At 49.4% G+C, this 57,671-nt stretch carries 46 protein-coding genes, 1 pseudogene and 1 riboswitch (2 of these 48 cut by a window edge); of the genes and pseudogenes, 31 read left to right on the top strand and 16 right to left on the bottom strand.

The window, feature by feature from the left end; all coding sequences use genetic code 11:
- From M1D61_RS20810 to M1D61_RS20800, 3 genes are all read left to right on the top strand, one after another.
- Positions 1-39, top strand: the end of a protein-coding gene (locus M1D61_RS20810) for an esterase/lipase family protein (RefSeq protein ID WP_458120457.1). 570 nt of this gene lie to the left of the window's left edge; the window shows 39 of its 609 coding nt (coding positions 571-609); the start codon falls outside the window, past its left edge; the stop codon is at positions 37-39.
- A gap of 158 nt (positions 40-197) precedes the next feature.
- Positions 198-1,004 (top strand): AraC family transcriptional regulator, encoded by an 807-nt coding sequence (locus M1D61_RS20805; RefSeq protein ID WP_458120456.1) that lies wholly within the window; start codon positions 198-200, stop codon positions 1,002-1,004.
- 85 nt (positions 1,005-1,089) lie between these two features.
- Positions 1,090-2,094 (top strand): proline dehydrogenase family protein, encoded by a 1,005-nt coding sequence (locus M1D61_RS20800; protein WP_458120455.1) that lies wholly within the window; start codon positions 1,090-1,092, stop codon positions 2,092-2,094.
- 110 nt (positions 2,095-2,204) lie between these two features.
- Here the strand turns inward: M1D61_RS20800 and M1D61_RS20795 are convergent, their stop codons facing one another.
- The 3 genes from M1D61_RS20795 to M1D61_RS20785 all read right to left on the bottom strand — a co-directional run bounded on the left by M1D61_RS20795 (position 2,205) and on the right by M1D61_RS20785 (position 6,503).
- Entirely contained in the window at positions 2,205-3,458 is a 1,254-nt protein-coding gene (locus M1D61_RS20795; RefSeq protein WP_458122578.1) for an alkaline phosphatase, read from the bottom strand.
- A 259-nt stretch (positions 3,459-3,717) separates the two neighbouring features.
- A complete protein-coding gene (thiC, locus tag M1D61_RS20790; RefSeq protein WP_458120454.1) occupies positions 3,718-5,460 on the bottom strand; it encodes a phosphomethylpyrimidine synthase ThiC in 1,743 nt (580 codons plus the stop codon).
- A 340-nt stretch (positions 5,461-5,800) separates the two neighbouring features.
- Positions 5,801-5,905, bottom strand: a riboswitch (TPP riboswitch).
- A gap of 457 nt (positions 5,906-6,362) precedes the next feature.
- Entirely contained in the window at positions 6,363-6,503 is a 141-nt protein-coding gene (locus tag M1D61_RS20785; protein WP_458120453.1) for a hypothetical protein, read from the bottom strand.
- 337 nt (positions 6,504-6,840) lie between these two features.
- On the opposite strand from M1D61_RS20785, the gene M1D61_RS20780 reads away from it, so the two are divergent.
- A complete protein-coding gene (locus M1D61_RS20780; RefSeq protein WP_458120452.1) occupies positions 6,841-6,984 on the top strand; it encodes a hypothetical protein in 144 nt (47 codons plus the stop codon).
- 188 nt (positions 6,985-7,172) lie between these two features.
- Positions 7,173-10,619 (top strand): DEAD/DEAH box helicase, encoded by a 3,447-nt coding sequence (locus M1D61_RS20775; RefSeq protein WP_458120451.1) that lies wholly within the window; start codon positions 7,173-7,175, stop codon positions 10,617-10,619.
- Here M1D61_RS20775 and M1D61_RS20770 read toward each other — a convergent pair.
- A complete protein-coding gene (locus M1D61_RS20770) occupies positions 10,616-11,725 on the bottom strand; it encodes an HD-GYP domain-containing protein (protein ID WP_458120450.1) in 1,110 nt (369 codons plus the stop codon). The two genes, M1D61_RS20775 and M1D61_RS20770, sit on opposite strands and share 4 nt — an antisense overlap.
- Before the next feature lie 376 nt (positions 11,726-12,101).
- Between M1D61_RS20770 and M1D61_RS20765 the strand changes: the two genes are divergently transcribed.
- Together M1D61_RS20765 and M1D61_RS20760 are read left to right on the top strand one after the other, a co-directional pair.
- Positions 12,102-12,890, top strand: coding sequence for an SDR family oxidoreductase (locus M1D61_RS20765; protein WP_458120449.1), 789 nt, complete (start codon positions 12,102-12,104; stop codon positions 12,888-12,890).
- 364 nt (positions 12,891-13,254) lie between these two features.
- Positions 13,255-13,590: a cupin domain-containing protein gene (locus tag M1D61_RS20760; protein WP_458120448.1), complete on the top strand. Its 336-nt coding sequence runs from the start codon at positions 13,255-13,257 to the stop codon at positions 13,588-13,590.
- Positions 13,591-13,832: 242 nt separating this feature from the next.
- On the opposite strand, the gene M1D61_RS20755 is transcribed toward M1D61_RS20760, so the two are convergent.
- Together M1D61_RS20755 and pyk are read right to left on the bottom strand one after the other, a co-directional pair.
- Positions 13,833-14,177 carry an MGMT family protein gene (locus tag M1D61_RS20755; RefSeq protein WP_458120447.1) on the bottom strand — a complete coding sequence of 115 codons (345 nt, stop codon included), beginning with the start codon at positions 14,175-14,177 and terminating at the stop codon, positions 13,833-13,835.
- 654 nt (positions 14,178-14,831) lie between these two features.
- Entirely contained in the window at positions 14,832-16,247 is a 1,416-nt protein-coding gene (gene pyk, locus M1D61_RS20750; RefSeq protein ID WP_458120446.1) for a pyruvate kinase, read from the bottom strand.
- A gap of 299 nt (positions 16,248-16,546) precedes the next feature.
- On the opposite strand from pyk, the gene M1D61_RS20745 reads away from it, so the two are divergent.
- Positions 16,547-17,326, top strand: a complete 780-nt coding sequence (locus tag M1D61_RS20745; RefSeq protein WP_458120445.1) for an AraC family transcriptional regulator — start codon at positions 16,547-16,549, stop codon at positions 17,324-17,326.
- A gap of 76 nt (positions 17,327-17,402) precedes the next feature.
- Here the strand turns inward: M1D61_RS20745 and M1D61_RS20740 are convergent, their stop codons facing one another.
- Positions 17,403-18,248: an AraC family transcriptional regulator gene (locus M1D61_RS20740; RefSeq protein WP_458120444.1), complete on the bottom strand. Its 846-nt coding sequence runs from the start codon at positions 18,246-18,248 to the stop codon at positions 17,403-17,405.
- Positions 18,249-18,578: 330 nt separating this feature from the next.
- Here M1D61_RS20740 and M1D61_RS20735 point away from each other — a divergent pair, with 330 nt between their 5' ends.
- The 5 genes from M1D61_RS20735 (at position 18,579) to M1D61_RS20715 (ending at position 24,627) form a co-directional block, all read left to right on the top strand.
- On the top strand, positions 18,579-19,103 hold the full coding sequence (locus M1D61_RS20735) for a hypothetical protein (protein ID WP_458120443.1): 525 nt from the start codon (positions 18,579-18,581) through the stop codon (positions 19,101-19,103).
- Positions 19,104-19,232: 129 nt separating this feature from the next.
- Entirely contained in the window at positions 19,233-20,318 is a 1,086-nt protein-coding gene (locus M1D61_RS20730) for a C40 family peptidase (protein WP_458120442.1), read from the top strand.
- Positions 20,319-20,427: 109 nt separating this feature from the next.
- Positions 20,428-21,075 (top strand): HAD family hydrolase, encoded by a 648-nt coding sequence (locus tag M1D61_RS20725; RefSeq protein WP_458120441.1) that lies wholly within the window; start codon positions 20,428-20,430, stop codon positions 21,073-21,075.
- A 466-nt stretch (positions 21,076-21,541) separates the two neighbouring features.
- Positions 21,542-23,968 (top strand): LamG-like jellyroll fold domain-containing protein, encoded by a 2,427-nt coding sequence (locus tag M1D61_RS20720; protein ID WP_458122577.1) that lies wholly within the window; start codon positions 21,542-21,544, stop codon positions 23,966-23,968.
- Positions 23,969-24,291: 323 nt separating this feature from the next.
- Positions 24,292-24,627 carry a DUF4870 domain-containing protein gene (locus M1D61_RS20715; RefSeq protein WP_458120440.1) on the top strand — a complete coding sequence of 112 codons (336 nt, stop codon included), beginning with the start codon at positions 24,292-24,294 and terminating at the stop codon, positions 24,625-24,627.
- Between the two features lie 390 nt (positions 24,628-25,017).
- On the opposite strand, the gene M1D61_RS20710 is transcribed toward M1D61_RS20715, so the two are convergent.
- A complete protein-coding gene (locus tag M1D61_RS20710; protein WP_046213836.1) occupies positions 25,018-25,464 on the bottom strand; it encodes a DUF6376 family protein in 447 nt (148 codons plus the stop codon).
- A 176-nt stretch (positions 25,465-25,640) separates the two neighbouring features.
- On the opposite strand from M1D61_RS20710, the gene M1D61_RS20705 reads away from it, so the two are divergent.
- Positions 25,641-25,886: a DUF6953 family protein gene (locus M1D61_RS20705; RefSeq protein ID WP_458120439.1), complete on the top strand. Its 246-nt coding sequence runs from the start codon at positions 25,641-25,643 to the stop codon at positions 25,884-25,886.
- Between the two features lie 190 nt (positions 25,887-26,076).
- Here M1D61_RS20705 and M1D61_RS20700 read toward each other — a convergent pair whose 3' ends face one another.
- The gene (locus M1D61_RS20700; RefSeq protein ID WP_458120438.1) at positions 26,077-26,304 is read right to left on the bottom strand and encodes a hypothetical protein; all 228 of its coding nucleotides are present in this window, start codon (positions 26,302-26,304) and stop codon (positions 26,077-26,079) included.
- Between the two features lie 227 nt (positions 26,305-26,531).
- Here M1D61_RS20700 and M1D61_RS20695 point away from each other — a divergent pair, with 227 nt between their 5' ends.
- Genes M1D61_RS20695 through M1D61_RS20685 form a run of 3 tightly spaced genes read left to right on the top strand, consistent with a single transcriptional unit; the run spans position 26,532 to position 31,022 of the window.
- Positions 26,532-27,233 carry an FHA domain-containing protein gene (locus M1D61_RS20695; protein WP_458120437.1) on the top strand — a complete coding sequence of 234 codons (702 nt, stop codon included), beginning with the start codon at positions 26,532-26,534 and terminating at the stop codon, positions 27,231-27,233.
- Positions 27,234-27,268: 35 nt separating this feature from the next.
- Positions 27,269-29,185 carry an ABC transporter ATP-binding protein gene (locus M1D61_RS20690; RefSeq protein WP_458120436.1) on the top strand — a complete coding sequence of 639 codons (1,917 nt, stop codon included), beginning with the start codon at positions 27,269-27,271 and terminating at the stop codon, positions 29,183-29,185.
- 28 nt (positions 29,186-29,213) lie between these two features.
- On the top strand, positions 29,214-31,022 hold the full coding sequence (locus M1D61_RS20685; protein WP_458122576.1) for an ABC transporter ATP-binding protein: 1,809 nt from the start codon (positions 29,214-29,216) through the stop codon (positions 31,020-31,022).
- A 172-nt stretch (positions 31,023-31,194) separates the two neighbouring features.
- Here M1D61_RS20685 and M1D61_RS20680 read toward each other — a convergent pair whose 3' ends face one another.
- The 3 genes from M1D61_RS20680 to M1D61_RS20670 form a co-directional block, all read right to left on the bottom strand.
- Positions 31,195-31,659, bottom strand: coding sequence for a TM2 domain-containing protein (locus M1D61_RS20680; RefSeq protein ID WP_458120435.1), 465 nt, complete (start codon positions 31,657-31,659; stop codon positions 31,195-31,197).
- Positions 31,660-31,666: 7 nt separating this feature from the next.
- Entirely contained in the window at positions 31,667-32,014 is a 348-nt protein-coding gene (locus tag M1D61_RS20675) for a TM2 domain-containing protein (protein ID WP_458120434.1), read from the bottom strand.
- 257 nt (positions 32,015-32,271) lie between these two features.
- The gene (locus M1D61_RS20670; protein WP_052723674.1) at positions 32,272-32,781 is read right to left on the bottom strand and encodes an antibiotic biosynthesis monooxygenase family protein; all 510 of its coding nucleotides are present in this window, start codon (positions 32,779-32,781) and stop codon (positions 32,272-32,274) included.
- A gap of 171 nt (positions 32,782-32,952) precedes the next feature.
- Between M1D61_RS20670 and M1D61_RS20665 the strand changes: the two genes are divergently transcribed.
- From M1D61_RS20665 to M1D61_RS20655, 3 genes are read left to right on the top strand one after another with little or no spacing between them, the layout of a single operon-like run.
- Positions 32,953-36,063 carry a lantibiotic dehydratase gene (locus M1D61_RS20665; RefSeq protein WP_458120433.1) on the top strand — a complete coding sequence of 1,037 codons (3,111 nt, stop codon included), beginning with the start codon at positions 32,953-32,955 and terminating at the stop codon, positions 36,061-36,063.
- A complete protein-coding gene (locus M1D61_RS20660) occupies positions 36,054-37,892 on the top strand; it encodes an ABC transporter ATP-binding protein (protein WP_458120432.1) in 1,839 nt (612 codons plus the stop codon). The genes M1D61_RS20665 and M1D61_RS20660 overlap by 10 nt, the downstream gene beginning before the upstream one ends.
- Entirely contained in the window at positions 37,874-39,211 is a 1,338-nt protein-coding gene (locus tag M1D61_RS20655) for a lanthionine synthetase C family protein (RefSeq protein ID WP_458120431.1), read from the top strand. The genes M1D61_RS20660 and M1D61_RS20655 overlap by 19 nt, the downstream gene beginning before the upstream one ends.
- Positions 39,212-39,247: 36 nt before the next feature.
- Here the strand turns inward: M1D61_RS20655 and M1D61_RS20650 are convergent.
- Positions 39,248-40,189, bottom strand: a pseudogene (locus M1D61_RS20650) (IS30 family transposase).
- A gap of 211 nt (positions 40,190-40,400) precedes the next feature.
- Between M1D61_RS20650 and M1D61_RS20645 the strand changes: the two are divergent.
- From M1D61_RS20645 to M1D61_RS20610, 8 genes are all read left to right on the top strand, one after another.
- Positions 40,401-40,571, top strand: coding sequence for a gallidermin/nisin family lantibiotic (locus tag M1D61_RS20645; RefSeq protein WP_458120430.1), 171 nt, complete (start codon positions 40,401-40,403; stop codon positions 40,569-40,571).
- A 170-nt stretch (positions 40,572-40,741) separates the two neighbouring features.
- Positions 40,742-41,248 carry a NisI/SpaI family lantibiotic immunity lipoprotein gene (locus M1D61_RS20640; protein WP_458120429.1) on the top strand — a complete coding sequence of 169 codons (507 nt, stop codon included), beginning with the start codon at positions 40,742-40,744 and terminating at the stop codon, positions 41,246-41,248.
- Positions 41,249-41,251: 3 nt separating this feature from the next.
- A complete protein-coding gene (locus tag M1D61_RS20635; RefSeq protein WP_458122575.1) occupies positions 41,252-41,968 on the top strand; it encodes a lantibiotic protection ABC transporter ATP-binding protein in 717 nt (238 codons plus the stop codon).
- Positions 41,965-42,717 (top strand): lantibiotic immunity ABC transporter MutE/EpiE family permease subunit, encoded by a 753-nt coding sequence (locus M1D61_RS20630; RefSeq protein WP_458120428.1) that lies wholly within the window; start codon positions 41,965-41,967, stop codon positions 42,715-42,717. Before M1D61_RS20635 ends, M1D61_RS20630 begins: the two co-directional genes overlap by 4 nt.
- Position 42,718: 1 nt before the next feature.
- Positions 42,719-43,489 (top strand): lantibiotic immunity ABC transporter MutG family permease subunit, encoded by a 771-nt coding sequence (locus M1D61_RS20625; protein WP_458120427.1) that lies wholly within the window; start codon positions 42,719-42,721, stop codon positions 43,487-43,489.
- A 41-nt stretch (positions 43,490-43,530) separates the two neighbouring features.
- Positions 43,531-44,193 carry a response regulator transcription factor gene (locus M1D61_RS20620; RefSeq protein WP_458120426.1) on the top strand — a complete coding sequence of 221 codons (663 nt, stop codon included), beginning with the start codon at positions 43,531-43,533 and terminating at the stop codon, positions 44,191-44,193.
- A complete protein-coding gene (locus tag M1D61_RS20615) occupies positions 44,184-45,590 on the top strand; it encodes a sensor histidine kinase (protein ID WP_458120425.1) in 1,407 nt (468 codons plus the stop codon). The genes M1D61_RS20620 and M1D61_RS20615 overlap by 10 nt, the downstream gene beginning before the upstream one ends.
- Before the next feature lie 433 nt (positions 45,591-46,023).
- Positions 46,024-47,271, top strand: a complete 1,248-nt coding sequence (locus M1D61_RS20610) for a DUF445 domain-containing protein (protein WP_458120424.1) — start codon at positions 46,024-46,026, stop codon at positions 47,269-47,271.
- Between the two features lie 217 nt (positions 47,272-47,488).
- Here the strand turns inward: M1D61_RS20610 and M1D61_RS20605 are convergent, their stop codons facing one another.
- Positions 47,489-49,213 carry a glycoside hydrolase family 13 protein gene (locus M1D61_RS20605; protein WP_458120423.1) on the bottom strand — a complete coding sequence of 575 codons (1,725 nt, stop codon included), beginning with the start codon at positions 49,211-49,213 and terminating at the stop codon, positions 47,489-47,491.
- 289 nt (positions 49,214-49,502) lie between these two features.
- Positions 49,503-51,239, bottom strand: a complete 1,737-nt coding sequence (locus tag M1D61_RS20600) for a glycoside hydrolase family 13 protein (RefSeq protein WP_458120422.1) — start codon at positions 51,237-51,239, stop codon at positions 49,503-49,505.
- 232 nt (positions 51,240-51,471) lie between these two features.
- Here M1D61_RS20600 and M1D61_RS20595 point away from each other — a divergent pair, with 232 nt between their 5' ends.
- The 3 genes from M1D61_RS20595 (at position 51,472) to M1D61_RS20585 (ending at position 56,786) form a co-directional block, all read left to right on the top strand.
- Entirely contained in the window at positions 51,472-52,425 is a 954-nt protein-coding gene (locus tag M1D61_RS20595) for a CorA family divalent cation transporter (protein WP_458120421.1), read from the top strand.
- 429 nt (positions 52,426-52,854) lie between these two features.
- Positions 52,855-55,581 (top strand): copper amine oxidase N-terminal domain-containing protein, encoded by a 2,727-nt coding sequence (locus M1D61_RS20590; RefSeq protein ID WP_458120420.1) that lies wholly within the window; start codon positions 52,855-52,857, stop codon positions 55,579-55,581.
- A gap of 224 nt (positions 55,582-55,805) precedes the next feature.
- Positions 55,806-56,786, top strand: coding sequence for an aldo/keto reductase (locus M1D61_RS20585; RefSeq protein ID WP_458120419.1), 981 nt, complete (start codon positions 55,806-55,808; stop codon positions 56,784-56,786).
- A gap of 93 nt (positions 56,787-56,879) precedes the next feature.
- On the opposite strand, the gene M1D61_RS20580 is transcribed toward M1D61_RS20585, so the two are convergent.
- On the bottom strand, positions 56,880-57,671 hold the 3' portion of the coding sequence (locus M1D61_RS20580; RefSeq protein ID WP_458120418.1) for a GGDEF domain-containing protein. 324 nt of this gene lie beyond the right edge of the window; 792 of the gene's 1,116 nt are visible here — the last part of the coding sequence; its start codon lies beyond the right edge, outside the window; it ends in the stop codon at positions 56,880-56,882.

Genomic DNA, 57,671 nt, shown 5'->3' with positions numbered 1-57,671 from the left:
TATGTGAACAGTCTGGTACTGAATGCTCTGCAAGAGTAGGACAGCCGGACAGATAACAGGTAAATGATTGGTCAATTAAATAAAGAGCATTTCATATCGCAAAGTATGGTAATGTTCCAGCGCAGCCGCTGGTCAGGGAAACTCCTTGACTGGCGGCTTTTTGCTATCCATACTATTCGACAAAGGAGGTGCGTAACATGGCTGATATGATATTTTACCGTCACCCGGATCTGCCTTTTCTGGAAGCCAAGCAGTGCCTGGCCGATGATCTGGCATATCACCGACATTTTCATGAGGAATATTCGATCGGGTTGATCGAGCAGGGGCGGACGAATGCCTGGTGCGATGGGACATCGATGATGGTAGAACAAGGACGTGTGATCAGTTTTCCTCCGCAGATGCTCCATGCCTGTCATCCCGAAGAGGGAATGAATTGGCAGTACCGGATGCTGTTCATCCAGCCGGAATGGCTGCAGGGACTGGAGCGGCGGGAAAGGGAAGCTATCCATATTCCGTATCTGCTGTCTGCCGGCAAAAATGAAGCCTGCCGCTGGCAGATCCGACTGATCATGCAGCAGCTTCGGCAGCAGGAAAGTGCGCTGGCTGTAGAGAGCGCATTGATCGAAATGATGCAGACACTGGCAGGCCAGGAGTCCGGTGATGTGCGTCATGGACATTCATCTGATGGAGACCATAAATACATAGGGCGGATTCGTGACTATCTGCATACCCATTTCAATGAAAAAATCACACTGGCCCAGCTGGAGCAGGAGGTGGGAATCAGCAGGTTTCATCTGATTCGCCTGTTCAAGCAGTGGAATCATCTGCCGCCGCACCGGTATCAGAATGTACTGCGTGTTAACTATGCCAAAACCGAGCTGGCTCGCCAGCGACCAATCGCCGATATCGCGGTGGAGGCTGGGTTTTACGACCAGAGTCATCTGACACGTCTGTTCACCCGGATGGTCGGTGTGACGCCGGGCAAATACAGTCTGTCGGTGTAGCTGTATGTGGTAAATAGCAATTTTGTACAATCCCTAGGGGCACTGGTCCTGTATGCTGGCAACAGATCAGGAGAAGGGAAGGTACATGATGAATACAATGAATCCATTAGCACGCAATGAATCGATGGAAAAACAGCTGTCCGATGCACTGAAATCTGTTGCCCGCAGACAGGATATCAAGGAGTATATCGATCATGATCCGGTCATGAACCGGCTGCTGAGGAAAGCGGCGGATCGCTATGTGACCGGAGAAAACCGCTCGCAGGCGCTGCATACCGGAAGGCGGCTGGAAGCTGAAGGCTACGCCGTATCGCTCGAATATATTGGGGAAAATACGCAGTATGCGGAAGAGTGCGAGCAGGCAGTACAGGAACTGTCTGCGTTGATCCGTGAAGCAGGATCGGATAGCCATGGAAACCGGGTATCCTTTGACCTGTCGCATATCGGGCTGCTGCTGGATACGGAAATAACGCTGCAGCATCTATTGGAGCTGGCTGGACAGGCAGAATCGGTGGGAGTGGAGCTCTTCATCAGCATGGAGGAGTCTGCCAAAATAGACCGAATCCTGTCGGTGTATACCCGTGCAGTCCGGCAGTATCCGGGGAATATTGGCATTACGCTGCAGGCCCAGCTGCACCGGACACCGGAAGATGCTGTCACGAGTCTGCCTGCCGGTTCCCGCGTACGTATCGTCAAAGGTGCCTACCAAGAGCCGTCATCCATCTCCCTGCCGCGTTCGCAGCAGCTGGATACACGTTATATGGAACTGGTGGAATATGCGGTCAGGCAGGGCTGCCGGGTATCGGTGGCCACACATGATGAAGCGCTGATCGAGCAGATGCTGGAGATGGGACGCGAAACGGATAGCTATGTGGAATATGAGCTGCTGTATGGCATTCGCCCGGATCTCAGCCGTCGTCTGCTGGATGACGGTCATCCGGTACGCATTTACCTGACCTATGGTCATGAATGGTATCTGTATCTGTGTCACCGGATTGCGGAGTATCCGCCGAATCTGTTCCAGGCTGTTATCGATATGGTCAGCGAGGAACAGCCGGACTTTGTACAGCAGTATATGAAAAAAGCATGAGCGGTCCGAGTTTGGATCAGCAAAAAAAGCAGGCTGTTTCCCGATAAGGGACAGCCCGCTTTTTTATGCGGCAAGGGTGAATAACCGATGCCTGTTGCTGAAAATCGAGATTACTTGAGCTTCAGCAATTTGACCAGTTTGTCGTGAATTGCTGTGTTCTGGTAGTTGCCGGTGAACTCTTCGGAACCCGGGCCCATCGCTGTCAGTGCTACGTCTACTGCACTGTGGCCGCCTGTTGTCCAGTCCACATAGAATTGCTCTTTGGAACCGGCGATAGTGAACGGGCCGTCTTCCTTGGATTCGCCGTCACCGGACTCATCATCAGCGTCGACTTCTTCAATCACCATACCGCCTGTCTCATGGTCAGCGGTAACGAGTACGAGCGTGTCAGGATGCTTTTTGGCATAGTCTTTGGCGACTTTGACGGCTTTGTCCAGCTGCTGGCCGGCTTTGATCGTCAATGCAGCATCATTGTCATGGGCCATCTCGTCGGTGCCTTCTTCCTCGACCATCAGGAAGAACCCTTTATCGTTTTTGGACAGTACGTCCAGCGCTTTGGTAGTCATATCCGGGAGGGATACGGTTGGATTGTATTTGTTGCCCAGTTCATTATGCGCCTGGAACATCTCTTCGTTGGCGAACAGACCGAGCAGTTTGCTGCCTTTGGAAGCTTTCATCTCGGCGGTATCGGTGACATAGTCATAGCCCAGTTTCTTGGCACGGTCGACGAGATTACCCTGGGTACCTTTGCTGCCTTCCGATGGGTCTTCAGCCGGAGCGTCCGGATGAGCACCTGCTGTTCCTTTTGGATACCAGAAATCTTCGCCTCCGCCGAGCAGAACGTCGATTTTGCTGTTCTCAATGTACTGCTTGGCGATCTCGCTCTGTGCGGAACGGTTCTCTACATGAGCGCCAAAGGCCGCGCCTGTCGCATCCGTTACCTGGCTGGTCGTTACGACGCCGGTGGACATGCCTGCTTTTTTGGCCAGTTCCATAATGGTAGTGACCGGCTTTTTCTTGGCATCCATGCCGATCGCACCATTGTATGTTTTGACACCGGTCGCAATCGCCGTTGCAGCCGCGGCAGAGTCTGTTACCAGGCTATCGCTGGAACTGGTGCGTACGAGTCCGGACACCGGCATTCTGTCCATTTCCAGGGTACCGTTTTTGCCGACAGTGGCATAGCGGATAGCGTTGCGGCTTGCTTCGCCCATACCGTCTCCGATAAACAGAATAATATTTTTGGGAGCCGTCACTTTTTTGGCCGCGGCGGTAGCTGCTGCATCAGCAGTCGTGAAGCCGCTGGTGAAGAGGGGCACACTTAATACAGCGGCAGCGCTCAGAGCCAGGGTTGCTTTTTTCATGGAAGAGGTATTCAAGATTGTCACACTCCTAATATGTATTCATATGATACATTGATCATATATCTCATTTGTCATATAAAAAACCTTATTTTGTAAATGTGATATAAAATTGCATATTTACCCTTGCTTAATAATAGGCTGCCAGCATGCAAAGTTCCCGGAACGGACACTATGTACAGTGACTGTTCCGGAAATTTGCTGTTATATGTCTTAGAGGAGAGGTCGAATGATGGATATTACACTGACTGTCACTGCGGAATCAACTATAAATACGGCTGCCGCCAGCCTTGAATTCCTGTGACTTCTCCTGCATGGCCTGTTCCACTTCGGCAGAGCCATATTGGTCACGGATATCGTGGGTAATCTTCATGCTGCAGAATTTGGGTCCGCACATGGAGCAAAAATGAGCACTTTTGGCGCCTTCGGCTGGAAGGGTCTCATCATGGTAGCTCATCGCCCGCTCCGGATCGAGTGAGAGGTGGAACTGATCGCGCCAGCGGAATTCGAACCTCGCTCGCGACAGTGCATCATCCCGCTTGCGTGCCTGTGGATGACCTTTGGCGAGGTCGGCAGCATGGGCGGCGATTTTGTAGGCGATGACGCCTTCCTTGACGTCTTCCCGATTGGGCAGGCCGAGATGCTCCTTGGGTGTGACATAGCAGAGCATGGCAGTTCCGTACCAGCCAATCATCGCCGCTCCGATCGCTGAAGTAATATGGTCATAGCCAGGGGCAATATCTGTCGTTAACGGACCCAGTGTATAAAATGGCGCTTCGTCGCACACTTCCAGCTGACGGTCCATATTTTCCTTGATCAGATGAATCGGCACATGACCCGGTCCCTCGATCATTACCTGCACATCATGTTTCCAGGCGATATGAGTCAGCTCTCCAAGTGTACCCAGCTCGGCAAACTGGGCTTCATCATTGGCATCGGCAATCGAACCCGGACGCAGCCCGTCACCAAGGGAAAAGGTAATGTCATACCTCTTCATAATCTCGCAGATCTCTTTAAAATGGGTATATAGAAAATTCTCCTGATGATGCGCAAGACACCATGCCGCCATAATCGAGCCGCCGCGGCTGACGATGCCTGTCACCCGATTGGCCGTCAGCGGGATATAACGCAGCAGTACACCGGCATGAATCGTAAAGTAATCGACCCCCTGCTCGGCCTGCTCTATCAGCGTATCGCGGAAGACTTCCCAGCTCAGATCCTCAGCACGGCCGTTGACCTTTTCCAGTGCCTGATAAATGGGAACCGTACCGACGGGCACGGGAGAATTGCGGATAATCCACTCCCTTGTGGTATGAATATTTTTGCCGGTGGACAGGTCCATGATCGTATCGGCACCCCAGCGGATCGCCCAGGTCATCTTTTCCACTTCTTCCTCGATGGAGGAGGCGACAGCCGAGTTGCCGATATTGGCATTAATTTTCACATGAAAATGGCGGCCGATAATCATCGGCTCACTCTCCGGATGGTTGATGTTGGCCGGGATTACCGCTCGTCCGGCAGCGACTTCGGCACGGACGAACTCCGGCTCCATGCCTTCACGCAGGGCGATAAATTCCATCTCCGGCGTAATGATTCCCTGGCGGGCATAATGCAGCTGGGTGACATTGCCGCCGGGGATAGCCGCCGCAGGCTGGCGGTGAGCCTGAGGGAATATTTCGGCGCCCTGTCGAACTGCCCGTTCACTGTCCAGAAATCCGTTATCCTGGGGCAGTACCTGTCTGCCTTCATACCGCAGCGTATCGCAGCGTTCCTCGATCCAGCCCTGGCGCAGCGGCACCAGTCCCTGACGAATATCAACGGGCTGCCCGGTATCCGTATAGGGTCCGCTGGAATCATAGACATGAAGCGGAGGATTGGGTACGGCCTCTCCGCGTATCTCACTATCGGATAAAGCAATCTCGCGTACCGGTACCTGAATGTCTGCCCGTGATCCCTGAATATATACTTTGCGGCTGCCGGGTAATGGTGTCTGATAAATAGCCATAATGCAAAAAACCTCCTCGCGAATGTGGATATCCGCCAGGAGACACACTAATACAGGGAGGAAGCAGCAGGAGTATACAGGATGGGCTTCAGTGCTGACAATCTGCGGTACAGCGAGGAATCAGAGAACGGCAGTCTTTGAGGTTCACGATCTTTGTTCCAGCAGGAATCTTATTGGGGCCTCAGCAGCCATAAGTTCGTCAAACCGGCAATCGTCTATTCCCATCGGCCTGCTGCCTATGTATCTGTGCAGACTGACAATCGATCCTCTCCACTTCCTCCCGCAGACAGCACAAAGCCGCCTCCGGGCAGGAAGCGGCAGAAACCGTATCGTCGTATCAACGAAGTCTCAACCACTTTCCTACGCTGGCATAACCCAGATCAGGTTCAAAGGGACCAAAGCAGATGCTTTATCTCAGCCCGTACAGGCGCCCCTAGTGGATACAGTAAGACTATATGCCGGATCACTTGTATTTGTCAAATTTAATCCTTTTCAGGGAACAAATGTATAACGAAATGGAAGTAAGAAGCAGGAGCTATTTATTCAGTCTTTCAACGCAGAACATCTGCGTTGAAAGACTGATGTTTATACGTAATTTTAAATATATAATTTGGTATATATAGCTGGCGCAAGCAGCGAAGGTTCATAATTTCATTCCGGGAGATGATTGTATGCCTACATGGCCCAGCTGCATATGAGCAGCCTGGCGATTCTGCTGACAATCGTGTGCCGCCGATCGGTTGTACGACTCCGGCAGATGAAGCACAGCGTATCCTAATAGACGATAACGATTTTGAAAGAGCCTCGGAAATGAATAAAAAAGACTCAGCACTGGCGTGATGCCGGTGCTGAGTCTTTTTCTTTTGCAGATGGCTGATTGTTATCTGCCGGTCTGTACTTGATCAGCTACCAAACATACAGGCAAATATACAAACAGCAAAACGGTAAACCATTCCTGGAAATTGGATGACCAGATCAACACCAGCTTCAGCCCAGTTGGCACGTGACCATGCGTTATTGGATTGCTTTACCTGGGTATCCATTATAAATTACCTCCTTTCACTAAAAGTAAAAGCCTCTTCATACCGATTACAAAGTGCATATGATTCGTACTTAAGCCATTGCTGTAGGGAAATCCTGATTGCAACCTCAATTTACATACGTGGAAAATAATGGTTCGTTGCTGGAAATTGAAATTCAGGCATACATCGGTAACGCGATGTACCTGTTCAAACCTGTTCATCCCCAGGTCTTTTTACTGCGCGGATATCTATTTCGGGCTGTACAGGCTGCTGCGTCTGGTGAATGCGCTGCCGGATATGGCATAATCGAGTAAGCGATAAGCTGTGCTTTTACTGTCAGGACCAAAGGAGAAATTACATGAGTGAACCGGAACAACCGATTCAACCGATTACGGTCGAAAGTGTATTGATTGTCGATACCAAGGGCAGCTTTCTCACCCGGCAAGTACCGGAGATTCAATTAGAGCTGGCAGGCATACCCGGCGACCGGACGGATCTGTGAAGGGGAAAATGTACCCTGCCGCCAAAAAGCGCCGCGGCATCGTCTGTTCGGTAGAACGGGAAGGCCTGATCCGCCAGGGAGATATGATAAAGATCGTGAAGGCGCATCTGTGATCTATGCAGATGCCAATCCTAAGATAGCTGCAAGGCAAAAAAGGCTGAAAGATACAGCCGGACAGGAGCATACTTATGAGCACTGAATTCAATCTGCCATCCATTCAGCTGTGGTGCGGCAAAACTTCCTACAGTAAAGGAATGGCTTATTACCGTGCAGGCAAGGTCGCTTTTACCCGTTATGATGACCACCGGAGGCAGTATGAAGCGAGCGTACAGATCCGGGCGAATCAGCAGGAGCAGGTGCGTCTGCATTTTGATGAAGCCGGTAAGGCACATGCACACTGTACCTGTCCATCGCTGGCTTCGTATACCGCTTATTGCCAGCATGTAGCCGCCGTGATGATCCATGTCTACGAGTCGGGCGAGCTGGGTCTGCCGCCGGTACTGGCCGCAGGTACAGACAGCAGCATACCGGCTGCCGGTCATGATCTGCCCGAATTGCCGGTTCATCCAGCTGCCGCAGACCGGGAGCAGCTGCTGGCCGCCGAACTGCTGAGCCTGTTTACGAGCCCGCCGAGGCGACCCGGCGGAAGAAGGAATTATTTTGAGACCCGCACAGCGTTGACCATTGAATGGATCTGCAGACCGGTGGCCTATGGCAATGGACAATACCGGCTTGGTCTGGAAATGAAAGCAGGATTGAAAAGGCCGTATGTGGTGCAGCATATTCAGGAATTGCTGGAATGTGTACGCAGCCGTACGAGCTATGTACTCTCGGGTCGATTCACCTATGATCCGGAGCTGCACAGCTTCAGCCGGGAAGATGATGAAGTCATCCGGCAGCTGCTGCTGATTCAGCGGGATGAGCAGCCCGAGCTGCCGCCAGACCGTTTGACCGGCAAACGTACGGGCAGCAAAAATGCTATGCCGGCCGCAGCGGTGCAGCATAACCAGCGTATACTGATGATCCCGGTCTCCCACTGGCCGCATCTGCTGCAGGCACTGATCCGCACACCGGCGGCACGGCTGGAGTATCAGGGACAGACCTTTGCCGGTATCACCCACCATATGGGACCGCTGCCGCTCTATTTTGAACTGGATCTGCTGGAAAAGGACGATGGAGATGAAGATGCATATCCGCAGCAATCTTCCTCCACCAGCCGCAGAAAACGAAAGCAGAATCCGCGGATGTATCAGCTGCGTATGGAAGGCGTTCAGCAGATGATTGTGCTCGAATCCTACGGGATGGTGATTCATAACGGTGAATTGATCTCGCTAAAAGAAGAAGATTGCCACCGGCTGAGCGGACTGCAGCAGCTGCTGGCTGCCTCGGATCATCAGCAGCACCGGCTGATTATTCCGCAGGAGCAGCTGGAGCCGCTCGTACAGCAGGTTATCCCTGGATTGACACGGCTTGGCAATGTACAGATGACCCGGCGGGTATCCGAAGTGGTCGTACAGACACCGCTGCAGGCCAGACTTTACCTGGATCGTGTTCGTGACCGGCTGCTGGCAGGTCTGGAATTCCAGTATGGGGATGTCATTATTAATCCGCTCAGTCCTACGCCCGCACAGGAAGACGAACGGATTCTGCTGCGTGACGGTGAACGGGAAGAGCAGATCCTCCAGCTGATGGATGAAGGTTCTTTTACCGCCACCGAGGGTGGATATTTTCTGACCGATGAGGAAGCGGAGTATGAGTTCTTGTATCATATCGTTCCGCGGCTGGAAAAGCTCGTTCAGATCTATGCCACTTCTGTCGTGAAATCGCGGATTCAGGATCCATTGGCGCCGCCGCGTATGACGGTACATACGGATTCGAGGCATGACTGGCTGGAGTTCAGGTTTGAGCTGGATGGCATTCCGGAGTCGGCGATTGTGCAGGTGCTCAAATCGCTGCAGGAACAGCGCCGATATCACCGTCTGCCAACTGGGGCATTTCTGCCGCTTGAAGACGAGCAGTTCCGCCAGGTGGCTGATTTTATCCGCAAAACAGGAATGGCACTGCCTGTCGATGAACAAGTGCTTGAAGATGGTGTATTGTTCCGTATACCGCTCATTCACGGGCTGGAGGCGCTGGATGCCCAGGATCAGAACGAAGTGGTCCGGTTTGACCGTTCGGTAAGAAAGCTGCTGGAAAATATCCGCAATCCCGATCTCTATGATGTTCCGGTGCCGCCGCTGCTGGCACCAATTCTGCGGGACTACCAGCAGTACGGTTATCAGTGGCTGCGTACGCTGGCCCACTATGGATTCGGTGGGATTCTGGCAGATGATATGGGGCTGGGCAAGACGCTGCAGAGTATTACCTTTATTGCTTCCGTATTATCGGATATTCGCAGCAGCGGCCAGCCGGCGATCGTCGTGTCCCCCGCTTCGCTAACATATAACTGGCAGTATGAATTTCGCCGGTTTACACCCGATATCCGCACTGCCATTATCGATGGCAGCCGGGCTCAACGCGAGCGGCAGTGGCAGGAGATACAGCGCCCAGGCAGTGAGGGATTGTCGGTGGATGTGATTATTACTTCCTATCCGCTGCTGCGCCGGGACATAGAATACGCCGGGAAAGGGTCCTATCATACGATGATTCTGGATGAAGCCCAATCTTTCAAAAACGCGCTCACCCAGACCGCCAGAGCCGTCAAGCAGATTAACGCACGTCACCGATTTGCCCTGACCGGCACACCGATCGAAAATTCGGTCTATGAGCTGTGGTCAATCATGCATGTGATTATGCCGGGCCTGCTTGGGACGCGCAAGGAATTTGCCGATCTGGAGGCACGTACGATTGCCAAGCGGATTCGTCCGTTTGTGCTGCGGCGCATGAAGTCGGATGTGCTGAAGGAACTGCCGGACAAGCTGGAGACGACCCATGTGTCCGAACTGCTGCCGGAGCAGAAAAAAATATATGCCGCCTATCTTGCCCAGCTGCAGCAGGATACGCTGGAGCATCTGTATGAGAAGAATTTTGCCGAATATCAGATCCGTATTCTGGCCGGACTGACCCGTCTGCGCCAGATCTGTTGTCATCCCGGCTTGTTTGTGGAAGATTACCAGGGAGGCTCCGCCAAGTTGGAGCAGCTGCTGGAGATTATTAACGACTCCAGAGATGCCGGCAAGCGAATGCTTGTGTTTTCCCAGTTCACCGGGATGCTGTCCCGGATTCGTGAGGAACTGCGGCAGTATAATGTGCCGTATTTCTATTTGGATGGTTCGACGTCTTCGGCGGAGCGGGTAGAGCTGTGCCGAAGATTCAATGAAGGGGAACAGGATGTATTTCTGATTTCGCTCAAAGCGGGAGGAACAGGGTTGAATCTGACAGGTGCGGATACGGTCATATTGTATGATTTGTGGTGGAATCCGGCTGTAGAGGAACAAGCTGCCGACCGGGCGCACCGGATGGGTCAGCAGAACCGGGTACAGGTCATCCGTATGGTAGCCAGGGGAACAGTAGAGGAGAAGATGCTGGAATTGCAGCAGACCAAAAAAGATCTGATCGACGAAATTATCCAACCCGGTCAGGAAGCCAAACCGATGCTGACCGAGCAAGATATCCGGGAGCTGCTGATGATTTAGGTGGTAGGTGCAGGCATATGGGCATTCATGCCTTCTACCGCTTTAATCATAACGGTATGGTGAGCCAGCAGATCCATATCAAATGGTGCCATAATTCGCTCACCGACTTCGTTGTACAGAATGCGTACGATAGGGCGCTGCGGAATGGCGGAGTGAATATGAACGACTACCCCTTTGAAGCCGTTACTCAGGGTAACGGTCAGACCAATCGGATAAATGGCGATCCGGCTTTTGAATACGGACAGCATATCCTTGTCGTACAGACTGCCGGAGCCGGAATATAGTATTTCCAGTGCTTCGTGAGGCAGCATGGCTGCCCGATAGACCCGGCTGGTTGTCAGCGCATCATAGGAATCGGCAATACCGATCCATTTGGCATATTCATGGATCTCGTGTTCACGCAGGCCGCGCGGATAGCCGCTGCCGTTCAATCGTTCATGATGCTGATATGCGCAGTGAGCCGCCAGCAGGGGGATACCTGGCTCGTCTTTTAGCATTTTGTATCCGTACTCGGTGTGAAGTTTGATGATATTGTATTCCGCATCTGTCAGTCTGCCCGGCTTGAACAGTACTTCATTCGGAATATAGGATTTGCCTACATCATGCAGCAGAGAGCCAATGCCCAGCACCTTCATTTCCTCATGGGAATAACCGTGCACTTTGCCCAGCAGAAGCGTGTAGATGCATACATTGAGCGAGTGATAATACAAATAGTTATCCTTGGTATGCATACTCATCAGCATAACCATAACTTCCGGGTCTGCACTGAGCTCACTGATGATCGTATCAATAATACCGGAAAACGACTTGCCGATGATTGGGTAGGTCGACTTCTGTACACCGGGATCGGCGAGGCTGCGGAAATGGGTACGGATCTCGCGCAGGGCTTGACGCTTTGTATCCTGAGAGACAATATCGCGGACAATCACATCATCTGTATCTTTATCCTGGATATAGATATAGTCCAGTCCATGTTTATATAACTTGCGAATAATACCGGAGGTCAGTTCTACGCCTTCGGACAGCAGAACAACGCCATCCTCGTTATATATTTTCTTTGCGAGTCGCATCCCGGGCTGGAGCGAGGTGATTGGTAATAGCCTCAATATTTGTCACTTCCATCTGTTCTGGAGTTAGCCACTCATAAGATCGGCACTGGCCACATGATTCATTTCTGTATAAACTGCCGTAGAATGACTATGTATGTGGATGAGTGCAAAAGTAGGGGCATGTATGCGGACAGTATATAAAGTATATCGTCATTTCTTCACAAATTTATAATAATTATAGGCCGGATTTGTAAAATACGACAGAGCTAGTATTGGAAGTGCAGATGGGCGAATGGAAATCTGGTCGATTAAACGCTCGTACGTTCCCATTTTCATAAAAATAATAGGAAACAGTTGATTTTCGAATTAGGGTCAGTCCAATTTCGTTTGTTAAAGAGCATTATTATACACTGCAAGAACAGGAGGAAGAACGATGGAACTCGGATTACATGGGAAATCGGTATTTATAGCAGCAGGCAGCAAGGGATTGGGACGGGCAAGTGCGCTGGAGTTTGCCAGGGAGGGTGCAAGGGTGACGATTGCGAGCCGCAGTCTGGAGCATCTGATCGAGGCGGCAAAAGAGATTGAGTCAGTCACCGGCCGGCAGGTGAATACGGTTCGCATGGATGTCGGCGACCCCGAACAGATTACGCTGGGAATCCAAAGTGCACTGGATGTGTACGGGCGGCTCGATGTGCTGGTGACCAATGCGGGCGGACCGCCAGCCGGTAACTTTGAAGATATGGATGATCACAGCTGGCAGAGTGCCTTTGAACTGAATCTGCTCAGCACGATCCGGCTGATCCGGGCAGCTGTGCCGTCACTTCAGGCCGCAGGCGGCGGGCGTATCGTGAATATTGCTTCCTCCTCGGTCAAGCAGCCGATTGACGGACTTATTCTCTCCAATGTATTCCGCGCCGGTATCCAGGCACTGACCAAAAGTCTGGCCTCGGAGTATGCCTCATCCGGTATTCTGATCAATACGGTGGCTCCTGGCCGGATTGCAACCGACCGGATTATGGAACTGGATCAAAAGCGTGCCCAGAGCGAGCAGCGTCCGGTCGAAGACATCCAGGTCGAATCGCTGCAGCAGATTCCGCTGGGCCGACTGGGAACACCGGAGGAGTTTGGTCGGATGGTCGCTTTTTACGGTTCCTTTGCCAATACGTATGTGACCGGACAGTCGCTATTGGTGGATGGTGGAACAATCCGTGCTTACTAGCATCGGACGACAGTGTCAATTGCAGCAGGAATGAGAAGCTATAGCCGATATAAAAAATATTCAGCTAGTTCTTTTGAATGAATGTGACAATGTTGTGTCACCTCTGTGAGATAATGTGGCATAAAAAAGACCGAAAAATTCGATTTTCGGTCTTTTTGGCCTTTTATACGATAAAAATCGACTTTTTCCAATAATAATGGTAAAAAGTAACTACTTATTTATTTTATTATTTGTGAAAGTATGCACTGTTTCTTTGTTTCAAAAAAGTGATACAATATGTATCACATGAATCGGAGCTTATTAATATAACACTTGCTGTTGAGTAGATGAACAAATCATTAACAAAGAGGAGGAGATGTAAGAAATGATAAACACGAGCTTGAGCAATATTGGGATTTGGGAACTGGTGGAGCCGGGGGTACGACGGAAAGTATTTGAACCGGGTACTTCCCTGATGATGATGGAAGTTCACTTTGAGGCTGGCGCGCAGAGCGCTGAGCATTCCCATCCGCATGAGCAGATGACCTACTGCATGAAAGGCTTGTTCCGCTTTGTGATCGACGGTAAGGCGTATGAACTGAGTGCGGGTAAAGCGCTGAATATCCCGGCGGGCGCTGTGCATTCTGCACGGGCACTGGCACCGGGCATTCTGCTGGATACGTTTACACCTGTACGTGAGGATATCGTTAGAAACGTGTAATTTCATTTCGGACATAAAGTACGGTGGTATAGTTGTAAAACCCACATTGATGTTGGGTTAGCGGTGGGCTTTGGCAATATTTTGCTGCAGTGCAGACAGGATATCGTCAAAGCTAACCGCTTTTTTTGCGTGGACAGTCATACGGGCACAGAATTCTTTTATTATCTGTTAGGAAACTGTAATCATCTAGAACCTTTGTTCTGCTATCTATTTGGTATGTAACTTGAGGTCATACGGAATAGTTACTCATCTTCCATAACGCGATCAATAGTTACCTGTTCCACCGGTATATAGCCGTATTTTGACAGATCAATCCGCTGCTGCAGGCCGAATGTCACGCCTTCCTCTTCCAGAAGGGTACGCTGGAGAAAGCTTGCTTCTTCCTTCAGAATAGCGATCTCCCCATGCTTGTTAACGACACGATGCCAAGGCAGATGATGCTTGTGGCTCATGGAATGCAGTATCCGGACGATCTGTCTGGCGGCGCGCGGACTACCTGCAGCAGCGGCTACCTGTCCATACGTCATCACCTTGCCTTCGGGAATGGCTAGAATCACTTCGATCGCTTGTCGGGTAAATGGCTGCATTCTGCACCTCCTTTCTCAAAATGGACGAAACGGGCTATTCTTTTTATAGCATGCAGCAATCCATACAGAAGAAGTCTGTTTGATTGTATCATTTCTGGCAATGAGCAGAGTATCTATCCAATACAATAGCGACCCTAAAATGGTGATAAGGAATATAAATACATCCTATTTACTATTGATTCAATTATATTTTCATAAATTATTCGAAAAATGTTGTATGAAGTCGAATGATGGGCATAAAGACTTATGATATCTTGCTGAATAATTACGAGAATAGAATTAAAGCAACTCTAAAAGAATATTTAGAGAATTATTTAACAACGAATGTGAATCAGTTTTTTGAAAAAGGCAAGCCACTGGCTGTACAGCCGCATTACAGAACGAGCAGGCTAATGACCTGTACAAAGGAAAGAATGAATATCTATTTTTGCTGTCAAACGTAATCATGTGTTTGTTAACGAACTGTTGGAGATTGTGGGATAGGCAGGTGGAAGCCGGAGATCCTTTGCCCATAAAATCTAGTATGCCCAGCTGTGTAATAAAATATTTGCAAAATAGAAAAAGCCTCCGGATAGATTATTGTAAATGATCTATCCGGAGGCTTATTTTTGTTTTGGTACATGTGTAGAAACAATAAAGAACAGACGAAGCTGATTATACCTGCTGGATTTTGAGAAGGTTGGTATTACCGGATTGACCGATCGGTACACCGGCAGACAGTACGACGATATCGCCTGCACAGATATGACCTGTCGTTACAGCATTGCGGATCGCGGATTCGAACATCTCATCCGTGCTGGATACCGCTTCGCCTTTGACCGGAATGACGCCGGACAGCAGGCACATTTTATTCAGTACCGCATCATTATGCGTCACGGCAATGATCGGAGCGCTTGGGCGGTATTTGGAGATCATGCGCGCGGTAAAGCCGCTTTCTGTGGAAATAATAATTGCTTTGGCGTTCAGTTCCAGGGATGCACTTACCGCGCCCTGGCTGATTACTTCGGTAATATTGGTCGATTGCAGGGCTCTTTTGCGGGAGAACTGCTCCTGGTAATCCAGCATGCTCTCAGCACGTTTGGCTACAGCAGCCATCGTCTGTACGGACTGTACCGGATATTTACCGGCAGCGGATTCTCCGGACAGCATGATAACGTCTGCGCCCTGCAGCACCGCATTGGCCACGTCACTTACTTCGGAACGGGTCGGACGCGGATTCACCTGCATGGATTCCAGCATATGGGTAGCGACGATAACCGGTTTGCCGGCTACGTTACATTTATCGATCATTTCTTTTTGCAGAGCAGGTACGTCCTGGATTGGCACTTCTACGCCCAGATCACCACGGGCAACCATGATACCGTCGGAAGCTTCGATAATATCATCGAGATTCTCCATACCTTCGGCGTTCTCGATTTTGGAGTAGATCTGTACGTCTTCGGCATTGTTTTTCGCCAGAATATCACGAATCTCGCGAATATCATCCCCTTTGCGGACGAAGGAAGCGGCGATCATCTCGATGTTCTGCTCCAGTCCAAAGTGGATATGCATCACGTCACGCTCGGTAACGCCCGGCAGGGAAGTATGAATACCAGGCAGATTGACACCTTTGCGAGGCTTGATTGTGCCGCCGCTGACGATATCACAGACAATCTCGCTGTCACGTACTTCACGCACGGTCAGATCGATCAGACCATCATCCAGCAGAATGCGATCACCTGCATGAACGTCCTGGTTCAGCTGCGGATAGTTAACGCCGATCCGCTCTGCATCACCGAGAATTTCTTCGGTCGTGAGGATCAGCTGGTTGCCTGTACGCAGCTCAAATGAAGCTTCTTTTAATTTGCCGATACGTACTTCCGGTCCCTTGATATCCATCATGATCGGTACGAAGGTATTCAGTTCGGCTGCTGCCTGGCGTACGTTGCGAATACGCATCACATGGTCTTCCAGCTCACCATGAGCCATATTCAGGCGCGCTACGGTCATGCCGGCCTTGATCATTTCCTTTAGCATCTCAATTGAGTCACAAGCGGGTCCCATTGTACAGATAATCTTGGTTCTTAACATTCGATAATCCTCCTTAAGTATGCAGGCTGGTATATTCTTCAGCCCTGTTGAAATAGCGGCTGTCGGAATCTATTACCCTCTCCTGCCAAGCATGAAGGATCTTTATCCGGCAACCTGTAGTATATAATTCATTGTAGCTGTAATATACACAGGTCGCTATGAACTATTGTACAATGAGTGAAATATAGTATGATTTTAGCATAACAATAAAATGCATTTTATGGACAACATAGAGAAAACATCTGTCCATTCTCCACATACAAGAAGAAATCAGGTCAAAAGCAAGGGAGGTGCCCCGTATGCTGAAAGTGCTGGATGTGCAGGAGCAGCATCAGATGGACTGGTATGAAGAGCAGTATCTGGATCAAAACGAATACTGTCTTAGTCTAATTACATACGGCAATTGTGTGTACTGGGTCAGCGGACAGAAGATTATTTTGGAAAAAGGAGATCTGCTGCTCATCCCGCCTGAATCCGCCTATTATGGCAAAAGCGTCCCAACCCGTGTGCACACCAAGCAGGTGGTACGCTTCAGCGTGCAGCAGGATGAAGCGCTGCCGCTGCTGCGGAGCAGCGATACGGTACAGATGAAGCCGGGCGGCTACGATCTGTACCATGACCGTCTTCAGCATATTGCAGCCCAGTGGCGGGACAAGCCTCCGTATTACCGGCTGCTGGCGGATTCTCTAATGGTTCAGCTGCTGGTGGAGCTGAACCGGGAATACGACCGGGGAGCCATCCGGGAGGACAAGCATCGGCTGGTAGATACGATGAAGCGACATATCCAGCAAAATTACAGCCGCCGGATTACCAAAGAGCAGCTGGGCGAGCTGATTCAGCGGACGCCCAATTACGCAGCAACCCTGTTCAAAAATGTAACCGGCCAGACGATCAGCGAATACGTGCACGATCAGCGGATGAAACGGGCAGTGTACATGCTGACTGAATCCCAGCTGACGATTGCAGAGATCGCCGAATTTCTCGGTTATCAGGAAGTGTCCTACTTTTACCGGATTTTCAAGCGCAAAATGGGCGTGCCGCCTGCGGAGATGATGAATGATCGTCCTTCTGCGCTGTAAGTGGGAAGACGGCAGAATGTCGGAGCATATACGGTGTAATGACATATGCTCTACCTGTTTCGGCAGCGGAATGCTATCAAAGACCGGTCTGAAGCAGTTCCTCGCGCAGTCTGCGCGGTGAGGCGCCTTTGATTTTTTTGAACATTTTGGAGAACAGGAACGGGTCTTCGTATCCGATCGAACGGGATATCTCGCTGACTGACAGATCGGTATGATGAAGCAGCTCCACGGCGCGGTTCATCCGGTATTCCAGCAGGAAGGCCTGCAGGGACATGCCGAACCGGGCTTTGAACAGGCTGGATAGATAGGTGCGGTCGAGGCCTGCCGCCTGCGAAATATCCTGTACGCTGATCTTCTGGCTGTAGCTGTTATCGATATACTCGATCGCCTGACGAATATGCATTTCCTTGGGGCGGGAATGATTGGATGCAGCAGGCTGGACCGGCAGGCGGGCGATCAGCGTGTACATGAGCTGGTATAGAATACCCTGTGCCCGGATATCTCCGGCAGACTGGTTGGCTGTCTCCAGCAGCAGCTCGTAGAAGCGGCTGAATATAGGTACGTCATGCATGGCATAGACCGGACTGGACGTCGCGAGCTGCGCCCGTTCCATCAGCGACAGTGCCTGCAGGCCGCGAAAGCCGATCCATGAGTACACCCAGGGATCATCACGATCCGCCTCATACTGCACCACCGTCTCCGGCAGAATCAGAAATCCCTGACCTTCGCCCAGCCGATATTCGGCATCGCCCATTCGCAAAATGCCTGTTCCTCCATGGATATAATGCAGGATATAAGCGTCTCGTATGCCAGGGCCCCAGACATGGCCGGGAATACACTCTTCCTTGCCGAAAAAAAGCAGATTCAGATCAAGCGGCTGATGAGCATCGGAATGCGTATAGATGGTATGATTAAGCGGCATAGCTTTAGATTCCTTTCCTCGTGTATAGTGCGCATATACTTATATTATGACAGGTTATTAACTGATTTAGAAGCGTGTATAGGATAAATATGATTGCATTATGACATGCAGGTATGATAAAGGAAAATTGCTGCGACAGCATATAGAGCGGCCTGCAGATTCAGCTGCAGATGATTTGCCGGTATAGAGGAAAGAAGAAGGGGATTATGATAGTATGAAGTACATATTATTCCGTGATCCGATCAGCATTGGACTATTATCAGAAGGGAGCGGAAGCATATCGAGAAGAACCTGCTAATCACCTGCGTAATTGTATTCATGCTGATCTGTATGTTTTCTTATTTCAAATTCGTCCGCTCTCCGCGGCAGAACGCTGAAGCCAGTCAGCCTGTCGATCCGCTGGAAAAGATGTTCCGTCCTTCCAGTCTGTTCGATCGTCTGTCGATGGCGGTAATGATCTCGCTCGGATTGGTCGTTGTGGTAGCCGGGGCATCCTTTGCCGCGTATGCTTATTTTTATCTTGGTTCGCTGGTGAATCTGATCCGGTTTGACGGACGGGACAGTGCGCTGATCTATTCGGTCTGGACGGTGGCGGGTTTATTTTTACTGGCCATTTATGTGCAGCCGGCCACGGTAGAGTATGTCTATCCACTGCTGCGGCGCAGTCTGACGTTCTGGCAGACCCAGGTGATTGCAATTGTACGCAATACCATTCTGCTGTACACGTTGTCCGAGATTCAGCCGGGTGTTGATACGTCGGGGATATGGGGAGCTCTTGGTCTGGCAGCGGTGTTTCAGCTGATCCAGTGCATCCGTTTTGATGAGGATCTGGAAGAAGAGCTGCGACGCAAATAAGAGAATTTTATTGGAAACAGCGTCTGTTGCGAGCTGGAATGTGCTAAAATAGTACAAAAAATGGAATCTGGATTATACAGGCGCTTACTGCCTGTATGATCTACCTTTATGATCCAAAGGAGATACTGGATGAATACAAAACAAGACAAGATGATCAGACGTTCGGGCGGATGGGCCGGTAGGGTGCTGCTGCTTACTGCCTGTCTGCTCATGCTGACATCATGGACAGCAGGACAGATTGCGGCTGCGGCCTCCGGACCGAACTCCGCAGCTGGAGAGGATTGCACAGTGAATCAGAATGCACGCAAACATTATGTAAATGTGGCGGTAGCTACCCTATGGACAGAGCCCGGACTGGCGCGCAAGCTGGATGCACCTTCGCTGACCAATCCGGTGAACATGGAGAAATGGACAGCAGCCATGTCGACCGCTGACCAGCGCCGCTGGCTGACCGGCAAGCTGGAGACACAGGCACTGTACGGACAGGAAGTGCGTCTGCTCAAAGTCAAGGGTGACTGGGCGTATGTAGCTGTTATCGGACAATCTACACCGCGCAGCAAGTACGGCTATCCGGGCTGGCTGCCTCGCCAGCAGATTCTGACAACGACGACCGGCGCTGCCTACAGCAAGTGCCCGACAGCCATAGTCAGTGCCAAAACAGCCAAGTTGTATGATACAGACCGCAAGAAAAGCTTGTTGACGCTGAGCTTCAATACCCGTCTGCCGGTGGTAGCCACCGAAGGCAGCTGGCTGCAGGTGCATACGCCGGATAATGGCACCGCCTGGCTGCGCAAGCAGGATGCCGATGTGTATGATCAATTATCCGATATTCCAACACCAACGGGAGCGGAGCTTGTGGAGACCGGTCGACAGTTCCTCGGACTGCCTTATCTGTGGGCGGGCGTATCAGCTTATGGATTCGACTGTTCCGGGTTTACTTCCACCATATATGGATTCCATGGCATTGCTCTGCCGCGGGATGCGTCGGCCCAGATCAAGGATGGCACCAAAGTCGGCTGGAGCGAGATGCAGCCGGGTGATCTGATGTTTTTTGCCCATATTAACGGCAAGGGCAGTGTGCACCATGTGTCCATGTATATCGGCAATGGCCAAATGATGCATTCTCCAAAAGCAGGCAAGACGGTGGAGATCATCCCGATCGATACACCTGCCTACAAAAAGGAATTTGCCGGTGCCCGCCGCTATCTGAAATAATCATTATTGATTGGAAATACAGGAAATATATATAATTGTATACATCATTACTGTCATAACAGGCATGTAATCAGGGTAATGTACTTCTACAGTCTAAGGAGGTCAATACATGATTACATGCCTTATTTTTGATCTGGATGGAACGATTGGCAATACCGAGCCGCTCTGTGTGGAAGCATTCCATCAGGCGGTTGAACCATGGGCCGGCAGGAAGATCAGCGATCAGGAGATTATGGATGCATTTGGCCCGTCGGAAGAAGGGATTGTGCGCGCACTGCTGCAGGATCACCGCGAAGAGGCGCTGCATGACTATATCCAGTGTTACAAGGAAATGCATGATGCGATCTGCCCGGCCCCGTTTGAAGGTATCCGTGAGCTGCTGTCCTGGGCGAGGGAACAGGGAATTCATATTGCCATGGTAACGGGAAAAAGCCAGCCGACGAGCGATTATACGCTGCATCAATTTGGTATTGCGTCCTATTTTGAATGGATAGAAAATGGCATTGCCGAGAAAGAGATCAAGCCTGAGGGTATCCGGAATGTACTGAAGCAGCTTAATATTCCAGCAGAGCAAGGATTGTACATTGGAGACAAGCCCGGCGATATACAGGCTGCACGTGAAGTGGGCATTCCCATTGCTTCCGCATGCTGGGCCGGGGCGGCAGACGAGCAGGCGCTAAGGGAGGCGCAGCCGGATTATCTGTTTACGACAGTCCTGCAGTTAACGGCCTATCTCCAGCAGGAAGTGCAGAATTAGAAGTCCCACAGGCTGCAGACGGGCAGACAAAGGCATAAATAAGCATGAAGAAAGATTACGCTAAATACACTGCTGAGCAGCATGGATATACTGGATACAGCACCTACAAAGCCCGCCATCAAGGAATATGGCCGGGCTTTTTTGACGAAAAAAAGGAAGGGTGTATAGATAATCGGCAGCCATCCGGCAGCATTAGAGCATGTATGCATATAACTTTATGGAACTCTAATAGAGATGTTTGTTTAACAAAAACATTTATTATACATAGATATGTGAATATATTTCTTGCTTAATGCCATGGTTGTGAATTATGATGTTTGTAAGCGCTATCTCTGGCTATTGCAAGCATTTATGCAAGCGCTTTATATTGTAAAAATAAACATATTCATTAATGATGTAGTGGATGCTGGTTACCCAACCATCGATCCCTGTATCACTTTATTCATATACAGAGAGGAAGAAAATGATGAAATCAAAAAAACTGTTATGGCAAAAAACCAGCCTGCTCGCATTGGGAACAGCGTTATTATTACCGGGGAGCGTCTCCGCAGCCGGATCGGATCAGCCCAAGGCGCCGGTGCAGGTAATGTCCACCGATTACATCCAGCAGCAGATGAACTCGCTCCAGGCCAGCCGTACAGCAGTGCCAACGTACAAGGAAGCTTCCGTACATGATCCATCCGTGATCAAAGTCGGCGATACCTTCTACATATTCGGATCTCATCTGGCTTCTGCCAAATCCAAAGATCTGATGAACTGGGACATGATCTCTTCCGGAGTAGCCGACGGCAATCCGCTGATCCCAAACGTAACGACCGAACTGCGCGAGGCGCTGGACTGGGCCCAATCGGATACACTCTGGGCGGCAGACGTGATCCAGCTGGCTGACGGCAAATTCTATATGTACTACAACGCCTGCAAAGGGGACTCCCCGCGCTCTGCCATGGGTATTGCAGTAGCGGACAGCATCGAAGGTCCCTACAAGGACAAAGGCATTTTCCTGAAATCCGGCATGTGGGATCAGAAGAGCGAGGATGGCACCATCTATAATGCACAGATTCATCCGAATGCGGTAGATCCCGATGTGTTCCTGGATAAAAACGGCAAGCTGTGGATGGTATACGGATCATACTCGGGCGGCATCTTCGTCATGCAGATGGACCCGGCTACCGGCAAACCGCTGCCTGGACAGGGCTATGGCAAAAAGCTGATCGGCGGCAATCACAGCCGAATTGAAGGCGCGTACATGATGTACAGCCCGGATACGGATTATTACTACATGTACCTGTCCTTTGGCGGTCTGGACGCGACTGGCGGTTATAATCTGCGCGTCGTTCGCTCCAAGACGCCGGATGGACCTTTCTACGATGCCGCAGGCAACAATATGACCAACGTCAAGGCAGATCCGACCAAGCCGCTGTTCGATGACGATTCCATCGAGCCTTATGGTGTCAAAATTATCGGCAACTACCAGTTCAACCGCGAGATCGGCGATCCTGGCGAAGGCACCGGAGCGGGCGCCGTATCACCGGGCCATAACTCGGCATATTACGATGAAGAGACCGGACGTTATTTCCTCATCTTCCATTCCCGCTTCCCGGGACGCGGTGAAACGCATGAAGTGCGTACCCATGAGATGTTCATGAACAAAGACGGTTGGCCGGTCGTCGCTCCATATCGCTATGCCGGTGAACAACAGCCGCTCGCTGCGGTCAGCAAAAGCGAGATTGCCGGCAGCTACCAGTGGATCACACAGGATAAAAATATCAGCGCAGACATTCACCATTCCGTCTCCGCCCAGCTGAATGCAGACGGCACCATTACCGGCGATATCAGCGGAACCTGGGAGCTGCAGGACAAGAATACCGGCATTTTCACGGTTAATGGTGTGAAGTATACCGGCGTATTCCTGCATGAGACCAATGCGGATACCGGCAAAACGGTGCTGACACTGACTGCTCTCTCTTCCTCGGGTGTAGGGGTATGGGGCAGCCAGCGTGAAGTGCTCAAAGACAAGCAGATCGTCTCCGGGGTGGATGAAGATCTGAGCCTGGGCGATACGAGTGCCGTCTTTTATAATCTGGATCTGCCGCTGCAAGGAACGCGCGGTTCACAGATCAGCTGGCGTTCGACCAAGCCGGATATTATATCCAATACCGGACAGGTCACCCGCCCGGCAGCCGGAGAAGGCAATGCCAAGGTAACCCTGATCGCGACGATCACCAAAGGCGGCTCTAAAAAGAACAAAAATTTCAAAGTGACGGTGCTGGAGCAGGGACGCGGTCCGCTGCTGAGCCACTACAAGTTCGATGAGAATTCCGGTACGACCGTGATCGACAGCACCTACAATCACTATGACGGTACGCTGATGAACGGCGTGACCCGGAATGTGTACGGCACAGGCGGCATGATTACGCTGGATGGCCAGGATGATTATGTACAGCTGCCGGGAACCGTGACAGATGGCGAAGACTTTACCTTTGCCACCTGGATTAAATGGGATGGCGGCGCAGCCTGGCAGCGGATTATGGACTTTGGGAATGGTATGAACAGCTTCATGTTCCTGACGCCGTCACAGGGAACAGGAATGCAGTTCACGATCCACCAGAATAATATCGACCAGAGCATCGTGACCGGCTCGACCCTGCCGCAGGGCAAGTGGGTACATGTCGCAGTGACTCTCGCGGGCGATACCGGCAAATTGTACCTGAATGGACAGCTGGCCGGCAGTAATGACAAGATAACCTTCAATCCGAAGAACCTGATGACCCGTGAAGCCTATCTGGGCAAAAGCCGCTTCGCTGCAGATGCCTATCTGAAAGGCAGCCTCGACGATGTGCATATCTACAACAAGGCACTGAGCGCAGACGAAATCGCCGGACTGGCGAAGTAAATTCATCCAGCATAGTGCTGTGCAATACAGTGCACAAAGGCAATAGACTGAAATGGGTAGTAAAAAACAAAATAATAAAAGAGATAAAAAGCCAAAGAGCTATCCCGTATGTTAAGGGACAGCTCTTTGGCTTTTTGGCCAGGTTATATACTGCAGCATGTACAATATTCATATATGTATAATTCTGCCTACTCAAACCTATCCGGCAGTGTTATAATCTGGTTGAATTTCAAGATACGGCAAACTACATAACAGCACGTCCAATCTCACATACCTGCCGCTAATCATGAACTGACAATATAACGATTAGAGAGGTAATGTCCATGTCCAATTTTCAAGATCCGTATCCACAGGAAGATCCGAACGATGTACAAGCCAACAAAGTAATGGCGATTCTGGCGTATATTCTGTTCTTCGTCCCGCTGCTGGCAGCGCGTAATTCATCATTCGCGATGTATCATGCCAATCAGGGGCTTGTTCTGTTTATCGTGGCCGTAGCCGCCCAGGTCGTAGTGCAGATCATTCCAATTATCGGAGGACTATTGTATCCTTTTGTTTCCCTTGCGATTCTTGCCTTTATGATCATCGGCATTATCAATGCAGCGAACGGACAGCGCAAGCCGCTGCCGCTGTTTGGTAATGTTCAGCTGATCAAGTAAATTGAAGAGAACGCCTGATTGGCGAACCCCAACCTTTTTGTAAAGGGGACACGGATTTGCAGTCTGGGAATGTTGTTCAGATGCGTGTCATTTTTGAGCATAATGGAATACCAAGCCAATAAAAAGCTTCTCTGTCCGTATGAACGGATAGAGAAGCTTTTAGCGTTTCTTTTGAGGGCTTGTATATCCCTGGGAATCTATACGGTGCGATTAGAATCCTACTGGCTATAAGGTAGAAAAAGATCTCTTACAATGAACGCTGCCTGGATGTTCCCTCACGGAATTCCTACTGCTGTTCACGCAGTATCGATTCCACGTAATCCAGCGTATCCTGCTCTGTATTAGGTCCCCATATCGTATGACGGGTCACTTCCGGTTGATCAATTATGGTTAATTATTACCCAGCTGCTGGAACTGGTTGAGCAGTCCGGTGATCTGGTCGATCGTCTGGAAAATAGGGGAGTTGTTCAGCGTCTCGGGAGTCAGCTTGCCGGCCTGGGCCTGATCGATCAGACCGTTCACTTCCGTGCTGAGTGTATCGGTGTAGCCGGACAGCTGCTGATGCAGTTCCTGTGCAAATCCGGGTACCTCCAGGTTCTGGAACTGGCTGATCTGGGATTGGGCATTTTGCAACTCCTGGATCAGCGTCTGGCGGGCATCCGGGTTGGTGATCGCTTGCTGGGCCAGATCGGGCAGCTGCTGGGACAGCTGGGAAGTATCATTAATATATGCGGTTACCTCGCTTACATAGTTCACGGACTGATTGACCTGATCCAGTGCCGAACAGCCGGACAGTAATCCGACGAGCAGCAGCATGGGCAAAATATATTTTTTCATGGGGAATGCACTCCTTTTCGGATGGTTACAGTATACTACTGTTAGGGAGAACCTATGGTTTCACAAAATCGTGCACCGCTATCCCGCCGGAAGCAAGCTGAACCGGCTGTATCGTATAGGTTACACATTTGAATGACAGCATATCGCTAAGCAATTAGCACGGAAAGGAAGACCGTATGGAACCTACAATAACAACAGAGCAGCAGATCGCACAGTGGATGGTCGACCAGATTCGCCAGCAGGGCATGTTAAAGCAGGAGGATGCCATTGCCCATGTACGCGCCGAATATGGGGAGCAGTACCTGTTCACCAGCGAGAGCGGCAATATTTCACTGGACAAGGAAATCAAAAAAGCATTCCGCAAATCCCACGGCGGCCGGGTTGCCTGGGATCGTGACGGATTTTTCTGGGCATGGACATAAGGGAGTCAGTTCTCCTTGTATCCGGAAATAAACAATAGCTGCCGGAACTGCGGCATCAGGTACAGCAAAAAGCGTCTGCATGAAGCAGGCGCTTTTTTATAATAAGCTTGAATGCAGTGAATGTATGAAATGCATCTTGCCCAGCAAGCAGGCTGCAGCCTTCCGGGAAATCGTTATGTCTAAATGTCTATTAATTGCGCAACAGCAGCGATTGACGGGATACTTCCGCAGACGGATCGGATTTGTCCATCATCAGCTGGTGCAGATCGTCCAGGTCCTGAATATGCAGCTGCTGTACACCGCTGCCTGCACCGCCATCCTGAGGAACGAGCCTGTGATCCAGATATACATACAGCGCCATGCTGCTGGCAATCAGAAAAGAAAGCAGTCCATAGATAAGTATTTGTCTCGGTTTCATGTTTACAGTCTCCACTTTGAAATATATTCCACAAATTGTATAGTATAATGAAAAGAAAGTTGGCCGATGGTTCTGACCATGATTGTGATGCGCAGTCTCTCTTCTATACACTATATAAGCCACACGGCAAGCAAACAATGAAATGAATCTGATGAAATTGTCACTGTCTCTGCGATCATCTGAAGGAAGAAATGCTTTGGCAAAATACCCGAAAGTGAGAGATTAACATGCCGGACATGATTAAATTGATTGTCGACACAGCCGGCCAGGAAGGCCATGGTTCGTTTGTTTATGTGGAAAGTCAAAAAGAAATAATGATCGGCAGGCATACCGGTACGACCCGGCTGGATCTGCCGCTATATAACCAGCTGGTATCCAAGCAGCACTGCCGGATTACCCGTCAGCACAATGAAGTATACATCGAAGATCTGGGCAGCAAGAACGGCACCGAGCTGAACGGCCAGCGCCTGCAGCCTTACCGGAAGTATCCTGTTGCGGACGGAGACCAGCTGACTCTGGTTAACGGTCTGGTCGGTCTGCGTCTGGAGCGCGGCGTCGACTTTGAAGAGACGCGTGAATACCGGATCAGCGATCTGCTGGAGCATGAGATCCGGCTGAATGATTATTTGCAAAATATTCAGGTGGGCGGCGACAGCATTACCCTGTCCAAAAAGGAGTATCAGCTGTTCAAGATGCTGTATAACTGCCTCGATCACTTTGTGACCCGGGAGCAGATTGTACGTGAAGTCTGGCCGGAGCGGTGCGTGGAAGATGCCGAGCTGGTGGGGGTGGACGAAGTGAACTCACTCATTTATCGGACGAATAAAAAGCTCGGTGAGCACTTTGTTATCAAGTCAGTATACAAAAAAGGGGTATATATGAAGAAGCAGTCCCAGAATGAAGAGATCGACACCGTATCTCCATCCTGATGCTGTAGGGTATATCTGTCACAAGGGGGATGCACATGTCGCTTATGTTTGCCTTTCTCAAAAAGTACCGGGTTGCCGCTGTGCTGGCGCTGCTCATGATGTTCATCGAGCTGGCGCTGGAACTGCTGCAGCCCTTTCTCATCTCCAAAATTATTGATGATGGTGTCAGCCAGAAGGATGCGTCTACGGTACTGCTGTGGGGCGGCATCCTGGTGGGAGGCACGATTATTGCTTTTATCGCCGGGATCTTCAGCTCCTTCTATGCCTCGTATGCGAGTCAGGGACTCGGTTATGATCTTCGGGAAGCGCTTTATAAAAAGGTACAGTCCTTCTCGTATGCGTTGTTCAGCCGGTTCTCTTCGTCGTCGCTGATCACCCGTCTGACCAATGATGTGACCATTTTGCAGGATATGCTGTTCATGGGTCTGCGCTTTATGCTGCGGATGCCGCTGCTGGTCGTCGGCAGCAGCGTGATGGCACTGATCGTCAATGTGAAGCTCGGTCTGCTGCTGGTGGTGGGTATCCCGGTGCTGCTATTGTTCGTTATCGCGGTAATGAAGCGGGCTGCCGTCAGATTCCAGCTCGTACAGCGGCGTCTGGACAAGGTCAACAATGTAATGCAGGAAAATCTGACCGGTATGCGGTTGATCCGTGTGTTCGTACGCAAACATCATGAGCGGAAGCGGTTTGAGCAGCATAGCGGTGAGCTGATGACCGATACGGTAGCTGCGCTGCGGCTGACGGAGACGACCATGCCGTTTATCCTGTTTATTATGAATGCCAGCATTATCGCGGTGCTGTGGTTTGGACATCGTGACATCATGTCCGGCAGTGCTTCGGTCGGTGAAGTGGTAGCAATTATCAATTACTCGATGCGTACGATGGGAGCATTATCCGCGTTCTCGATGATCGTGGCTTCCTTTTCCAGAGCGCGAGCGTCGGCAGAGCGGATGGAGGAAGTGATGAACGCATCGGAGAAAGAAGTGAGCAGCCGGCTAACAGCATCTTCCTCCGATGCATCGACTGCGGTCAGTCATAATAATCATAAAGATGCTGCATCAGGGCAGGATGTCAGCGTATTACAGCATAACGGAGCTGCAGCAACAGGACAGCAGGATAGAATCATCACTGAAAATAAAGATGCTGCTGCGCCCGGTCCCGCTCTTCATGTGAACGATTATCCAGTGCCAGAACAGCAGCGGGGGATTGTATTTAGTCAGGTCTCCTTTAAATATCCGGGTGTGGATACGCCAATTCTGACGGATATTTCCTTTACTGCGAGATCCGGACGCATGACTGCAATCATGGGGGCCACCGGTTCGGGCAAATCCTCGCTCGTACAGCTGATCCTGCGATTGTATGAAGCGAACAGTGGGCATATTTATTTGCAGGAACAAGATATTCGGGCAATGAGTGATGAGCAGCTGCGCGGCATGATCGGCTATGTACCGCAGGAGATTGTACTGTTCAGCGGCACGATTCGTGACAATATCGCCTGGGGCTCCGAGCATGCCAGCATGGAAGAGATTGAAGCGGCGGCGCGGATGGCCCAGATTCATGAGACGATCGCCAAGCTGCCGAATGGATATGATACGCTGCTTGGTCAGCGGGGCGTGAATCTGTCCGGCGGACAGAAGCAGCGTCTCTCTATCGCCAGAGCCCTGGTACGCCGCCCGCAGATTCTGCTGCTGGATGACAGTACGAGTGCGCTCGATGTACGCACGGAATCGATGCTGCTGGAGAGTATCAGCAGTCTGTCCTGCACGACCATTCTGATCACCCAGAAGATCAGCTCGACGATTCGGGCAGATAAAGTACTGCTGCTTGGTGACGGACAGCTGATTGCCCAGGGCAATCATGAACAGTTGCTGCAGGAGTCGGAGCTGTACCGCAAAATCTATGCATCCCAATTTGGAGAGGAGGAACCCGGCCGTGTGGAAAGCATTCACTGATCCTTTTCGTATCCCCAGACCACCGGCAGTGGCGGCCGAGGAGCCGGGGGATACTCCCCAGCGTACTCCCGCAGCAGGCAAAAAGCGGCGGGCCAAAGACTGGAAAGGCACGCTCGCACGCATCTGGAGCTATCTGTCCCATCGCCGGGCCAAGCTGTTTCTCGTGCTGTTCATGGTACTGCTGACTTCGGCATTAACCCTGCTTGGACCATATCTGGTCGGCATAGCGATTGATGATTTTCTGGAACAAAATGCAGGCAGGCAGTGGATCTGGTTCCTCGTCGGCTTGGCAGTTGTCTACCTTCTCAACTCGCTTACCTCCTGGCTCCAGAACGTATGGATGATCGAGATTGCCCAGGAGACGGTCTACCGGATGCGGTCGGATCTGTTCTCGCATTTGCACCGGCTGCCGATTCCGTTCTTCGGGAAAAGGCAGCAGGGGGAGCTGATGAGCCGGGTCACCAATGATATCGAGAATGTCAGCTCCACACTGAACAGCTCGGCGATCCAGATTTTCTCCAGTGTGCTGACGCTGATCGGGACGCTGGGAGTAATGCTGTGGCTGAGTCCACTTCTGACTCTGCTGACCTTTATCGTCGTGCCGCTGATGGCACTGGGGATGCGCTGGATTACCCGGCGCACCGGTCCGCTGTTCCGGGAACGGCAGCGCAATCTGGGGGAGCTGAACGGTTATATTGAGGAGACGCTGTCCGGGGAGAAGATTATCAAGGCATTTGCCCAGGAGCAGCGGGTCGTTAGCGAGTTTGGCGAGCGAAATGACAAGATACGATTCTCCGGATTCTGGGCGCAGACGATCTCGGGATTTATTCCCAAGCTGATGAACGGGCTTAATAATCTGAGCTTTGCCCTGATCGCAGGCGCAGGCGGACTGCTGGCGATTCGCGGCGCGATTACAGTTGGGGTGATCGTCATTTTCGTGGAATATGCCCGTCAATTCACCCGTCCGCTGAATGATCTGGCGAACCAGTGGAATACGCTGCTGTCTGCAATTGCCGGAGCCGAGCGGGTATTCGAGATTATGGATGAAGATGTGGAAGAAGCCGATGAGCAGCGGGCGGTTGAAGTGAAGCAGATCCGCGGAGAAGTGGAGTTCCGCGATGTGTCCTTTGGCTATGATGCCGGAGAAGGACGCAATACGCTGCAGCATATTTCATTTCGGGCAGAGCCGGGTGAGATGATCGCACTCGTCGGACCGACCGGGGCCGGCAAGACAACACTGATTCAGCTGATTTCGCGTTTTTACGATGCGGATGAAGGTATTATTACAGTCGATGGACAGGATATCAAGCAGCTGCGACGGGCGAGTCTGCGTGAACATATGGCCTTTGTGCTGCAGGATTCCTTTCTGTTCGAAGGCACGATTATGGATAATATCCGTTATGGACGGCTGGAAGCGACAGATCAAGAGGTGAAGCAGGCGGCGGTGATGGCCAATGCGGACAGCTTTATCCGTCGTCTGCCGGATGGCTACCAGCATCATCTGGGCCGTGATGGCGGCGGCATCAGTCAGGGACAGCGCCAGCTGCTGACGATTGCGCGCGCCATGCTCGCGGACCCGGCGATCCTGGTTCTTGATGAAGCCACGAGCAGTATCGATACCGTCACCGAGATCCGGATTCAGGAGGGGCTGCAGCGCCTGATGGAAGGCCGGACGAGCTTTGTCATTGCCCACCGCCTGAACACGATCCGTTCGGCCGACCAGATTCTTGTCCTGCGTGACGGACAGATTATGGAAAAGGGTTCCCACGAGCAGCTGTTGGAGCAGGGCGGATTCTACAGCGACCTGTTCCACAGCCAGCTGAAGGTCTCTTCCTGACCTGCTGAATTGAAGGACGCTGCATGCTCACGATTATGCCTGTAGCTGTAATGCTGTAATTGTAGTCGTTTGATCCATATAAATAAAAGAACGCCCTGTCATCGACAGAGCGTTCTTTTTGGTATGTTCTATATGTGTACGTTGCAGATCTTATTGCTATCGTGGCCAATTCTTAAGACTGCGGCGGCTGGTATCCTGCAGGCTGTACAGCCGATGCAGGAGAAGCCATAGGTTCACGTGCTGGTGGAGGATTCTGTCTCAGCCACTCGATCTGCTGGAGTACATCATGTTCCGCTCGCTGATTCCAGTCGCGTACCATACGCGGAATGAGGAACAGATCAATCACAATCCAGACAAACAAAGGAAAACCGGTTAGCAGTGTCAGACCAAGAAACAGCCCACTTGCATCGTTATTGAACTCTGCGGTAAAGACAAGGCCGAAATAAGCAGCCATGGCCAGTAAGAATAAAACGAGCTGGATAATTGCACTGACTGTGCGTCTCAGATAAAAACGGTGTACCCCCAGATGTCCGCCAATTAGCATCAGGTAGGATAATGCCAGAGATTTCTCTCTGGGCCGTAATTCCGAGTTGAGCAGCATCAGTTCCTGTGGTGATAGTTCGTATCTTGTCAGCATATCGGAATCAGTAGTTGTAACTTGGCGGTGCGATTGGCTTTTGAATTAGAATCTGATCGATGATATTGCTTTCTACATAAGCATTACGTTCTTTTACCCAGGTATGCAGCAAGAATGCATCCACAACCCACCATACGCCCGTTACGATCATACCTACACCTGTTAATGACAAAATCAACTGTGTTACCGCTGTTCCGATTTTACCCATGTAGAAACGGTGACCTCCAAAAATACCAAGGAAGTACCACAGTACATAGGCAACAACCATGTTTTTGCCGTACGTTTTTACTTCCGATTCGAGCAGCATCAGTTCGCGTGCGTCCAACTGACTTTTGCGCTGCATGTTATAACTCATTCCCATACCTAACCCCTCGATTTCTAAATGTAGTAGCGCCTTCCAATAACAATGATATTTTAACAACAATATGAAATATAATCTACCATCTTCTACGGGATGAGCTGGAATCAGGTTACAACCAATTTGTAAAAATCAACCTATATATATTTGTCTGACCGCTGAAACAGAGGCGTTATTCATTTATATGGACGTAAAAAAACCAGAATCCAAAAGCAATACTTCTGCGGATTCTGGCAGGTAGGTTCAGTATTGAGTTAATTCTCGATTACATATGTCTTCACAAACGAAGGTCTTGGGAAAATGGAAGGCTGCTGTACATCAATGCCTTCTTCGGTATTCCGTTTGCGATGGGCGTGACTGTAGGCCTGCGATTCCTGCCAGGCAGTAAAGTTCTCCTCTGCATCCCAGAGCGTCAAAATCACATACGTATCATCATCCAGCGGCCGCAGCACACGAATGCCGACAAAGCCCGGTTCGTCCTCCACTTTACGTGCCCGATTCATAAAGCGTGCTTCAAAAGCGGAACGTCCGTCAGCGGTCACCGGGATATTGTTGAGCACGGCATAACCGCCGCCAATAATGCCGCTGCTGTCGAGTATTTCATAGCGGAATGTATTTTCAGAAGGAATATCAACAGGCAGAATCTCGTCAATCTCCATTACATAGCGGGTCTCGCCATTATGGTGCATCTCCACCGCATTCGGCAGATGGGCAGCCTCAGGGAATTGATCATGAATATTGCGCGAGCTTAGATAAATGTACATCGAATCACCCTTCCACAGTTAATGACTGAATCCTGATAAAAACTTGATAATTCCAATGTAGCATAGATACCACCTGTACAGATCACTGTAAAACAAGTCTGTTATCTACATACCCGGCGATTATACAGGCTAACCGGACCACTGACTATTGAAATAAAACAAAGCGAGGTCATGCAGATGAAACCACTTTTTCAGCATACCGGCGATTATATGGTGCGAATCCCGTTAAGTGAAAGTTCTGCCAATAAAGGAACACTTTCTTTTGGAACGATAGAAGAGCAGGAAGAGCAGCTTCGGGGCTGGTGCCAGGACCCACTGTTCCGGGAACAAATCCTGATTGCCAGCAAGACGCTGTATCATACGATGGATACGTATTTGCAGTATCCCGATAAAATAACCGGCAAAAAGAAGCGCAACTTCATCAACGCCATGATGAAGTATGCTGGACGACGAACACATCGTACAACTCCGTTTGGCTTATTTACCGCTGTAGGAAAGGGAGTATTCAGCCAACATAATGAGTGGAGATACAATAGGGATTCCATTTATAAAAAGGCCAGAGTAGATCTGGAATGGTTATTTCAGCTGATCTACCGGCTGGAAGATGAGCACATGGAACAGCTGTCGATTAAGCTGAATCCTGCATGTTATATCAAAGGGGATCGAGCTTATCTGCTCTATAGCACAGATGGAGAGTCTGAAGAAATTCAGATTCGGGCTACGCCTGCTTTTCAGCTGATCTACAAATATTGCCAAGCCCCTGTTCATTTTATGCAGGTGATCCGGCTTCTGCTGGAGCATTATCCAGAGACAACAGAGCAGCGAATCCGGCAGTACATGAAGGTCATATTTCGCCAAGGCTTTTTAATATCCAATTTGAGACCGCCGTTGACTGATCCTGATCAATTTGCCTATGTCATCCGGCAGATGGAATTATGCCGGATTGAACCGCAAACCTGTGATCAATTGAAAAAGATTGAGCAGAAAATTCAAGAATACAATCGGATGACACCAGGAACAGGCGAAAAATCTTATCTTGAACTATTTAAGCTGATGGAATCTGTACATACGTCGGGTACACCTCTGCAGATAGATGCAGGGATCGCGGAGTCAAAATTAACTCTGAATGACCAAATTGCTGAGCATATGGTGGATCTTGCTTCCATGCTGACTTCGATCGCAGCTCCGGTAGAGGGACGGCGAGGCTATATGGAAGATTACCGAAACAAATTTATTGAGAAATATGGAGTGAATCGCGAAATTCCACTCATTGAAATGCTGGATACAAGCTCTGGGATCGGGGCGCCTTTCTCCTATACCCATCCAGCCAATGATTATTACGAGCCTGCACCAGCAGATGGATCCTGCTCAGCAGCATTAAAGAACTTTTTGCTGCTGAAATATGTAGGTGCTGTTCAAAACAATCATCCTATTCAATTGACCAAAAAGGAATTAGTAAAGTATATAGGTGAGCAGCCTGCCGCCGAACAGATTCCAGTATCACTGGAACTTAACTTTCTGCTGCGGTTGAAAAATGGTCAACCGTTAATCTACTTGGGGCCCAATGTAGGTTCAAGACATGCGGGTAAAACTTTTGGCCGATTCTCCCATTTATCCGATGAGATTAACGATATTCTATATCGCATTTATGAGCAGGAAATAAGAATACGCAATAATACCGGACAGCTATGTGAATTGAGTTTTGTTCCCAATCAGCTTCGTTCTGGTAACGTTACACGAAATCATAGTTTTCGGAATAAAGAGATGGCTTTGTTCACAAACAGTTCCCGGTGCAGCACCGACCAGGTGGCCATTGAGGATGTATGGATTGGAGTACATCAGGACCGCTTCTATGCAAGACATCGCCAGACCGGAGAAATTCTTATTTTCGGTGCAAATAATATGCTGAATCCCCTGATGTCCAGTAATGCAATTCGTTTTCTGCAGGAGATGGAAGAAAGCCGCCGTCGAAGCTGGAGCTACTTTCCCTGGACAGATGTGTATAAAGGATTCAAATACATTCCGGAAATCCAATATGAAGGCATTATTTTGTCAGGCCAACAATGGCAGATTGGTCTGGATGACTTTTTTCATTCAGAAGAGCTGATGTGGGAACCATTTCTGCATAAATTTGAAGCGTTCCGCGTGAAATATAATCTGCCAATATCCTTTTATATAGCTAATTCAGATCATCGACTAATGATAAATACAGAAGATGAACGCTCGCTGCGTATCCTGTTTGCCGAATTGAGAAAGGCAGGAGAAAATACACTGCAGCTGGTTGCACTGGAAGAGGGTCAGCCTGCAATAACCGACCAAAATGGGCAAACTTATGCAGCAGAAATTGTAGTTCCCTTGGTTCGTGTCGAAAACGAAGCCGAATGGCTGATAGATAAGCGTCATTACAGTGCAGATTTGGAACAGCAGCGTTTGAAGATGCCTTTTGATGACTGGCTGTACATCAAACTGTACGGCAAACAGTCCAGAGAGGAAGAACTCATTGCTTTGGAGTTTCCTGATTTTTGCAGCCAAATGGCGGAAAAATTTCAGTTGAGTCATTTCTACATGCGTTACATGGATCCTAAGCCGCATATTCGGCTACGGTTTCACGCTGATTCTTCTGCATTGTTGATTGCCATGCCGCATATATTGTACTGGTTGAAGGGATTAAGGAAGCAAGGATTAATCTCGGAATATATCATAGCCTCCTATGATCGTGAAGTGGAACGTTATGGAGGGATTGCTCCGATGGAAGCGGCAGAGCGGTTGTTTGGCGCAGATAGTGCAGCTGTAGAAGCTATCTTACGTGGAAAGCGTATGAAGCAGATCGAGCTGGATATGGAATTGATAGCAATGATATCTGTCATCCGTTTGCTGCAGCAGCTTGGATTGAATACAGAGCAGCAGCTGAAGTTGATGGAATATCAGAATATATCCAACAATGAATATCGACAGGAATTCAAGCAGCAATCCGAACAGTATATCCGGCTATGTGATTGCACCGATCATTGGGCCGGGCTGCGGGAGCAGCCGGAGGGCGAACTGTTGCTGCAACAATTGGAATTACGAAGTAAAGCAGCAGCTGAATATATGCAAACATTAAAACAACAGCCACAACTGACAGCGGAACCAGATGAGATTATAGGCAGTGTGGTTCATCTGCACTGTAACCGACTGCTGGGAACTAATCGTGAGTTGGAACATCGCATTATGACATTGGCCGCTCATACACTATATGCCCTGCATAGTCGAAGCAGGGAAGGGAGCCGGTTATGGAAGTAAAAGAAAAGTTTCGTCTACGTGATCTGGTTTGGACGCTGCGTCAGATGCCTCGTACTTTGCAGCTTGTATTTCGATTGGAAGGCAAGCTTTTTACAGTGATTACATTATTGAGTCTAATTGCAGGGGTAACACCGATTGCTACGATGTATATATCTCAGGAGCTGATCAACTCACTAGTTCATATCCAGGGAGGACTTCAATCGGTACTGATTCTGTTTGGAGTATATATTTTTGTGACGCTCGTCGCTGAAATGCTCTCGCTTATAGCCGATTTTTATAATACCCGTTTCCAGTTCAGTATGGGATACAAGCTCAATTATCTCATTATGGAGAAGAGTGGCAAGCTGGCATTGGAAGATTTTGAAAACCCGGAAGTGTACGACCGACTGGAAAGGATTACCCGTGAGATTTCCTACAAGCCTTTTCAGATCTTCCAGTCGTTCATCGGCATGATTACTGCAACGGTTACGCTGATATCGGCGATTGTATTTTTGATGACCTGGAACTGGATGATCTCGGTACTGCTGCTGATTGTTCCGATCCTTTCGCTGATTTACTTTTTAAGAATCGGACAGCAGGAATTTTTTATCCAATGGAAACGCACTGGCGAAGAGCGGCGTGCATGGTATCTGAATTATATTCTGACGCATGATTTTTCTTTTAAGGAAGTCAAGTTATACGGGTTGAAAGGATATATTTTGGAACACTATCTGAATATCAAAAAAAAATTTCTGGCTCAGGATACAGCTGTTCTGCGCCGGAAGACTACATTTAATCTAATGTATGAATTAGTAGTACAGATTGTGGGTGCAGCGGTTATTTTGCTGGCCATTATGTCCGCTTATACAGGCCGTATCATGGTAGGTAATGTGCTTAGCTGTATTCGGTCGGTCGGTATGGTGCAAAGCAATTCACAGACAATTATGAATCATATTTATTCCATTTATAATAGTAATCTATATATGAATCAGCTGTTTGAGTTCTTAGAGTACCGTGAAGAGAAAATACCTGTGGGAGCAATCACGGCAAACGAGCAGGGCCCGATTATATCAATCGATATCAAAGAAGTAAGCTTTATGTATCTAGGCAGCGACAGATACTCTCTGGAAGGAATAAGCCTTTCTTTCCGGGCAGGCGAACGTGTAGCTATTGTAGGTCCCAACGGTTCAGGTAAGAGTACGCTTATTAAATTGCTGGCAGGATTATATCGACTTCAGGACGGAGAGATTCTGATAAATGGCCGTTCATTGATGCAGATGCATCCGGAAGAATATAGCAGGCAGCTGGCTGTACTTTTTCAGGATTATATGAAGTATGAAATGACTCTTCAGGAGAATGTAGGATTCGGACAGGTTGATCAAATACAAGAAAAAGAAAAAATGACCCGGATTTTGGATCGGATGCAAGCTCAGTTCTTGAAAGAAGATAGCAGCTATAACCTGAATATGCAGCTTGGACTGTGGTTTGATGAAGGACGGCAGTTGTCCGGGGGCCAGTGGCAAAAACTGGCTTTGGCCAGAACATATTTCCGGGATGCTTCTGTGTATATTCTCGATGAGCCGAGTGCAGCTCTGGATCCCATTGCCGAGAAAGAAACATTTGATACCTTTTTCCGACTATCCAGGCAGAAAATCGGTATTTTTATTTCCCATAGACTTGTAGCTGCTCAGCAGGCACACCGCATTATTGTTATGGATAAGGGACGGATTGTAGGGGAAGGAATCCATGAAGACTTGTTGCAAAACTGCCCTGTATATCGACAGATGTATGAATCAGAAAATTATGAAATTGATACGGGAGGAGACATGGAATGGAAACAGGTACAGTGACCGGAACCGGCATGCCTATCGTAGATCGGATCAAACAAATTGCGCTTAACATGAGAGAATATGACAGACTCCTGCAGATCGTAACCGATCCGCATAATGACTTGCAACTCAATGGGGAACGAATACGTCCATGGTCTGCCACTACACTCAGTCATGGTATTCCGGGCCTCTGTATGCTTTATGCAGAACTGCATGTCCATTTTCCCGATGAAGGCTGGGATCATACAGGACATCAGTATTTATCCATTCTGGTAAAAGATATTGCCGAGAATGGTATTCGTACGCCTTCGCTGTTCTCGGGTGCAGCAGGGATAGGTATGGCAGCGGTATGTCTATCCCTGAACGGAGAACTGTATCGAAAATTTATTGATCGGATTAACGATTATTTATGGGCACATATACCGGACATGATAAAAAACTGCCAGCAGCGCAAAGCCCGCAGTGGAGATTACGACGTGATAGAAGGATTAAGTGGTATTGCCAGTTATCTGTTGTTGTTTCATAAGGAGGAGAAAATGCGTCCTCTGATCGATAAAGTATTAAATTATCTGATCGAACTTACCAGAGAGCAGGAATATCATGGAATTATGGTGCCGGGCTGGCATATTCCATCTGAATATCAGTTTACGGATCAGGAGAGCCAGAACTATCCGGAAGGAAACTTTAATCTTGGACTATCTCATGGTATCCCTGGGCCGCTAATTATACTATGTAAAGCCTGGCAACAAGGTATTCGCCAGCCCGGACAATTGGAAGCGATCAGAGAGATGGCTTCCTTCCTGATTTGTTTTTCCAGCCGAGATGAGCAAGACCGTTTGTTCTGGAAAGGTTGCATCAGTATGGAGGAATACAGACATGGAGCCGCTGGAAAAGAGAATAATTTTAGACGGGATGCCTGGTGTTATGGAAACCCTGGCGTATGTCTGGCACTCTTTTATGCGGGCGAGGTACTGGAAGTGCAAGAGTGGAAAAGCTTGGCACTGGATACATTCAGCCAGACACTCCAGCAGGTGCATCATATTTATTCACCTACTTTTTGTCACGGATATGCAGGTATTGCACAGATTGCCAGCCGCCTGCAGCAGCTTTCGGGTGAGAAACAATTTGAGAACGAGCTGCTCAAACTTCGTTCCATTATTATGGATTATGATCAAACAGAGTATGTATTTGGTTTTTGCAATCATGAGCATTTTGAAGGTCGAGGGCTGACGGCTGTCCAATATACAGGTTTGTTGGATGGGACAGTCGGAACGGCACTTACCTTACTACACTTGCTATTGGGAAGCCGCACGCCATGGCAACAAGCCTTTTTATTATAGGTTTTGCAGTTGATTTAATTAATAATCGACGAATTGTCAATCCAAATGCAACAGTTCGTTTTGAAACGATTCGTGTGTCGACTTCCAGCCTAAACAGTTGCGAGGCCGGTTGTTAATCACGTGAAGCGCGTGCTGAAGCTCCGCGTCGGACACTTTGGCAAAATCATGGCCTTTGGGAAAAACTCTCGAAGCCATCCGTTCGCATTCTTGTTGGAACCTCGCTGCCAGGAAGAATACGAATCGGCAAAGTAAACCTCCACACCATGGAGCTGCTTGAGCACGGCATGGCAGGCCAATTCTTTGCCCGGTCTACGGTTGCCGTTTGAATCGCCGCTTTTGGATATTGCGCAGCCAATACGCCGAAGGCGATCTCCATCGATATCGCTGTTCGGTTCGGCATCTTAATCGCCTGATAAAATCGAGTTTTCCGTTCAACAAAGCTTGCGACGCAAGCTTTACTTTTGCCACGACTGAAAACGACAGTATCCAGTTCCCAATGTCCGAACGTTTCTCGGCTGTGAATTTCTTTCGGACGCTGCTGAATCGAAGGGCCGAGCGTAGAACAGCCGCGCTTCTCTGGCGGTTTTCGGCGCTTGCCTTTGTGCCGAAGAACCTGGAGTTTCCCTTGGTTTAACCGGCTCGAGTAGAGCCAGTTGTAGAGCGTTTTAAAGGCTATCGTAGGAAATTCCTTGGCTTTACGGCTGCTTGTGATTTGTTCGGGGAATGGGTTCTCTTGAGGTCAGATTCGATCTCGCTCGCTAATTTCGGATTCCATTTGCCGTTTGGTTTCGAAGCCTCTCTTTGGTAAGCATAGGCCTGCTGAGCTTCTTGCGCGTCGTACCGCCCAGACGATCCATTACGTTTAAATTCTCGGCTGACAGTTCCCGCTGACCGGCCCAGCACCTGGCCAATCGCTCGGATTCCGGCTCCCTGACTATGCAAGAGTTCTAGTTTGCTGCGTTCGATAGTGTAGCTCATGATGGATTCTCCTTGTAGAAGGTGGTGTGGTAACTTCATTCTACACGAATCCGGCCATGAGCCTTTTATATTTCATTCGAGGTGTTGCACTTCATTTTACAATCCGTCAATCGATATTACTTGGAAAAAAAATAAATATAAACCATATCCTGATAAAATCCTGATAATTGCTTTATAGAATGAACTCATCAAGAAGAAAGGAGTGAATTCAATGGCAAAGTTCGATGATTTTGATCTGGATCTGATACAAACCCCTAAGCAATCGCAACAAATCGAACCTCAGTGGCAAAGTAAAAGTCTTTGTACACCAGGTTGTGTAACAGGCCTATTGCAGACATGTTTTATCCAGACTGCAACTTGTAACTGTCACATCAGTAAATAAACAAGCAGTATACATACTTATACTGCAAACAGACTGATACCAGCTTTGCTTACAGTCCATACAAGCGGGGGAACGATAGCAGACCTTAACCGGGAAGCGCCGTCCTCCGCTTGTTTTGTTACCCAATCAGAAATTGGATTCAAGTAGCAAAGATTAAAGGAGGAACAATTATGAAAATATCCTGGATTGTGCGAGGCTCCGCTTGTATAGTACTCGTTTTACTAACTACAGCCTGCCAAAATATACAACAATTCAAGGATAAGGTAGTTACGGAAACACAGAAAACAGCCCATTATACAGTCGAACCGGATCAGACGCCAGTGACGATGGAGCAGTTGATTGATAAAGGACAGACCGATCATTTTATTTTTAATGATCAAGTGTATCAAATGGATAGCGAGGTGACTGACAAACAGGTAGGAAAAGTTATAGGTGCAGTAGGCCAGCTGTATTACGTAGATCAATACGGAAAACGATGGACAGCGGAAGAGCTTAAAAACACGAAAATTTACCAAAATCCGCAGGAGATACGAGAGAAAAAGCCATTACATTATGATATGGTATTTCGTCCAAAATCAGAAAACGATAAAGAAGACTTTGTTATTATTCGTTTTAATCATAAATATTTCAAAGCTGTTCCTGTTAAAAAAACTAATACGCTTCTAAAGGATGGATAAATGATGAGTAATTATATATTGGAAACCCGACATCTGACGCGAAAATTCGATCGGGACATGGCGGTTCGGGATGTGTCCCTGACTGTAGCGCATAATAGTGTATACGGCCTGCTGGGGCCGAATGGTGCCGGTAAGTCAACTACACTCAAAATGCTGACCGGTCTGCTGGTTCCGACTTCCGGAGATATTCTGTTTGATGGACATCCATGGAGCCGTAAGGATCTTACACGGATTGGAGCGCTGATCGAATCCCCGCCTTTGTATGCGAATCTGACCGCTTATGAGAACCTAAAAGTACACAGCATCCTGCTCGGTCTTGAAGATGCACGTATTTATGAGGTGCTGAATATAGTAGATCTCAAAAATACCGGCCGTAAAAAGGCAGGACAGTTCTCCATGGGCATGAAGCAGAGACTCGGCATCGCGATTGCCCTGCTTAACCGTCCTCAGCTGCTGATTCTGGATGAGCCGACCAACGGTTTGGACCCAATCGGTATTCAGGAATTGAGAGAGCTTATACGCTCTTTTCCGCAGATTGGAATGACCGTCATGTTATCCAGTCATATCCTGTCCGAAGTAGAGCTGATTGCAGATCATATCGGCATCATCAGCGATGGGAAGCTCGGCTACCAGGGGCAGATTGATCGCGGTCAGGATCTGGAACAGCTATTTATGGATGTGGTACAGGCAGGTCGCATGAAAAAGGAGGCGGTATTATGATCCGGTACTTGCGCTCCGAGCACCTCAAGTTCAGACGGTCCTTCTCACGCAAATTGTTGTTTATTGTGCCGCTGCTTAATCTGCTCGTTTCTTTTTTGATGAATCCGATGTATACAGTGACCAATACATTCAACTGGTGGTCCATTTTCTTTATGCCATTGGCGGCGGCTTTGTTATGTGGATTATCCCACCAAAAGGAGCAGCGTGCAGTAAATTATAACCGGATCTTTTCCCTTCCCGTATCGTTGTCCCGTATCTGGTATGGCAAAGTGTTCGTGATAGCGATTTACCTGCTAGCTATGCTATTGATATTTGAAGTTATGCTGACTGTATTGCAGATGGTGTTGCCTGGAGGCGTCCAGCTATCCCATACACTGCTGGCGGTACTGCTGCTCTGGCTGGGCTCTTTATGGCAAATTCCGCTCTGTCTGTGGCTGGCGCGCAAATGGGGGCTGGTAACTGTGCTGATCATTAACGCAGTTGGCGGAATGGGATTGGGTACGTATGCTGCACCCCAAAGCTGGTGGTGGCTTAATCCATGGAGCTGGCCCATTCGTATGATGTGTCCTGCGATTGGAGTACATCCCAATGGAGTCCCTTTAGCTGTCGGTGATCCGTTATGGAATGTAGCAGTTATCTCTGTAGGAATGCTGCTGTCCGTCGCATTTTTCCTGATAATACTGGCAGGAACCGGATATGCGTTTGCCGGTCAGGTACGCACACGTTCTGCTCAACCGGAGGTGAGCTAGGATGGCTGCAATATGGCGCTGTCTGTATGCAGACTACTACAAAGCTAGACGTACACCGTTTCCATGGCTGCATATTGGCCTTCCATTCGTATGGACCCTGATCTACCTACTGTATATGCACGGCCGTTCGCCAGCTCTAATTACTCTGTATTCCGGCTATATGGAAATGCTGGGCGTGGTTCTGCCTCTTTTATCAGGTATGATCTGCGGTATGGTAGTGATGCAGGAAGAGCAGGCCGGACAGTTCCAGAATATACTGATTCGCAGCCGGATCAAGGAAACGGGCTATATGAGCAAACTGCTGTTTGTCTGGGGAAGCGGCAGTCTGGCGATTATACTGGCACCTCTGCTGCTGGGAATTGGAGCGACCCTGCTGCTACAGATCGATTCAATCCCGTACTCGACCTTTCTGTTGGGGGCCATATATTTATCAGTGAGCAGTGTTATACTATATATAATCCATTTATGGGTCAGTTTTATATTCGGCATGGGAGCATCCATTTTGCTTGGCGGTGCAGGTACACTGGTGGCTGCACTGATGATTACCAGCGTCGGGGATGCAATCTGGCACTATATTCCATGGGGTTGGGGAGTGCGCATGGCGGATAACACTGCTATTCTTCGGTTGGGCGTACTGACGGGCGAGATGAGAATGTATCTGCAGCAGGATATGCGGAGCGGCTGGTTATGGATTATTCCGTGTACCCTCCTGTTGCTTATCGGAAGTTTGCTCTGGTTCCGCCACTGGGAAGGCAGTAGACATGTGGAATAGGCACCGAATGGCTAACTAATTACAGCGCAGGAGGAACAACCATGTTCAAAATATTGGCGATAGATGATGATCGTGACATTCTGGCGCTCATTCGTAATATTTTGCAGCGCGATCAACACCTGGTAAGCGTGCAGGATCAGGCACATCAGCTGAAGACAGAGGACGTACAGGGATATGACCTAATCCTGCTCGATGTCATGATGCCGCAGCTGGACGGTTTTGAATTTTGTCGGCTGATTCGCAGTGTGGTCGATTGCCCGATTTTGTTCCTGACCGCCCGCTCGGAAGAGGAAGCGATTGTTGAAGGACTAATGACCGGGGCAGATGATTACCTGACCAAGCCATTCGGTGTAAAGGAGCTCAGCGCCCGAGTCAATGCTCATCTGCGCCGGGAACGGCGGGAAAAACACAATTCCCGGCAGCAGATTGGACGATTTCTTTTTGATTTTGATATGAAGCAGATCTGGATCGGAGATGAACTGCTTCATCTAACCAAAAACGAATATAAAATATGCGAGTATCTGGCACGTAACCGTAATCGTGTATTTACCAGGGAAGAAATTTATGACGAGGTATACGGAATGGATGGTCATGCGCTGTATTCCACGATTACCGAATTTATCCGCTCCATTCGTAAAAAGTGCAAGGAGCATGAGGTTATGCCAATTACTACAGTTTGGGGTGTAGGTTATCGGTGGCAATAAATATACATAAGAAAAAGACCACGCTGCGTCATGAACTGTTTAAGTATCTGATCTCATTGGGTATTAGTTTTGTTATCGTTTTTGGACTTTATCTGGCAACGACATTCATTGCGATCAAGGCCGGCTGGTTACTGCCTGCCAACTATAGCGAGCAGCTGATCCGGCAGGGGCGGAGTACGATTCAGACAGCTCAAACGATCAGTGAGAGTATGCTCCCGCCAGGCTCCAAGTATGTCATTCTGGATAAAAAGAGTCGTACGACTCTGTACGGCAATATGGATGACGTGGAGATCAGACTGGCAAGCCAGCTGATCAATGGACAATCTCCGGCTTATTATGGCCAAAAAGTATACACGTTGATTGAACGTGAGTATGATTACTGTATACTGCAATCCGATCTGCGTCCGCAGTTCAGTTCGCCCTATCTCCGGACGCATCTGCCTAATTATGAATTAACCGGTAATGTACTGCTGGTGGTAGCGATTATACTGGTTTCTTTTATTATCACAACGATTTTTGCCAACCGGTTTCGCAACAGTCTCAAAGCGCTAATACGGATTACTCACCATATTCAGAATCAGAATCTGGATTTTACAGAGAGACAGTCGGGAATCAAGGAATTTGACGATGTGGCCCAATCACTCATCGATATGAGGGAGGCCCTCAAGCAATCCCTAAAGAACCAGTGGAAAACGGAAAAAACCAAGCAGGAGCAAATTGCTGCGCTTGCTCATGATATAAAGATTCCAGTAACGATTATCAAAGGGAATGCCGAGCTGTTGTCTCTGTCCGAGCAGGATGAGGAGCAGCAGATGTATACAAGTTATATTCTTAGCGCAGGAGACAAAATTGAGCAGCATGTACGCATGCTGATTCTGATGTCCAAAACCGAAAGTATGCTAACCCTCAACAAAGAAGCGGTACCACTGGTACAATGGATGGAGGAAGTGCTTAGCGACACGAGAGCCTATGCAGGTTGCAAGGATATCCATATACAGCAGCAGATCGAATGTTCTGAAGTTACTGCATATCTGGATCCTCAGCTGCTGCACCGCGCACTGATGAATATTATCGCCAATGCCCTTGATCATACTCCCGAGGGAGCCAGTATGAATATCAATATTTATTGCCAATGCCGGCAACTGTCGATCACTATTACCGATCAAGGACCTGGCTTCACTGCCGAAGCACTCGAAAAGGCCACAGAATTATTTTACAGGGGGGACAAAAGCCGCTCTACCAGCGGCCATTACGGTATGGGATTAACATTTGCCGATTATGTAATTAAGTTGCATCAGGGTAAGCTTCAGCTGCAAAACGATTTAATCACCGGGGGAGGTAAAGTAGTGGTGAATCTACCCATAGAAGTAGATATCGACAGAAATGCAGAAGGATAGGCAGTTTCCGGAGAAACTGCTTTTTTTCGTATACAATTCCAAGAGGGGGAAGCTCGCGAATACTGTGGGCTTTTTTGGTGACCCGATTTTTACTGCCTATTTAATATTGTTATTTATAGAGAATGTTCTTTTATATGCTGTTGAATGTAATCCATTTCAAGCCAATTTATTAAATGTACAGACTGTTCCTGCAAAAAATGCGCATAAATTAGTCGGTTTATTCTTTTTTGGTTACACTGTAAATAGGATATAAAGTGGCAAATGTTCTGAAAGGATATTAAATTGACTGCAATACATTTTTGTATTCCAACGCGTGTCGAATAAGCTGAGATGCAAGTACTGAATGATATGCTATACTAAATAAACCCGTTAGAGCGCAAGATAATATCACTATGGAATCCAGTTATGAATGAAGCACTGAAGGAGGAAATCTATGAATTCCAGATATTTGGCGGGGATCTCGCTGGCGATCATGGCGGTTGGATTTATCATCACGCTGTTTTTGCCGGATACCCTGCTGGTCAAGATTATTCAGGGAGGCTTTGAGGCGGGACTCGTCGGGGGGATCGCAGACTGGTTCGCGGTTACCGCATTGTTTCGTCATCCGCTCGGTCTGCCTATTCCGCATACATCCTTACTGACCCGTAACCGGGACAAGATTATCCGTTCGCTGATCTCGGCGATGGAGAATGAGCTGTTGAACAAAGAAAGTATTGAAGCCAAGCTTCGTCATTTCAAATTGTTCCCTTTTGCCGTCTCTGCAATCACACGCCAACTGGGTAAAAAAACGATCCGGCGTGAGCTGATCGATCTGGTCATTCCGCCGATCAGCCGTATTCCGCTGGAACCGGTATCCCGGTTTATTGCTACGGGCCTGGCCGATTATGCCCAGAAAGCAGATCTGCAGGCTGCAGGCAACAAAGTACTTACCTATGCGCTGAATGAGCGATACGATGAGAAAGCGTTGGATCATATCCTGAATCAGGTACATGAATGGGCGCTGCGTCCGGCGAGCCGTGACAAGCTGGGCGAGATCGCCAGCGAACAGCTCGAGAACATTAATCTGGGCGGACTGAAAGGTTTTGCTTTCCAGGCGTTTGCCGGCATGATGAATGCCGAGAGCCTGGGCGGAATTCTGCAAAATATTTTGCTGTCTACCGTCAGCAATCTGCAGCAGGAAGACAGCGAATACCGTGAATCTATTTTGCGCGAAGTGCGTGTGCAGATGTTCCAGGTGGTGGATGAAGAGAACAACTGGGAACGCATCAAGGATTGGACGCGGGCTACACTTGAAGGCGATGCAGCCAACGTATTCATGATGGAACGTCTGGAAGAGCTGCGCGGCATGATCGTCGGCATGCTGGAGCGGGAACGCGACAGCGGTGGACGCCATCTGTTCATCATGTACCGTTCGATTATCCGTGACCTGAGCAAGGATCAGGAGAAGATCAATGCCTGGGAAGAACGTCTGCTGCAGGGAATTATCAGTGTCGTTGGACGTAACCATTACCGTCTCGGCCAGCTGGTCAAAGAAAATCTCGATCAGATGGACAACGATACACTGGTGCATATGCTGGAAGAGAAAGTCGGCAACGATCTGCAGTGGATTCGCGTCAATGGCGCGATCTGTGGATTTATCGTCGGTCTGATTCTGACCATTGTGCAGCTGCTGGTGGCATAACGGCAGGTTTTGTACTCATTTAAATTTCAAGCATCGACGACTATTTGTATTTGCTTATACCAAAAGGCACTCCATTTCGATCATGGAGTACCTTTTTTTGTGCTGTTCATTTATAACATCAAAAGGGATCTTGTCTCACTTGTTCACAAATAAAGCTGTTTACAAATACAGTGCTGCTTCGCAGCTGTCCGGCCTCGCGTCAGTGTGTATTGTCGCTTCACTTCGACGATTTTTTTTGGGAAAACAGCAGCGCTTCGTAAGGCTGCAGCTGAACCTGCTTGCCGGACAGAATAGCTGCTGGGTCGGCGCCCCGGTCCGGATGGGTGTGCAGCATCAGTTCAGCATCGGCCAGCGAACCGGCATCCGGCAGCTGGAAGTCGGCCGGGGAAGTGGAGAAGTTCAGCACGATCAGCCAGCGATCTTCCTTGCCTGCACGAGTATAGGCGTAGATCTGCTCATCCTCGGGCAGAATGTCTTCATAATTGCCATACACCAGCGTCTTGTGCTGCTTGCGGATACGGATGATCTCCCGGTAAAAATTCAGGATGGAATCCGGATCATCCTGCTGCTGCCGGACATTGATCTCCCGCGTATTCGGATTAACCGGCATCCAGGGTTCGCCGGTAGAGAAGCCGCCATTTGGTCCATCTTCCCATTGCAGTGGGGTGCGGGCATGGTCTCTGGACTTGGTGTAGATGCGCTGCATGATCTCCTGCTCGTCGTCACCATGCTCCTCGACCCTTTGCCGGTAATAGATTTTGGCCTGCTGCTCGGTAAAGTCGTCGATCGTCCGCAGATGCTGCGCATTGGTCATGCCAATCTCGTCGCCCTGGTAAATGTAGGGCGTGCCCTGCATAGTCATGAGGAACATGGCCAGCAGTTTGGCCGATTCCTTGTGATACCTATCGGCATCGCCCAGATAAGAGACGAGCCGGGCGTGGTCATGGCTGCTCAGATAGACGCCGATCCATCCTTTTCCATACAGATTGCGGTTCCAGTCGCCCATGATTTTTTTGAGATCCTGCAGCGTCCATGGCTGGTACTGCCACAGATCATTGGTGACGGTATCGATTTTGGAAGCTTCCATCATCAATACCATATCCAGCTCCTGACGATCCGGGTGTGTGTATAGCGCAGCTTCGTCGGTACCGATCCCCGAAGGCTCACCGGCTGTGAAGATGGAATAATGGGCAAATACATCCTCATACAGCTCATGCAAATACTCATGCACCCGCGGCCCTTCCTTGAAGTACTGCTCGGCGTTGGCCTGCCGCCGCTCGGTATCATCCGTATTCGGGAAACGGGTATCCTTGGAGATACTGTTCACCGCATCGATCCGGTAGCCGTCAATGCCGAGTTTTAGCCAGTAATGCATAATATCTTTCATCTCCTGGCGTACTCTGGGGTTCTCCCAGTTCAGATCCGGTTCTTTCTTGTGATAGGAATGCAGGTAGTACTGCTTGGTGGTCTCATCGTATTCCCACATCGATTCACCCAGATAGGAGATCCAGTTGCTCGGCGGACCGCCATCCGGCGCCGGATCGCGCCAGAAGTAGTAATCCCGGTATGGATTATCTACCGAGGAGCGGGATTCGAGGAACCAGGGATGTTCATCCGAAGTATGATTGATAATCATATCCATAATCATTTTCATATCCCGCTCGTGGACCTCGTGAATGAGCTGCTTCAGGTCGTCCAGTGTGCCAAAGACCGGATCAATGCTGTAAAAATCCTTGATGTCATAACTGTAATCCGCATTGGGAGAAGGGTGAACCGGCGAGATCCATACCACATCAACCCCCAGCTCCTTGAGGTAATCCAGTCTGGAGATGACGCCCGGGATATCACCAATGCCGTCTCCATTGCTGTCCTGAAAGCTGCGAAGGTATACTTCGTACACGATACTCTCTTTCCAGTATTCCGGATTAATCACTGTGTTCATACGAGTTCTCCTATTCATCAGAAGTAATAAGATCTTGTTAGGCAAGGCAAGTACTTATTAATACATAACCGGGCTCGTACCGGATTATACAGGGATTCAGGAAAATAATGGATTGAATACCAGGTTAAAATCACTGTGGCTCGGCAACATACTGATAGCTTCCCCGTCAGAACTGCAGTGCGTATTGAACACAGCAAAGAACCTGCCATTGCCGGAGCAAGCAGGTTCTATACATATGATTTTTGGTACATTTTCTGCAAAGACATGGCTGTGGTTTCCCCGATTCCGATTAGTTATCCAAAATGGACAACCCACGGAATACGAGCGACTCATACGGATGGAGGGTAACCGTACGGTGGGCTCTCGCATCCTCGGCAGCCTGCCGGGAATGGTCGCCATGTGTGCTGATGATCAGCTCGGCATTCTCCAGTCTGCCGGATAGCTGCTCGGTAAGCTCCAGCTTCGCCTCCGAACGGGAGAAGTTCAGGATGATCATCCAGTGCTCATCATTCCATTCCCGGGTATAGGCAAAGATCTGCTTGTGATCGGAAATGATACATTCGTACTTACCGTACATCAGCGCAGAGCTTTCCTTGCGAATATGAATCAGCTTGCGGTACAGATGGAAGATGGAGTCGGGATTATCCTGCTCTGCCTTCACATTGATCTCTGATGCATTGGAGTTCACCGGTATCCACGGCTGATGAGCGGAGAAGCCGGCATATTCGCTGTCATCCCACTGCATCGGCGTCCGGGCGTTGTCACGGGCTTTGGCACGGATTCGCTTCATAATTACTTCAGGATCTTCGTCGTACTGTTCCACCATTTTCTTGTAATACATCCGGGCCTGCTGTTCGGTCACGTCCTCGATACTGTGCAGATGCTCCGCATTGGTCATGCCAATTTCGTCCCCCTGGTAGATGTGCGGGGTACCGCGCAGAGTCAGCAGGAAAATACCCAGCATTTTGGCGGATTCCTCACGGTATTCCCCTTCGTCGCCCAGATAGGAGACCAGACGTGGGTGATCATGGTTGCTCAGATAGATGCCCATCCAGCCTTCACCGTACAGATCCTTTTGCCATTTGGCGATGATTTCCTTGAGCTCATGCAGCTCCCATGGTTTGCTTTTCCACATATCCTGCGGATCATCGCATATTTTGGACGCTTCAATCATTAGGATAATATTCAGTTCCTCCCGGGCGGGGTTGGTATAGGCTTTGACATCATCAAGGGTAACGTCGGATGCTTCGCCGGTCGTGAAGATGTCGTAATGCGAGAATACTTCTTTATACATCTCATGCAGGTACTCATGAATATGAGGACCGTTTTTATAAAATTCCGAAGAATTGGCCTGCATCTTGCCGATATCTGTAGCGTCAGGGAAGCTGGTATCCTTGGAAATGGCATTGACCGCATCGATCCGATATCCATCAATGCCCAGATCGAGCCAGTAGCGCATCGCCTTGTGCATCTCCTGCCGAACCTTGGGGTTATCCCAGTTCAGATCCGGCTGCTTGACCCCGTAGGAATGCAGATAATACTGACCGGTCTGCTCATCCAGCTGCCACATGGAATCTCCGAGAAAGGAAGTCCAGTTATTCGGCGGCCCACCATCAGGTGCCGGATCACGCCAGAAATAATAATCCCGGTACGGATTGTCCCGGGAAGAACGGGATTCCTGGAACCAGGGATGATCGTCCGAGGTATGGTTAATGACCAGATCCATGATCAGTCTCATATCCCGCTGATGCACCTCATGCAGCAGCTGCTTCCAGTCGTCCAGCGTACCGTATTCCGGGTTGATATCATAATAGTCCGTAATATCATAACCATAATCCGCATTGCTGGTCGGGTAGACCGGAGTCAGCCAGAGAATATCAATGCCTAGATCGTGCAGATAATCCAGCCGGGAAATGATGCCCTGAATATCGCCGATACCATCACCACTGCTATCCATAAAGCTGCGCGGATAAATTTCGTAAATTACACTTTCTTTCCAGAATTCCGGTTTCATAATTTTCTTCATAGCAGTTCTCCTGTTCCAGCGCAAGAATGATTTCTATATTTATAAAAAGGCTCAATCTCGATTGTGCGATATAGGATTGTAGACAACGTCTATAATACATACCCGCATAGTGCTTACAGAAATCCGGCTACTGGGAAAAGATAAGTGAAAAAACGTGCACCACCCAGGTCAATCACTTGCTGTCTGTTCAGGGTAATAGAATAAAGAGAGCTGCAGGAAGGGGAACGATATCATGATACAAGCTGAAGTGATCCAAGCGGAACAGGGGTGGAAGTGGTACCGTCTGGAGGATAGCAGTCATTTGATTGAACATCCCGATTTTGACGAACGTATCCGAAAATGGGCATCCGACAGTCTGATGTGCCGTCACAATCACATTTCGACCAGTTCGCATATGGAAGGAACCCGCATGATGAACGGTACACTGACAGCCAAATTGACGGACGAGCCGCACGACAGCTGGCTGCTTCATTATTATATTTCCGGCGACAAGCTGGTGACGGTAGGCGATATGAGCTGGCTGGTGCATCAGATGGAGCCGCAGGAATGGGAAGCATATATTAGCGGGATGCCCAGACCGGTAGAAGGATTTTTATTTATTATGAATTCCTTTATCAGGGCGTTGTTCGCACGGATGGATGAGATTGAGGTGGATCTGATCGATATTGAAGAACGGATGCAAAGAAGCAACGGCAGCCGCCTGCTGCGCGAAATTATCGATCTGCGCAATCAGCTGACTCGTTGGAATCTGCACACCGTGGCATTGCGGGAGATGGAGTACGGGGTGGAAGAGACGTTTCCCGAGATTATAAACCATTCGGAGACCTACCGGGTTCTGCGCATCTATCTCAAGCGTATCGCGATGCTCCAGCAAAATTACGAGCATGAGATTGATACCCTGCTTAAGGTCGATGATAATATTGCCAATTACCGCTCCAATACGATTATGAAGACGCTGACCGTATTCACCGTGCTGCTGACACCGATGACGGCTCTCGGCGCCATCTGGGGCATGAACTTCAAAAATATGCCCGAACTGGAGTGGCAGTGGGGGTATGCAGGTGCGCTGGGTCTGATTTTCGGTCTCACACTGGTCACCTATCTGTGGCTGCGCAGTACCGGTCTGACCGGCGATATTCTCAATATGGATATGAGCCGGGAGCAGAACAAGGACCTGCGCAAATAAATCGATTTACTGCCCGGTATGACTGCTTTACGAAGAGGAGCCGGTGCAGCTGTCTCAGACGCTTTTTGCCAAAGCGTCCTGTTGGCATGCCTGTTTTCCAAATTCCATCTGAGCCGTAAACAATTGCGTTACTTGTTCCGATAATGAATAAATTGTTGCCATTTGTAACATTTCTTGAGTTGTTCAGCCATTTGTTAGATGGTAACGTACATATAGTCTGGAAAGACAAACAGGAACGATTTCCAGAATCCAGGCGACGGAATGTTGGAAGTTTTAAGTTACAAGACATCATGGACGAGACAAAAACGGTGACCCGTACCTAATAAAAAGATAAACGGGGTGGTAACTTTATCCGCACAGGGGCTGTCTAATATATTGGCAGGGATAATGGGACAAGTACAGTTAATCAGGGGACAAGGGGATGACAAAGTGAAAAAGAAAATTAGTTCAGCGCTGTTGGCAGCAGCATTAGCAGTTAGTGGAGGCGTACATACACCTTCTGCAGAAGCAGCAGCACCTATCAAAATTACCGTGAATGGGGTTCCGCTGGTCACCGATCAGGCACCGGTAATGTCCGGCTCTCGGACCATGGTACCATTGCGAGGCGTTTTTGAAGCACTGAATGCCAAAGTACTGTGGAAGCAAAGCACCAAAACCGTCACAGCAGTCAAAGGCGCAACCACCGTTGTGCTGCCGGTAGGCTCCACCCGTGCGACGATCAATGACAAATTGACCGCCATGGATGTACCGGCCAAAGTCATCAAAGGAAGAGTTATGGTGCCGCTGCGTTTTGTGACTGAAGCAATGGGCAGTAAAGTCGGCTGGAATAAAGCCACACAGACCGTAAGCATTACCACCAATACACCGACCAAAACCACACCGGTAACGCCTGCTCCATCGACAGGCTCCGTATCGCCGGTGTCCTATGTGAATGCCAGCGTAATTGGACAGCAGGGCAACGGCAGCGATCTGCAGATTGCTTTTCCGGCTTCTGCGAGCGTATCCGCTGTCAGCCAGTATCGTATTCTGGTCGTCAAATCTACCAATATGAATTCGTTCAATCTGGCGTCCGCACAGGCGGTGCCTACAGCCAATTATCAGGTCGTACCGAAGGGCAGCAGCAATTACACCATTACACTGCTTCCGCAATCACGGGATACAGACGGCGCATTGATCCAGAAAAATGTCGGCTATCGTGTTTATGTACTGGCTGTCGGCAATCCTGGCTATACCAGTGCATTGACCATGGCACAGACCATAACCAATCTGGGCAGCACCGTCTCCGCCTCCGCAACGCCGGGCGATGTCAAAGCCAGTGATGTAGCGGATAACGGAGATGGACGCGATCTGTCCGTATCATTCAGCAAAGTATCGGACGAGAGCAAAGTGTCTTCCTACCGAATCTTTGTCGTTCCTTCCAGCAATGCGAGCAGCTTTAACGTATCCGAAGCAGGCAAAGTAAACAGCGACAACTATACCAGTGTGAGCAAGGATGGTTCCAACCATACCGTACGTTTGAAGTCTTCCACACGGGATACAAACGGTAAATTACTGACAGAAGGTGTCTCCTATACCGTGTTTGTCACAGCAGTGAGCAGCAGTGGAGACATACTTGGCCTGTCCGCGGCTTCCGGTTCACTGACACTGGGCAAAGGGGTGGATGCACCGTCGATCACCAAGGTATCTGATGTGGGCAACAATGGTGATGCACGCGATATCCAGGTTTCCTTTGACAAAATCGCCAATGAGTCCAGAATCAGCGGCTATCGTGTGTTCGTCGTGCGCAGTACCAATTCCGGCGACTTTGATCTGGAAAAAGCAAGTGCGCTGAATTCCAACCGGTACATGGATGTATCCAAAACAGGCAGCGACCGTGAGGTCACCCTGTCCGCTTCGCTCAAGGACAATAACGGCGACAATATCAAAAATGATGTCTCTTACCGCGTATTCGTGATGTCCAGAGGAACAGGCTCTTACAGCAACTCCCTGTCTTCCGCTTCTTCGACCATCACCCTGTCATCCAGCAGCAAAACCGTAGGCAGCACCAACGGTGTAAGTGCCAGTGATGTGAGCGATTATGGAGACGGACGTGATCTTCAGGTATCCTTTAACAAAGCAGGCGACGAGAATCTGGTCAGCCAGTATCGTATTCTGGTCGTCAAAGCAGGCGATTCCAGCAACTTTACCCTGTCGAAGGCTCAGAAAGTATCCAGCTCCAACTATACGTCGGTCAGCAAAAACGGCTCCAACCGTACCGTTGTGCTCTCTTCCGGATCACGTGATGTGGATGGCGATCTGATCAAAAATGGAGTCGGCTACCGTGTATTCGTATTGAGCGTTGGTTCGGGAGATGCGTCGGATTCGTATTCCCTGTCCTCCGCATCCAGTACGATTACCCTGGGAGGAAGCAGTGCAGCTTCGGTCGTTACCGGTGTAAGTACAAGCAACAGCAGTGCCAACAGCAATCCATCCGATATTACGGTGAGCTTTACGCCTGCCAATGATACCGGCGTCTCCGAATACCGGATGATCGTAGTGCGCAATGACCAGAGCAGCGGATTCAACCTGAGCACAGCCAATTCGGTATCTTCCGCGAATTATACACGTATCGCGAAGACAGCTGCCAAAGTCACTCAGGCTCTGCCTGTCGGTACAAAGGACTATAACGGCAATGCCATCGACAAAAATGTAAGCTATCGTGTCTTCGTATTGACTGTGGCAGACGGTTCCGTACGTTCGGTAAATGCACTGTCCGGAGCGTCCAACGAGTTTGTGATCGTCAACAAAACCGTAACGGCACCGACCAATGTCAATGCAGTGGCAGACAACAATGCCGGCGCGATCCGTGTAACCTTTAACCGTCCATCCGATAGCTCGGCAATCGGCTCCTATTCGATCATGCTGGTGCCTTCGGCCAATGCAGGCAGCTTTACCCTGGCGGATGCCAACCGTCTGAGTGGTTCCCGTTATCAGACCGTTACCGGCTCCACGTACAGTGAGTGGGCATTCTCGACAGCCAATGTCGACGTGAATGGTGCGTCCATTCGTCCGGGTGTAGCGTACAAAGCATTCGTGCTGTCCGTAGCCAACGGACGCGATGCTACCGTAAATGCGCTGTCCACCGCTTCCCGTGAAGCACAGCTGAATATTCAGTAATCCGGTAGAGCACCTTTCTGCCCATTCCAGAAGCCCTTTCCGGTTCAACAGCCGGAAAGGGCTTTTCTGGTTTTAAGCCAGCTATGCCGGTGCTGGTTCTAAGCAGCTTGATGCCACAAGCCGGGCTGCCTGTTTTGCGGATTTGACGGATACCGGTGTAAAAGGGGTAAGATGAAAGAGAACAATCCTATTCTATGCCGGAAATGGCGGAAAGAGGCAATATAATGGACTATATGAAGCTTGGACGTACAGGGCTGGATGTATCCCGGATTTGCCTGGGATGCATGAGTTACGGAATTCCTGATCGGGGACCCCACCCTTGGACGCTGGATGAGGAAGAGAGCCGTCCGTTTATCCGGCAGGCACTGGAAGCTGGCATTAACTTTTTTGATACCGCCAATGTCTACTCGGACGGAACGAGTGAAGAGATTGTGGGACGGGCGCTTCAGGATTTTGCCAATCGTGATGAAATTGTCATTGCCACCAAAGTACACGGCAAAATGCGTCCCGGTCCGAATGGCGGCGGATTATCCCGCAAAGTGATCATGGCGGAGATCGATAACAGCCTGAAACGGCTCGGTACGGACTATGTGGATCTGTATCAGATTCACCGCTGGGACCCGAATACACCTATCGAAGAGACACTCGAAGCGCTGAATGATGTGGTCCGAGCGGGCAAGGCACGCTATATCGGTGCTTCCTCGATGTATGCCTGGCAGTTCATGAAGGCGCTGGATATTTCCAAAGCCAACGGCTGGGCTTCCTTTGTGTCCATGCAGAACTATGTCAATCTGCTGTACCGGGAAGAGGAACGGGAGATGCTGCCGCTCTGTCAGTCCGAGGGAATTGGTGTGATTCCATGGAGTCCGCTGGCCCGTGGACGACTGACACGTGACTGGGAAGCGGAGACAGCCCGCTCCGAGAGTGATACATTTGGTCAGGGGCTCTACGCCAATACGGCCGACGCCGATCGCCAGGTCGTGGAGCGTGTGGCACAGATCGCCCAGCAGCGCGGCATTTCGCGTGCACAGGTCGCGCTGGCCTGGGTACTGCAAAAAGAACCGATCACCGCCCCGATTGTCGGTGCGACCAAGCTGAATCATCTGGAGGATGCCGTAGCCGCGCTGGACGTAAAGCTGACCGAAGAAGAGATTCGCCAGCTGGAAGAACCGTACATGCCCCATCCTATAGTAGGTTTTCAATAAGGAAACGGACATCATATTACTGTAACGAAAAACTGTAACGAAAAGAAAGCACGGCGGATTGTTTATCCATCCGCCGTGCTTTCTTTAAAGGGGTCATGCGATACTGCGTGCAGTAATCGTTTTGTTCTTGCCGGTGCGCTTGGCTTGATACAGATAATGGTCGACCTGCTCGAACAGCTGCTCCTTGGTCAGTCCGGGTTCGCAGCTGTGCAGTCCCACGCTGACGGTAACCGCCTGATTGTTAAGTTCCTTCCAGCACAGTCCGGATAGGTGACTGCGGATATTTTCGACAAGCCGGTATGCTTCATCAAAATTTTTGTCCAAAATCAGCAAAGCGAACTCTTCTCCGCCATATCGTGCGGCAATATCGCTGGAGGAGACATACTGCTGGATGACCTGGGATACAATGCCGAGTACCATATCACCGACACGGTGTCCGTACGTATCATTAATCTGCTTGAAATTATCGATATCCAGCAGCGCCAGATGCAGCGACGTCCCCTGATCGGCATATTTGAAGGCCGTATCATAATAATCCCGAAATGAAATCTGATTGTACAAGTTGGTCAATCCGTCAGTTTTGGAGAGCTTGCTCATGATGGCATTGCGGACGATCAGTTCCTGTTTGGCCTGCATGGTAGTCTGCAGATCAGCCATTAGCTCACGGCCGCTAACCAGAATGATATGAGCGATGAGAGTACCTGCCAGAATAAAAGAAGGGGTAGCGACAGCGTCAAAGGAGGATAGGAAATCACGGAAGTGTGCGTCACTCAGATATAGAGTTACAAACGTTATCATTTGCAGGACGGAAGAAAACCAGAGCAGGCGTTTTCTGAAAAAAATGACTGAAGAGAGTATGGGTATCAGACAAAGCGCCGGAATAAT

This window comes from Paenibacillus sp. Z6-24, from assembly GCF_054161335.1.
This window is presented reverse-complemented; position numbering and strand designations above follow the sequence as displayed.

What these genes read in the sequence shown, in the direction of transcription:
- M1D61_RS20730 (WP_458120442.1), top strand. Translation starts at nt 19,233, where the DNA reads ATGAATACAAAACAAGACAAGATGATCAGACGTTCGGGCGGATGGGCC.
- M1D61_RS20585 (WP_458120419.1), top strand. Translation starts at nt 55,806, where the DNA reads ATGGACTATATGAAGCTTGGACGTACAGGGCTGGATGTATCCCGGATT.
- M1D61_RS20755 (WP_458120447.1), bottom strand. Translation starts at nt 14,177, where the DNA reads ATGCAGCCATTTACCCGACAAGCGATCGAAGTGATTCTAGCCATTCCC.
- M1D61_RS20600 (WP_458120422.1), bottom strand. Translation starts at nt 51,239, where the DNA reads ATGAAGAAAATTATGAAACCGGAATTCTGGAAAGAAAGTGTAATTTAC.
- M1D61_RS20705 (WP_458120439.1), top strand. Translation starts at nt 25,641, where the DNA reads ATGGAACCTACAATAACAACAGAGCAGCAGATCGCACAGTGGATGGTC.
- M1D61_RS20665 (WP_458120433.1), top strand. Translation starts at nt 32,953, where the DNA reads ATGCAGATGAAACCACTTTTTCAGCATACCGGCGATTATATGGTGCGA.
- M1D61_RS20635 (WP_458122575.1), top strand. Translation starts at nt 41,252, where the DNA reads ATGAGTAATTATATATTGGAAACCCGACATCTGACGCGAAAATTCGAT.
- M1D61_RS20605 (WP_458120423.1), bottom strand. Translation starts at nt 49,213, where the DNA reads ATGAACACAGTGATTAATCCGGAATACTGGAAAGAGAGTATCGTGTAC.
- M1D61_RS20760 (WP_458120448.1), top strand. Translation starts at nt 13,255, where the DNA reads ATGATAAACACGAGCTTGAGCAATATTGGGATTTGGGAACTGGTGGAG.
- M1D61_RS20670 (WP_052723674.1), bottom strand. Translation starts at nt 32,781, where the DNA reads ATGTACATTTATCTAAGCTCGCGCAATATTCATGATCAATTCCCTGAG.
- M1D61_RS20680 (WP_458120435.1), bottom strand. Translation starts at nt 31,659, where the DNA reads ATGCTGACAAGATACGAACTATCACCACAGGAACTGATGCTGCTCAAC.
- M1D61_RS20745 (WP_458120445.1), top strand. Translation starts at nt 16,547, where the DNA reads ATGCTGAAAGTGCTGGATGTGCAGGAGCAGCATCAGATGGACTGGTAT.
- M1D61_RS20795 (WP_458122578.1), bottom strand. Translation starts at nt 3,458, where the DNA reads ATGAAAAAAGCAACCCTGGCTCTGAGCGCTGCCGCTGTATTAAGTGTG.
- M1D61_RS20640 (WP_458120429.1), top strand. Translation starts at nt 40,742, where the DNA reads ATGAAAATATCCTGGATTGTGCGAGGCTCCGCTTGTATAGTACTCGTT.
- M1D61_RS20735 (WP_458120443.1), top strand. Translation starts at nt 18,579, where the DNA reads ATGTTTTCTTATTTCAAATTCGTCCGCTCTCCGCGGCAGAACGCTGAA.
- M1D61_RS20675 (WP_458120434.1), bottom strand. Translation starts at nt 32,014, where the DNA reads ATGAGTTATAACATGCAGCGCAAAAGTCAGTTGGACGCACGCGAACTG.
- M1D61_RS20610 (WP_458120424.1), top strand. Translation starts at nt 46,024, where the DNA reads ATGAATTCCAGATATTTGGCGGGGATCTCGCTGGCGATCATGGCGGTT.
- M1D61_RS20660 (WP_458120432.1), top strand. Translation starts at nt 36,054, where the DNA reads ATGGAAGTAAAAGAAAAGTTTCGTCTACGTGATCTGGTTTGGACGCTG.
- M1D61_RS20805 (WP_458120456.1), top strand. Translation starts at nt 198, where the DNA reads ATGGCTGATATGATATTTTACCGTCACCCGGATCTGCCTTTTCTGGAA.
- M1D61_RS20695 (WP_458120437.1), top strand. Translation starts at nt 26,532, where the DNA reads ATGCCGGACATGATTAAATTGATTGTCGACACAGCCGGCCAGGAAGGC.
- M1D61_RS20765 (WP_458120449.1), top strand. Translation starts at nt 12,102, where the DNA reads ATGGAACTCGGATTACATGGGAAATCGGTATTTATAGCAGCAGGCAGC.
- thiC (WP_458120454.1), bottom strand. Translation starts at nt 5,460, where the DNA reads ATGGCTATTTATCAGACACCATTACCCGGCAGCCGCAAAGTATATATT.
- M1D61_RS20700 (WP_458120438.1), bottom strand. Translation starts at nt 26,304, where the DNA reads ATGAAACCGAGACAAATACTTATCTATGGACTGCTTTCTTTTCTGATT.
- M1D61_RS20655 (WP_458120431.1), top strand. Translation starts at nt 37,874, where the DNA reads ATGGAAACAGGTACAGTGACCGGAACCGGCATGCCTATCGTAGATCGG.
- pyk (WP_458120446.1), bottom strand. Translation starts at nt 16,247, where the DNA reads ATGTTAAGAACCAAGATTATCTGTACAATGGGACCCGCTTGTGACTCA.
- M1D61_RS20595 (WP_458120421.1), top strand. Translation starts at nt 51,472, where the DNA reads ATGATACAAGCTGAAGTGATCCAAGCGGAACAGGGGTGGAAGTGGTAC.
- M1D61_RS20740 (WP_458120444.1), bottom strand. Translation starts at nt 18,248, where the DNA reads ATGCCGCTTAATCATACCATCTATACGCATTCCGATGCTCATCAGCCG.
- M1D61_RS20690 (WP_458120436.1), top strand. Translation starts at nt 27,269, where the DNA reads ATGTCGCTTATGTTTGCCTTTCTCAAAAAGTACCGGGTTGCCGCTGTG.
- M1D61_RS20725 (WP_458120441.1), top strand. Translation starts at nt 20,428, where the DNA reads ATGATTACATGCCTTATTTTTGATCTGGATGGAACGATTGGCAATACC.
- M1D61_RS20785 (WP_458120453.1), bottom strand. Translation starts at nt 6,503, where the DNA reads ATGGATACCCAGGTAAAGCAATCCAATAACGCATGGTCACGTGCCAAC.
- M1D61_RS20710 (WP_046213836.1), bottom strand. Translation starts at nt 25,464, where the DNA reads ATGAAAAAATATATTTTGCCCATGCTGCTGCTCGTCGGATTACTGTCC.
- M1D61_RS20780 (WP_458120452.1), top strand. Translation starts at nt 6,841, where the DNA reads ATGAGTGAACCGGAACAACCGATTCAACCGATTACGGTCGAAAGTGTA.
- M1D61_RS20620 (WP_458120426.1), top strand. Translation starts at nt 43,531, where the DNA reads ATGTTCAAAATATTGGCGATAGATGATGATCGTGACATTCTGGCGCTC.
- M1D61_RS20800 (WP_458120455.1), top strand. Translation starts at nt 1,090, where the DNA reads ATGATGAATACAATGAATCCATTAGCACGCAATGAATCGATGGAAAAA.
- M1D61_RS20715 (WP_458120440.1), top strand. Translation starts at nt 24,292, where the DNA reads ATGTCCAATTTTCAAGATCCGTATCCACAGGAAGATCCGAACGATGTA.
- M1D61_RS20720 (WP_458122577.1), top strand. Translation starts at nt 21,542, where the DNA reads ATGAAATCAAAAAAACTGTTATGGCAAAAAACCAGCCTGCTCGCATTG.
- M1D61_RS20645 (WP_458120430.1), top strand. Translation starts at nt 40,401, where the DNA reads ATGGCAAAGTTCGATGATTTTGATCTGGATCTGATACAAACCCCTAAG.
- M1D61_RS20630 (WP_458120428.1), top strand. Translation starts at nt 41,965, where the DNA reads ATGATCCGGTACTTGCGCTCCGAGCACCTCAAGTTCAGACGGTCCTTC.
- M1D61_RS20625 (WP_458120427.1), top strand. Translation starts at nt 42,719, where the DNA reads ATGGCTGCAATATGGCGCTGTCTGTATGCAGACTACTACAAAGCTAGA.
- M1D61_RS20775 (WP_458120451.1), top strand. Translation starts at nt 7,173, where the DNA reads ATGAGCACTGAATTCAATCTGCCATCCATTCAGCTGTGGTGCGGCAAA.